The sequence below is a fragment of the Nitrososphaera sp. genome, from assembly GCF_036397675.1.
Taxonomy (GTDB): Archaea; Thermoproteota; Nitrososphaeria; order Nitrososphaerales; family Nitrososphaeraceae; genus Nitrososphaera.
In genome coordinates this window covers 1-54,706 of sequence record NZ_DASWIL010000022.1, presented here as the reverse complement: position 1 = coordinate 54,706, position 54,706 = coordinate 1, and the positions used below count along the sequence as shown (strand labels likewise).

Sequence of the window (54,706 nt, the reverse complement as noted above, 5' to 3'; positions counted from 1 at the left end):
CCAGCATGTTGGGCTCTTCAATCTCCTTGTACAATGCAAAGCCGGTGTCAATGTCGGCTTGCGTCGCGATGATCGCGTTTCCCCGCCGCTCACGGTTGAAAAGGTTAAGGAGAGCGTGAGCCTTCGCTAACGAAAGGATTCGGGGAAAGTCGCGTTGGTGCCTGGCCTGAAGGTTAGGATGGTCAGCAAGAAAGCGTTTGTAGGCAGCTTCGTAATCCAGAATAAGGACTTCCCTTATCCCTGACTGCCTTATCGCCTTTATCCTCTTGCTGAGGCGCAACCTTTCAGGGTCATCCTCAACTTTGCGTTTGTACTCCTCAGGATTTCCCTTACGCATTGCTATGAGCCTCAGCGACTCCTCGAGCTTGGCTTGGTCCGTCGACGGTGAAAGTAAAACTAGCCGAGTCTTTTCCTGTGGGTCGCTTTTCAACCGCGCGGTACAGAAAATGACCGAAGGGAAGCCCCGGACGATTATGGTTTTTGTACGCAAGCCTGACTTCTGGCTTCGGTCTGCAATCTTGTACGTCAGTTCCTTCCTCTCATGAGAGAGCAAAGGCCGCAGTTTTTCTAATAATTGAAAGTGTGGCATATCCTGAAGAATCAAGATTTTCGATTCCAAGTCAACGATGAAGACCTTCCTTTCCGCGTTCCACCCGGAAGCATCGTGAAAAAACGCCTGTGGGGAAGCACCGCCAAGTATTACAAGCTCCTTATCCGGGAAGAATGTCGCGAGCTCTAGGGGCAGGTAGCTCTTCCCTGAAGAAGACTCTGCCACGAATGCAATGTTAAGCTGGTCATTCTCGCTTTGCGCGAGTAGCATTGCAGCAAAGCAGATTTCCTTAGACGCCATATCTTTCTTTATCGATGATTCCAGGACTGCAGCGACGTCGTTAAACGACATTTCCTCAGTTATCTCTTCGGTTAAGGGTACACGCTCTTCCTCTTCCTTGTCCTTTTCGGCCTTGCCGTTGGCGTTCTTGGTTCCGTCCGTCTTTTTCTGCAATGCTGCCTCTGCCCGCTGTATTATCATGTACTCATGCCGCAGCTTGGCCCGTTTGTCCAGCTTGTCATTCGGGAGCTGCAGGACTACATCAAAAGGCATGTCAGTAACTAGCCGCTGGTCCTCCGGTGTAAGCGCCGATAACCACTTCTGCCATGCGGGATTGCCGTAGTCTATCGGACCAAGTTCCGGAATTTTCTCGGTCAAACTTCCAGCTCCAGCCGCAGCTTGAAACTCTTCAGGACGTAATTGTTTGCGAACTCCAGTTGTCGTTGGAGCGCGTCGACGCAATCATTTTCAGCCGCCATCATTGCAACGTCCTGAGCCTTCGTTTCATAGCGTCGGTCCGGAAAAGTCATTTCCGCAGGTCCTGACATAAATAGCAATTACACCATAAAGGTGGGTCAACTGTCAAGTCTGCAATTTTCGTCTTTTCCCGGTATCGACTCCCCCCGCCCTTCAAAACGCCAGATTTATTATTCTCTAAGACTAATTCCAATGTGCACAACTCCTGCTAGCTGGCCGGCCCTTACGGCTGGCCTCCTGGCCGGGGAGTATCTAGCTGCACTATAAGGCCGTCTTTGTCCGGTGTTATGCGAAGCTTGTCGCCTGGTTTCAGTTTGGCTGCCTTCATGACGGGTCCCGAGAGGTACAAAACTCCATCTTCAGGCGTGCCAAAAAGCCGCTGTGTGTATTCTTCCGTCACTTCGTACCGCGCTCCTCTATCGCATCTAGCACGTTGTTGATTATGGAATCATAGCTCATCCCTTTCCTGCCAGCTAAGTCCAACCGGTCTTTGGTCTTGGGATAAACCCTGATTGTTGTCGTTTTGACCCCCATGAGACATACATAATAGATGCCGTCTACACATAGACTATTACGGGACGACCGGGGTAAGGCTTGAGCACGAATAACGACGTATATCCGCGGGATTTTTACGGCTTAGTAGCTTCCATGCCCGGATACCGCAAAGAATCCTATGTTAAACTTGGAATGCGGCACTTCAATATATCAGAAAAAACAGCCGAGAAGCGCCTTAACAACGAAATTGAAGAAGGTCGCCTGTTTGAAATTGAGGATCCGGATGATGCACGATTAAGGAGAATTTTGCCACGCGAACCAATGGAGCGGCAGTCAGCAAGCCCAATTGGAATAGCTCCCGTCTATGGCGAATTGGCGAAGAATATTTTCTGTAATGACCTAGATTCGAAGGATTATCGCGTCAGATTGAATGTGTATGTCGTAAGACTGCATCTTGTACACTTCGCCATAAAATTACTAGACCAGGCTACAGCCGAGAGTAATGGTCGTATCAAATACGCAAGTGAAAGGAACAAGCTGCAAAATATCCTAATCAAAATTCACAATATGATCAAGGCCGATCCAGATTATGATAAGGTTCAACGCTTGGTAACTATCGAGGTTTACCCGCCCAATCCGTACCCCTTGAAGTCGTACCTTAAGCCACCAGAAAATCCATATCGTAACGCTGTCTGCTTGATCCAGACTAAGCACTTCATAATGCATAAGTTGCCCGCCGCACCCCAGAAAGGGCCCAAAAGTGCCCAAGTCCAAAAACTCTAAAAATTAGGGCTGTTTTATGTCCAAAATAAATCGCAAAGTCATGGTCTTAGTACAGCCTTACAGAAGCAGGGCCGCACACCTGAGTCCATGCAGAAAATTTTAGACTTAAGCCAATCCAAAAGTTCATAAATTGACGTTTCGCAAAAGGATGCGTACAATATTATGTTTGCCATAGTGCACATGAGTGATGTAGTCAGGATTCCACCAAACAGGCTGACCAATTCCCTCAAAGATGCCGCTATCCAGATCCTCAAGGAAAAGTACGAGAGCATGCTGTCGCCAGAGGTTGGCTACGTCGTCATGATAACGGACGCCGAGGTGAGCTCGGTGGGCAAGCTGGTGGCCGGCGACGGCGCGACCTACCACAAGGTCACGTTCAAGGCGCTCACGTTCTACCCCAAGCTGCAAGAGATAGTCGAGGGCGAGGTTGTCGAGATCACGGACTTTGGTGCTTTTGTAAGGATAGGCCCCACGGACGCGCTTTTGCACCTTTCTCAAATTACCGACGACTACTTGAAAAGCGATGTTAAGCAGGGCGCGATTGTCGCAAACCAGTCGTCCCGCACGCTGAAGATAGGCTCCAAGATCCGCGCAAGGATTACTGCCGTGAGCTTAGGCAAGGGCGCGGGCATGGGCAAGATAGGCATCACCTGCAGGCAGCCATTCCTCGGTGCGCTTGAATGGATACAGGAAGAGATCAAGAAGGGCAAGCAAGCTGCGGCGCAAGCTGCAGGCGGAAAGGAGAAGAAGGGGGCCAAGTAGTTGGCAAAGGAAAGGGCCTGCAGAAAGTGCAAGGCGCTCACACAGGGCAAGGTCTGCCCTGTGTGCAAGTCCACCGACCTGAGCCCGGACTGGTCAGGTATCATACTTGTTTTTGACCCTGCCAAGTCCCTCGTCGCAAGCACGCTTGAGATAACGGCGCCAAGCAGGTACGCGCTCAAGGTCCAGTAAGCCTGATGGAAAGCCTGGGCCCGTTTCTTGCAGTCCGCAAGGCGCTTGCGAGCTTTTTGCAAGAAGACATTGGCACCGGCGACGTCACGAGCGATTCTGTGATACAGACAGAACTTGCGGGAAAGGCAGAGATCGTCTGCAAGACTGACGGCGCGACTGTCTGCGGCCTGGAAGAAGCAGGTGTAGTTTTTGAGCTGTCCGGCTGCTCGAGCAGGGCACTTGTAAAGGACGGTGTAAAAGTGAGAAAAGGAAAACGCGTTATGACTGTTTCTGGCAGCGCGCGCTCGATACTGAAGGCAGAACGCGTGGCTCTCAACTTGCTGATGAGAATGAGCGGCATTGCGACTGAGACCAGAACGCTGGCAGAGTCGGCCAGCCCGGTTAAAGTCGCGGCAACGAGAAAGACTGCGCCTGGCTTGCGCTACTTTGACAAAAAGGCGGTGATTGCAGGTGGCGGTCTAGCGCACAGGATGCGCCTTGACGACATGGTTCTGATAAAGGACAACCACATAGCCCTTATGGGATCGCTCAAAAAATGCGTCAAGCTTGCCAAGGAAAAAGTCGGAAGCGCGATCAAGGTCGAGTGCGAGGCCAAGAACCCGAAAGAAGCTATTGAAGCCATCAAAGCAGGCGCAGACATCATCATGCTTGATAATTTCACCTCGGCGCAAGCCGCCAATACAATCAAGGAAATAACAAAACTTGGCCTCCGCAAAAAAGCGCTAATAGAAATATCAGGCGGCGTCAACTACAAGAACATAAAGCAGTACGCAATGGCAAAACCCGACTACATCTCGATGGGCTACATCACCCACTCGCCAAAGGCAGTTGACTTTAGCCTGGAAATGCTCTAGGACAGCCCCTTTATCGCCTCGTCTGCAAGCGTGGCAGACTTGGGCGTAAGCACAATAAAATAGTTCCTGTCCGCGCGCTCTACAGCCTGCACGGTGCGGAACTTTTTCGTCGAGACGTCAAAATCTACAAGCCCCTGCTCGAGCTTGCCCTTGGCGTAGACCATCATCAGGAACTCGCCAGTGAGCGGGCTGAGCGGTATTAGCGAAAAGATGTAGCCCTTGTACGAGCTGACAGGCATCACCTGCTTGCCGTAGGGCGCGACCGAAACGAGATAGAGAAAAACATCCTCTACAGTGTTAAACTCTTCATATTCAAACTTCATGCGCTTTTGTGCCGGCTGTCCGAATATAAGGCTTTAACAAAAAGGGCCTAGCCGTACGATTCGAACTTGATGTCGTACGATCCGTCCTTGCGCTTGTTGCGCTCAGTCACGAACCCCTTGGGTATTAGGTAATCGAGCGCGCCGTCTACTGTTCCCTGCCAGCCGCAGATGTAAAACGACGTGTTCTCCGGTGTGACCTTCTCGCCCACGAGCTCTTCAAGAGGCGATAGATCCTTGCCGGCCTTTGGCCTGAGGAACGACTCGACCCTGCCCTTTTGTCCGCTCCAGGTCCTATTAAACCACTCCTGCGGCCTGGAGATGCCTGCGCGGTACTTGAAATTCCACTTGTCCTTGCCCCTGTCCATGCTCTCCTCTTCAAGAGCCGTGAGCAGGTCGCGATAGCCCAGCTCGTCGACGTAGCTTGCGCCGTGCATCACAACGATTTCGCGCTTGCTCTGCGCCGCGTGAAGATGGCTCGAGTACGAAACAAAGGGAGCAAGGCCGGTCCCGCCGCCAATGAGCACCATCCTGCGGTTGTCAGGGCTCCCGTCGTGCATCTTTTCGTTTACAGTGAAAATGCCGGTAGGTTTGACCCAGAGGATATCGTCGCCTTCTTTCATGTTGAATAATTGCGTCGTCAGCCTGCCGGGGACCGGCTTTTTCACCCAGCGGATGTAAAGCTCCCAGTACTTTTTCTGCTCAGGGGCCGACGCAATGGAGTAGGCGCGTCTGATTATCTTTCCTTCGCTGGGCACGTTAGCCCCGATGGTAAGAAACTGCCCGGCCTTGAAGTCCGGGATCGGCCCGTTTTCGGGGGTTATCTTGAAGACAGCAAGATCCTCTTTGATCACCTGTAGGTAGGTTATCTTGCCCTTGTTGTCAACTACCATTACTCCCAAGAATCGTTTTCCGTATAATAAATACATTGTTACACTCGCATCAGTATGAATCAGGTAGTGCGGGCGGAATTAATTAATGTGGAACTGCAGAAGCAGGATCATGACAGGCTGGTTCAGAAGTGGCGGCTCCGACAACGTTGACGACCTTGAAAAGGCGATAAACGAGCTGGGCGATGAGCAGCGCAAGCTGGTGACAAGATTTGACAGGGCTATGAACGATTTTGCGACAGAGCGCTCGCTTGAGACGTGCCTCGACGCTCTGAACATCTCCATCCAGCTTGCTAACACCCGGGGCAAGCTGTCCGAGTCGTGGGAGCACTATGCCCGGCTTATGGAAGGCGAAGTGACAAGGCTGTCAAGGCAGGCCGGTCCTGACAAAAAGTGATCAGTCAGACACTTGCACAGGCATCGACAGTTTTTCAAACTCGTCAAAGAGCGCGTGCGATCCCCTGCCGTTCAGAAAAAGCAGGAACATGCCTTCGTCCATCAGGTTCTCGATCTCGACGCTGATCTCTTCTGTCTGCAATATTGGTGAATAGGAGAGCGAGTCTGTGGCAAGCACCAGCGTCGCCTTGTCTTGGTTGTCTATTATATCGTAAAGTATAGACTCTAGCGACCCCAAGAAACCTATGTCGTACTTCTCTATCTTTGGCCTGACGGCCGTTGCTATAGTCTGTAGCTCGCTCGAGGCGACGAGGGGCGACGTAAAGTTCGTGTGGCCGGCAAAAACCACGTCGCGGTCGAGGCCGCTGTAGCCGTTTTCCTTGAAAAACTCCTCGCACGCCTTTATCATCTGCTCTTCCGTCAGCCACGCGCCTCTGCCTTCGTTCATGCGCGACATGAACGTCTTTGCGGCGACCGTGCGGGTCTTGTTCAACGGCTACAATGCAGCCGCGACTCGATTTAAGTCTCTTGGTTCAAAAAGTGTGTATTTGACCGCTTGTACTGATCTCCACCTTGATTACAAGCGCGTTTAATCAGGACAGAGAAAAGCAAGGCTGTTCATATATCGAATTCCCGGCTATTGTATCAATGTCTGAAAGTGGTGAGAATGAACAAGTGAGAGCCATCCACGACTTTTTTTCATAGTTCTACCGTATGAGAAAACCAAACCCGTTTAAATATTAGGCTGGCCTAATTATCTTGGCCGGCGGGCTGGACGCAGGCCAGATTGGCATCAGTCACTAACCCTAACCACCAGCACAACTGTACGTGGCAGCGGGCGATCCCACTGGACCTCCAGTGGATCAATTTCATGCAATGTCGAATGAAATCAGTCAAGACTACTTGAAGACTATTTTGTGCTTTATGGTGCCGAGTTTTTCTATCGTTATTTCCACCACGTCGCCGTTCTTCAGATATCGTGGCTCCTTCATCGACATCGCAACGCCGGCCGGCGTGCCGGTCGAGATGATGTCGCCTGCCTCAAGGGTCATCGTCCTGCTCAGCGCGGATATGATGCGCTTGATGGAGAGCACCATATTGCTTGACGACGAGTCCTGCCTCGTTTCACTGTTCACCTTTGTGGTGATGCGCAGGTTCTGCGGGTCCGGCACTTCATCTTTAGTTGTTATCCATGGGCCGCAGGGCGCAAACGTGTCGATGCCCTTGCCCCGAGTGAACTGCTTGTCCTTGAACTGGATGTCCCGCGCAGACACGTCGTGTAGTATCATGTAGCCAAACACGCAGCCGAGCGCCTCCTCCTCAGAGATGTGCTTGGTGTCTTTGCCGATTACCACTGCAAGTTCTGCCTCGTAGTCTAGCCTTGTCACAAACGACGGGCAGATGACGTCCCGAAACGGCTGGTTCAATGCGGTCCTGGGCTTCATGAATATCACCGGCTCGTCAGACGGTGTCAGCCCTGCGTCGCGGGCGTGGTCGTAATAGTTGAACGCAAGGCAGATTATCTTTGGCGGGTTCGGTATCGGGACCAGCAGCTCTGCGCCGTCGACCTTGTGCTCAAAATGTAACTTGTCCTTTGCCTGGCCGACTTCGTCAAGCCAGTCCTTGAACATGAAATCCTTGATGCTCGGGGGGACGGGTATCCCCGTCTGCTCCTGTATTTCCTGTCGCGTGACCAGGCGCTTGCCGTCTTCTGACACAAGCGCGTACGTCTCTTTGAACTTGAAGTCGTTTATTCTTGCTATCTTCATTGTCCTTACCTGTGCGTAAGTATCGCTGTCTTGCTCCTGTCAATCCGGCAGAACCCAAACCTGACGAACTGCACCTGAGTTCCCGGTGCAAGGGCTGCTGCGAACGACTCGACGCCGCCACTGGCGACCTCGAGGCTGTCTGGGTTGTACTCCCCGCCCACATACAGCGCTTTTGGAATCATAACCTGAAATTCAACTATATCATCCTTTGCAATCCACTGCACCTTTGGCATCGACTGGCGGATCTCGTCTCCACCCGGCACCGCCCAGACGGAGCGGACCTTGCCGTCCTGCTTGTCCACGTCGGTGACCTTGATGTTGCATAATTCAATGAGCCTCAACTCGTCGCCTTCCTTGAGGTTTCGGGCGTCGTCGCTGGCTATGAACAGCGTGTCTGAGACGTTCACTTTCCTGTTACCAAACGACGCGTCGGTCGGGTGGTTCTTTAACGTGACGTTCAGCATTTTTGCACCCTGGACATGAATTTCAACGGGATCCCTGACAAAGTACAGCCTCATGCACTTGGGGTCGATTATCTTGCGGTTGAACGCCTCAAGTGCCTCAAATGGCGGCTTTGTCTCTGCAAGGGTTAGCCCTAGCGAGAGCACGAACTTGCGTATGGCCTCAGGCACAAAGCCTCGCCTCTTGAAGGCAGAAAGCGTCGGAAGCCGTGGGTCGTCCCAGCTCTTTATCGTCTCGCTGTCGATGAGGGGCCGTATCTTTCTCTTTGAAACCGGCATTCCTTCGAACTCGAGCCGCGAAAACTCGATCATCGCCGGCTTGCGCAAGCCAAGCCTGTCAAGTATCGCAAAGTAGAGCGCGTTGCGCAGTTCATATTCCTTCGTTCGCATGGCGTGCGTCACGCCGTCGAGGCTGTCTTCTATAGGCGCGGCAAAATCGTACGTGGGCCAGATCCTGACCTTGCCTCCTATCTTTGGGTGATCGCCCTCTATTATCCTAAAGAGCGCAGGGTCGCGCATCGCGGTGTTCTGGTCCGCCATGTCGCCCCTGAACCTGATTATGGCCTCGTTCTGTACATATGAGCCGGCAAACAACCGGCCGAGCCTATTGATGATGTCGGTGCCGTCTCCCCTGCACTCGCACGGAAGCCCCTTTGCGCGCAGCCCGCGCATTTTGTCCTGGCTGCAGGTGCACACGTATGCGCCCCCCGACTCGACCAGTTTCCTTCCATAGTCGTGCAATAGCGCGATGTCGTCAGATGTGTTCTTTACTAGGTCGGGCTTGACGCCAAGCCACTCCAGGCCCTCCGCTATCGCCTCATAGTATTCCAGCTTCTCCTTGAGGGGGTTCGTGTCGTCAAAGCGCAGTATCAGCCTGCCTTCGTACATGCGGGCATACTCCTCGTCGATAATTGCGGCCTTGGCATGGCCGATGTGGGGGTAGCCGTTAGGCTCTGGAGGGAACCTTGTCACGACCTTGCCGACGACCGCGCCTTCCAGCGGCGGCAGAGGCGATTTCAGCTCGACGTGCTTTTTTGCTTCCAGCTCGCCGGGCGCAAGCTCCTCCAGCAGCGCCTTCTGCTCTGCAAGCGGCATGACGTTTACCACGGCAACTTGAGCCTTTATGTCGGGAATAAGGCCTTTGATTAGAAAGCGCAGGTCAGGCCTTGAGCCGAGGAGCTTTGACATTACTGCATCAAGCTGCGCCTTGCCGCCGTGGTCAAGCGCGTTTTTCAGCGCGACCACTCTGACAAGCCTGTCGGCTTCACTGTCAAGCGGCACGCTACAGACTCCTGCCGACTATGAAATCCGCGGCAAACGCAAGCGAGCGGCGTGCAGGCAGGTCGCCGTACTCTTCAAGCGACGCAAGGGCCCTGCGCATGTGTTCCCTTGCGGAATTTCTCACGTCCTCGTCCACTCCTATGTCAGATACCGCCCTCACCGCGTCTTTTATCTCGGCAGAGGTCGCGGTCTTTGACCCGAAAACCCTCATTATCTTTTCCTTGTTGGCGCCCTTTGTCCTCTTTATGGCGAGAAGTATCGGCAGCGTCTTCTTGCCCTCGCGGATGTCGTTCCCTGCAGCCTTTCCCGTGACTTTTGGGTCGCCTATTGCACCTATCAGATCGTCCACTAGCTGGAACGCCACGCCCACGTTGCGGCCAAACATGGAGAGGTTTGCCACGTCGCGCTCAGACGGCGCCGGCGCGGCTAGCGCGCCCAGCGCGCACGACACCTCAAAGAGCTTTGCGGTCTTTTTTCCTATCATGTCTGTGTACTGCACTTCGCTAGGGAACTTTGTGTTTGATGCAAAGTCGATGTCGGTTACCTGGCCCTCGCAGATGACAGTGCAGGCGTTTGCCAGTTTTCCAGTCATTTCGGTTATAGCAGAATCGGAGACGCCGGCCTTCTTCACCTCAGAGGAAAGGATTTCAAACGCCTTTGAAAACAGCACGTCGCCCCCGAGGATGGCAAGTGGCAGGCCATATTGACGGTGTACGGTCGCGACACCGTGACGCATCTCGTCGTTGTCCATGATGTCGTCGTGGACAAGAGTAAAATTGTGCACCAGTTCTACCGCAGCTGCCGCCGGCAGCGAGCGTTTTATGCCGCCGCCCAAAAGCTCGCAGCTCTTAACCACCATGAACGGCCGGAGGCGCTTGCCTCCTGTGCGGATGTAGTGCGACGACGCATGGTACAGCTCATTTGGCTTGCCCGACAGGCTTGAAAGCAAAAACTCATTCACTGCAGACGCGCACGCTTCAAGCTCGTTTTTTATGCTGCTTGCCCTCATGCGCGGCCGACCTCTTCTGCTAGAGCTCCTGTCAACATATATCTCGACCTGGCAAGCGACTGGACGTTTGACGCGCCCACCAGGAACATAGTGCTCTTCAATTCCGCAATGACCGAATCGGTAAACGCAAACAGTGCTTCCTTTGAATGCGCTGCCGCCTTCAAGAATGGGTAAGCCATGGCGGCCATGCTTGCGCCAAGTACAACACATTTTGCGACTTCAAGCCCGTTTCTCATGCCGCCCGACGCTATCAGCGGCAATTTCACGGCGCGCCTTACCTGGATGAGGCTTGCCGCAGTGGGGATGCCCCAGTCCCAGAACACCTCGCCAAGACGCGCCTTGGCCTTGTTTTTCATCATATCTGCACGCAGCTTTTCAACTCCGGCCCAGCTCGTACCGCCTGCGCCGGCGACGTTGATCGCGGATACTCCGGCCATCTCCAGCCTAATCGCGACTTCCCGCGAAATACCCGCGCCAACCTCCTTTACGATGACTGGCACGTCCATGTTTTTTACAAGTTCAGATATCCTGTCAAGGACGCCCCTGTACCGGGGCTCGCCTTCCGGCTGTACCAGCTCTTGCAGCGGGTTTAGGTGCACGACTAGCGCGTTTGCCCCTATCATCTTGACTATCTTTCTTGCCTCTTCAATTGTCAGGCCCTTCGCGAGCTGCGCCCCGCCTATGTTGGCTATGAGAAAGGCGCCGGGGGCATTATCTCTTGCAACCGAATAGGTGGCTGCAAGCTCCTCGCTTTTCAGGCCCGCGCGCTGGCTTCCAAGCCCCATGCCAAAGCCGTACTGTTGGGCAAGCTCTCCGAGCCTTCCATTTATTATCGTCGCTTCGTCGGTGCCCCCAGTCATCGAGTCTATTATCAGGGGCACAGAGAACCTGTGGCCGAGAAAAGTCGTCGAAAGGTCGATGTCGTCGTAGTCTAATTCAGGAAGCGCGTTATGAACAAGTTTGACGTATTCAAGGTACGTGGACGCGGTCCTTGCCTGGACGTCTTTGTGCAGTGGTATCTCTATGCCGTCCTTCTTCCGCTGCTTTATCACCTCGATGTCAGAGGGCACGTCGGAGGTGTCCGGCACTTATTTCTGCCCCCTCATCAGCGTACCTACAGGCGTCTTGCCGCCAGCCGCTTCTGCGATGCGCTCGGGTACAAGCCCGTTTACCAGCATTACATCCATTCCAAGGGATGCAATCTTAAATGCTTCTCTCACCTTGCGCTGCATGCCGCCGGTCACGTCCACCCCCGAGGTGCCGGAAAACTCGACCTTGCCTTTTAGGCGCATCTCGGCGACAAGCTCCCTTGACCCCATGTCCCTGTATATGCCGTCGGCGTTTGTGGCAAATATCACCTTTGAAGGCCGGAGCACCTTTGCAAGCATCGACATCAGCGCGTCGCCGGATAGTATAGAGTACTTCTTGCCGCCCATGTGCACCACGTCGCCAAAAGTGACCGGCGTCATACCGGATCCTGCCATCACCCCGATTTCCTTCACCTTGGCAGGAAAGGGCCTGTGGCCCGAGGTGAAAACTGGCGGCGCAAGCGCGTAGGGGTTTGCGCCGGCCTCTATCAGCGAGTTTACTATTATCTGGTTGAGCGCAACCATTGACTCGTGCACGACGGAGACGCCGTGCGGATCGTAGGCTGCAGGCCGGGTGTGCATGTTATACTTGACTGACCAGTGGTGGCCAAAAGAGCCGCCCCCGTGCACAACGACAAGTGGCGAGATTCCTGCCAACACCTTTGATATCCTGTCTATTGCCTCTGCATTCGCGGATAGCGGCCTGTCCTTGAAGGTTACTACCGACCCGCCGAGCTTGACCAGTACCGGCCTTTTCACAGTGGACGTACTTTTTGGATGTGATTTAAAGCTTAGGTGATGTGGCTTGGTGTCTGCCTGTCTGGCTTTGAGCCTGCTACGTGGCCTTTTGGCATCGTAAAGCGCCTGTCGGCAGGTATGACGTACAGCTTGACTGCGCTGTTGACGGCGTAGTGGGGTGTGCCGTCCGGGTTACGGTAGTTTGTCGCTATCCCCACCCTTTCGAGCGACACCCTGACCTTGACCAGCGTTCCGTCCTCCAGCTTGAAAGAGACGGTGTCGTCGCCGATGCTTTCATAATCGAGCATCTTGAATTCTATCTTGTTGTTGGGCAAACTGCCTTCTGTCATGCACGGTATATGAGGCCGGCGCTTATAATAATGCCTCGCCTGCCCGGAATTTGGCCGTCATAATCTATTTATCTTCGAAGCGGGTCAGCTGTCTTATGGGGAGGTTCTTTGGGCGCAGCGAGGACGAGCGCCCTTCCGAGGTGGAGGAAAGGCAGGATTACACCGACGTGGATTTCCAAAAACATGACCTTTACAAGAAGGGCCTCAACCACATGTCAAACGACAAGATGCTTGACGCCATTAGGAGTTTTGAACTTGCACTCAGGATAGACCCGCAGTACATCGATGCATGGGTCAAGAAAGGCTATTCCCATTTCCACCTCGGCGAATACACCATCGCCATTTCCGCCTACGACAAGGCGCTTGAAATAGACGTCAACAACGCCGACGCGTGGAACCTCAAGGGGCTTGCCTACTACAAGATGAAAAACCACGAGAGGGCCATCGAGTGCTGCGAAAAGGCAATTGACATCAACCCCAACGATGGCATGTCGTGGTACAACAAGGCCTGCTACATGACGCTGACAGGCAAGGTTGACGAGGGGCTTGAGGCGCTGAAGCGCTCAATAGAGATAGACATCGAGAACGCCCGCAAGGCAGTCAAGGACCGCGACTTTGAAAACGCAAGGGCGGAGGAGGGCTTTAGAAGGATCATTGAAGTCGTCGTTTTAGAGTCGATAAGGCAGGGCTTCGACTATGTCGGCAAGATAGTCTGGGTGACTGGCATCGACAAGGTCGAAATCGAGGATGCAATCATGCGCCTGTCCATGAAGGGACTGCTTACAAGGCGCGAAAAGCGCAACATCACTGGCCTGGAGGAGTATTTCGAGCTCACAAAGGAGATAGCGGACAAAGTAGGCACGACGAAAAAGGTCGGCCTCTTTGGCAAGAAGGAAGTGTCAGCCCCGATGCAGCAGCTCAAGGACATCAGCGACATCCTTGGTAGGGCAAGGGAGGCAGTCGAGAAGGGTGACCTTGTGGCAACGAAGCAATGCATTGACGAGTTGATAAATCCGGCAAGGCACGGGAGCGCCATGATAGAGCAGTTCTTTGACGAGCACCGCGACCTGAGGCTTGCGCAGATACGCCTGCGGGACAAGGGGCAGGAATATTTGAACGCCAGCAAGTCGGTCCTTGCAGACATGATATCAAAGATAGACATGAAAGTCCGGCAGGGGCCCGTGACCAATCCGGCAAAAGATTAAATCTACACGGACTTTATTGCGTTCCAGATGGCAGAGATAAGAGTTGCCGTTATAGGAATCGGCAACGTGGGCGCGACGTTTGTCCAGGGCGTAGATTATTACAGCAATGCAAAAAACACGGTCGGCCTGTGGCACCAGAAGGTCGCCGGCTTTAGGCCCTCAAACATCAAGCTAGTTTCCGCTTTTGACATAAACCCATCCAAAGCGGGCAAGAGTCTCGCGCAGGTCGCGGCAGAAAGCCCGGCAAAATACCACCAGGTAAAGGACAGCAAGGTCACAGTAAGCCCAGGCATTGTGCTTGACAGCTATGACGGCAAGGCGTCAACCACCTCTGCAGCGGATTTCACAAGGACGCTTGAGGATTCAGAACCTGACGTTGTGCTAAACCTGATTTCTTCAGGCATGGACAAGACATCTGTAGAATACGCTAGGGCCGCGCTCAAGGCAGGAGCGGCGTTTGTGAACGCGACTCCGGCCAAGATAGCCAATTCCGCGCTTGCGGCCAAGTTTGCGCAAATGAGGCTGGTGCTTGCCGGCGACGACCTGCTGAGCCAGCTTGGCGGCACCGCGTTCCACAAGGGAATTATAGACTTTATGGTCGAGCGGGGCGTGCACGTCTCAAAGAGCTACCAGCTGGACGTGGGCGGAAGCGAGGAGACGAAAAAGACGATGGACGAGCGGATAAAGATGCTAAAGAGGGGAATGAAGACCAGCTCCATCGGTCTGGAGGCCCCGTACAGGTTCGAGTCAGTCGCAGGGACTACAGAATACACGGATTTCCTCGGCGACTCGCGCAACAGCTACTACTGGATGTCAAGCGACGGATTTTTGGGCGCAAAGATAATCATGGACCTGACTCTTAGGACAAGCGATGGCGCAAACGCCGGCAACGTACTCCTTGATGTCGCACGGGCTACAAAAGCAAAGGGCAATGTCAAAAAAGTCGCCGAATCGATTAACGCCTACGGCTTCAAGAACCCGCCAAAGAAGGCCAAAATAAGACAAGCCTACGCAGGCTTTGTGGACATGTTCTGTTAGCCTGCCAACAATCTATTAATACCGAGGCAGGCGAGCTAGCCTCATGTCCAAGATATTCTCCGACGCCAGCGAGAAAGAGATCACGAGAACAATAGTCCAGATGTTCAACGAGACAATGATGGAATATGTCGATTCTGATGTCATTATAATCGGCGCAGGGCCTGCCGGCCTTTCTGCAGGCAGGGAGCTTGCAAAGGCAGGCGTGCGCACCCTGATAATCGAGCAGAACAACTACATCGGCGGTGGCTACTGGGTCGGCGGATATATGATGAATCCCGTGACAGTAAGGGCGCCGGCGCAAAAGGTTTGGGATGAGCTTGGCGTCCCGTACCGCAAGATAACTGATGGCCTCTATGCGACATGGGGCCCACACGCATGCTCGAAGCTGATTGCAGCAGCATGTGACGCCGGGGTGCGCTTTTTGCAGCTGACAAAGTTCGACGACTTGGTACTCCGCAACAAGCGCGTCTGTGGAGTCGTCGTCAACTGGATGCCAGTATCAGCCCTCCCAAGGAACATCACCTGCGTCGACCCTGTCGCCCTTGAGAGCAAGATAGTGATAGACGCGTCGGGACACGATTCGGTCGCAGTCAAGAGGCTCATGGACCGCGGATATGTAAAGTGGAAGGGCATGGACCCGATGTGGGTGGAGGGAAGCGAGGACGCAGTAGTCAACAACACCGGCGAGATCTTCCCAGGCCTGATCGCGGCAGGCATGTCTGTGACGGAAACACACGGGCTGCCGAGGATGGGTCCGACCTTTGGCTCTATGCTGCTATCCGGAAGAAAGGCGGCAGAAGTCGCGCTGGGCAAGTTGAAGGAGATGCCGAACCCTCCAAGGCTGAAGGCAAAGTAAAAGACAATCCCCCCGCTTCTCCTTTTTGTTGGATTTTTCCCGCGTCCACTTTTACCGCGACCCCTCAATCGATATTGTGAGGGTAATCGCAGGTGTTTCAGAGATATTTCCAGAATGCAGGATGGACGCAAGGGAGCTGGATGTCATGCTGGCAGAGCAGGCAAGGGTGTCTGACATCAATCAGCCGTTTCACTTACAGCCAAAAGTGCAACAAGATTTTGACTTGTATGGCCGCAGCGTCAAACTGTACGACGGCTTTGAGCTTCAGAGGGTTTTCGCTCAGTCAATACCTGAGCAAGAAAACAGCTTGGATCACCTGCACGTAATTTTCACGGGCCTGCTTGCGTGTACGTATTCAGAAGACGACTGGTGCTACCACGCCCGAACAGTCGTGTGCGGCACACCTTCGATAATCTCACTGCCAGGCATAGTTGAGGCGCCGGCGAAACCGAGGGAGTTTTATGTCGGCCTCAATTTTGGGCTGGACGCAAAATCTGCAAAGAAAAGCGTCGCAGGCAGGTTTCTGGACTACGGCGATTACAGGATTGCCGATGCCGCGTCCAGTTTCGCGCTGCAGGCGATGTTCTTTTTCCTGACCGAAGGCGAGCCGTTCTGCGACGACAACGCCTGCAGGCTGTTAAACGCGCACTGGCAGGAAGACCTGATAAGGACCCTTGAAAGCCTTGGGATATGCCAGAGGCACCGGGAAATTGCAGATAAATTCAACCGCCGACTTGCCGGAACGAAAAGCACGTAACGTCGACCAGCGCATTCAGGATTTCTTGCGCAATCGCCTGCAATTGTCTGAAAATAATCTGAAAATAATCTGAAAAACAGTCTACATGATAACCGTCCGAACGAATTATTAAGAGGTCGAGGGATTTCCGGCTTGTCACCCCTTGTCCGAGAATGCAAAAAAGCACCAAGATGTGATTATCATAGGCTCAGGTCCTGCCGGCTACACCGCAGGAGTATATGCTTCCCGCGCAAAGCTGTCAGTGCTCATAATATCAGGCACTCTTCCCGGAGGCCAGCTGATGACTACAAGCGAGGTCGAAAACTACCCTGGCTTTCCTACCGGCATCTTTGGCCCGGAGCTCATGATGAACATGCGCCAGCAAGCCGAGCGCTTTGGGGCTGCCATCGTCGATGACGAGGTGATACAGGTTGATTTCAAAAAGAGGCCATTTACGATAACCACGCACTCCGAGACTTACACCGCTGACGCCGTCATCGTCTGCACAGGCGCCTCGCCGCGCAAGATAGGCATAGCGGGCGAGCAAAAGTTTGGTGGCCGGGGCGTTTCGTACTGCGCCACCTGCGACGGCCCGTTCTTTCGGGGCGAGGACATCGTAGTTGTCGGAGGTGGCGATACTGCTGTTGAAGAAGCGACATTTCTTACAAAGTTCGGCAAGTCCGTGAGAATAGTACACAGGCGCGACTCGCTCCGCGCAAGCAAGATAATGGCAGAAAAGGCGCTTGTAAACCCCAAGATTAAGTTTGCTTGGAACAGCGTCGTTACTGACATCACGGGCGACAAAAAAGTGGCTGCAGTCACGATAAAGGACATCAACACAGGCAAGGAGACGAAGATTACCGCGGGAGGCGTCTTTGTGGCAATCGGCCACGAGCCCAACACCGCAGTGTTCAAGGGACATCTGGAACTTGACGACAAGGGCTACATGGTGCTAAAGGATCAAACGCGTGCAAGCGTCGAGGGGGTCTTTGCCGCAGGCGACGTGCACGACCACAGGTACAGGCAGGCGGTGACTGCTGCGGGATTTGGCTGCATGGCCGCCATCGACGTTGAAAGATGGCTGTCAGATCAGAGGCACAGCAACTAGTTCAGGCTGTATGCGAGCTTTGACATGTGCTTGGCATTAGCAAGCGCCCTGTCAAACTCTTGCTCCGTGAAAATGCCTTCCCTGACATAAAGGCTCTTGAACTTGCGCCCGTCGTCAGCGAAAATGCCGACTAGAACGCCGCTGCGTATTTTCTCCGCAACCTTTAGCATCGACGTCATGACGGAGCCCGACGATGGTCCGACCAGCAGGCCTTCCTTCTCGGCAAGCATCCTGGCCGCGTCAAACGAGTCGTTATTCGTTGCGGTGAACCACTCGTCAACCACCGACTCGCGCTTCTTGAAGAGCTCCGGCATTGCAGATTCCTCAAAGTTCCTGAGCCCCTGGAGCAGGTGATTCGGTTGCGCCTGAATAGCGACGACCCTGACTGCAGGGTTCTTTTCCTTAAGGTAAGTGGCAGTTCCAGTTATGGTGCCGCCGGTTCCGCAGCCTGCCAAGAAGTGTGTCACGGTGCCGCCTGTTTGCTTCCAGATTTCCGGCCCCGTGCTTTCATAGTGCGCAAGGAAATTAGCGTCATTTTCGTACTGGTTTGGCATGTAGTAGATGTCGGGCCTCGGCTTTGAAATCGCCTTTGCAAGGGCGATACTCTGGTCCGTTCCAGATCCGACCCTTGGACACAGGTCGTCCGACGTCTCGTGCAGCGTCGCGCCGAGGTACCTCAGGATGACCTTTGTCTCGTCGCTCACTTTTTCAGGGATGACTATTTCGACCTTGTAACCAAGCGCCGACGCGATGCCTGTGAGCGCTATGCCGGTGTTGCCTGACGTGGGCTCGATGATTATGCTCTTGTCCTTTTTCAGTATGCCGCGCTTTTCGGCGTCCTTTATCATCCAGTACGCGGCCCTGTCCTTTACAGAGCCAAACGGGTTGTGCCATTCGAGTTTTGCGAAGAACTTGACGTTCTTTGTCGAAAATGACTTTAATTCCACGAGCGGAGTCTCTCCAATCCGCTGGACTACGTCTGGGCTTGCAACTGCGGTCATTTTATTTCGCCTTCTTTATTATGAACTCGAGATCCTTGTTGCTCTTGTTTATGGCAAGGAGCTGGTGGCCGTTGCGGTTGACCCACCTCGAGATGTCCTCTTCGGACTCGGGGTCGTCGGCAACAATCTTTAGCACGTCCCCGATTGACAACCTCTCTATCTCCATCTTGGTGCGGAAAACAGGTTCCGGGCAGTAAAGCCCCCTCACGTCGATGGACTTGGTCGGGCTAGCAGTACTCATGCCAAACAAGATAAATTTACAGCACCGTCATATTAAGTGTTAGTGGTGTGATAGCTAGATACTAATTATTCACTCTCGATAGTCGATAAATGACATTATTCCTTTGAGGTTCAAGCTATTAGGCGTTAGCCTCTTTAAGAATTGAAAGGCTTGGTTTGAGATGTTGGGTCCGGATTTTGCACGCTTTACTTTGCGGCCAGTACGGATGATGACGCAGATAAAGCAATTCATAGTAACGTTCTATTTGATATTTGTTAAATGAGGTCAGAAAGCCTAGGTTTCTTAAGAAACTGAATGCGCTCACCTAACGCCCGCCCGCTGTCAAGGGAGTGCTGGACAAGCTGCAAGAGACTTATCCTCCGAAACACTACAATTTCTCTCTCATATTTGGCGATAGGAATGTTAACTCCACGAACCCATGACCAGGCTAACTACAACGATCCTAATATATAGTTGGAGCCTAATGAGTGCCCATGGACAGATTCTTGGTCGAGTCTCCACATACGGTTCATGATTGCAAACTAGCCGCGAAACTAATCCAATCCATGGGTTATCTGAACAATTTTGATTGGGGCTGCAAAGATGGGGTTCATACGGGTTGGGCCATAATAGAAGCTGAAAACGCATCTCAAGCACTAGGGGTTGTGCCGGCCGTGGTCCGCGACAAAGCGAGGGCGGTAAAATTGTCGAAATTCGAGTCGGACATGGTTGAAAAATGGGAAACATGAATAAACGTACTGACCACGCAAATCAGGTTCTTCCAGGCTCTATCTCGGTTTCCTGCAGCTGCGTGCAGTGACGGAAGCGGATACTAAGTGTTATTCACTCTCTACAACGCCTAAAGAGGTCGTTTTTCTTAGGCCGGATGAGGCGCTTTGCGGAAGCCTTACTGTCTTGCTCAAACTCCAGCCCCCTCACCACCGCAACCGGCACGCCGTCAGACTTGTTCATGACAAGTTCGGCCGCCGACGCCACCTCGTCGGCAACAGCCATTTCTGTCACATGCAACTTGCTGCCAAACATGTCCTTTTTGCCGATGTAGCTCTTTATCGCCTGCATACCTGCAATCCCGATGGCGACGTTCACCTGGCCTTCCCGAAACGGCCTGCCAAACGTGTCGGTGATGACGACTGCAACGTCTTTGCCTGTACTTTTCCTGAACACGGTGCGCAGCTTTTTCGCCGACGCGTCTGGATCTTTTGGAAGCAGCACCGCGCTGTTCCCGTCTGCAAGGTTGCTCTGGTCAACGCCAGAATTTGCGCAGACAAGCCCGTGCTTTGTCTCCGTGATTATTATCCCGTTTTGCACCTTCACCACCTCTTTTGATTCCTTCAGTATGAGCTCGACTATTCGCGGGTCTTTACGCAGCTGCCTGGCGAGTTTCAGCGCCCTTTGAGAGGGCCTGACGGGTCCGAGGTCCACGGCGCGGCCTTCCGCCTTTGAAACTATCTTTTGCGCGATGACGACGATGTCGTTGTCGGCAAGCTCAATGTCGCTGTCGGACAGCGCTCCGGTGATAATGTCAGCAAGCCTGTCGCCGGGCCTGACGTCGCCTGCAACCCTGACCGGGATTACCTGCATAACTTGCAGTTACTGCTGCATGGGACTAGAAAAACCTAGGTGCTTGCTGCAAGCACCGCTTTGCCAAATTTTTTCTCAAGCAGATGCAAGAGCAGGCTCAGGTCGCGGCGTTCTATCGTGTCGTCGGCCTTTTCCTTCACAATCTCTACGGGGCAGAAACCCACTGTGTAGCCAGCAATGTCGAACAGCTTCAGGTCGTTTGCCCCGTCCACGACTACCACGATGTCTTCCTTCTTCATTCCCCAGTCCTTTATCGTCTGCCTTACTGCTGCAGCCTTATCCGAAGTTACGTTGAGCACGACGTCATGCAGCTTGCCGTCCTTGAACACGAGCTCGTTTGAGAATATCCTGTCGACGCCAAGCTCAGCCTTCAGCCTGCCGGTGATTATCGTAAAGCCGCCGGACACCGCTATCATCTTCCACCCCGCCCTTTTCAAGGCAGTGCATAGCTCTTCTGCGCCAGGCATTACGGGCAGGTTCTCAGCAATCTCTTTTGCCTTACTGTAGTCGATGCCCCTGAGCGCGTGCACGCGCCTTACAAGGCCCTCCTCCCAGTTTATCTCGCCCCGGATGCCAGCCTTTGTGATGTCCCAGATCTCCTTCTCTTTTTCCGGGCCTATGACGGACGCAAGGACGGGAAGGTATTCCGCGTCCAGTAACACGCCTTCAACGTCAAAAACGGCCAGCATTTTTCGTTGCTTATCCAAAATTCTCTCAACTCATTATATTAAGCTTGTCAGTAGGACCGGGCCCGCAGCATCTGCTGTCGCTTGTTCTTTAGGTAATCGGTAAGCAACACCTTGTCAATGTCGGCAGGGTTGATGTAATATGACCTGCCTTTGACGTACTTTTCCATCTCGTTCACGTAGCCGAGAAGCGAGTCTTCTTCGCTTATCATTATCGTGTCGATGTCTATCTTCATCGAGTGGCACTTTTTCGCTTCCACGAAGGTGCGCTCGCCGATATATTGATCAACCTGCCTGTAGCGGTAGCACAGATACACAAGCTCGCCAGACGCAATGTCAAGCTCCATGTCCTGGTTCTGCTTGACCGTGTCAAGCGTGTCCTTGTTTGGCGTGTAGAAATGAGAATACGGACGCTGCGACAGTATCTTGTCCTGCTCGCCCTTTTCGTCGATAAAGCAGGCGCTTGGGTGGCCGTCGGTCACGAGCACTATGCGTTTGTTCTCGGCGCCGTCTTTTTGTAGTATCTTGCTTGCGAGCCGGAACGCGGCCTGGTAGTTGGTGTAGTGCAAAAAGTCCGTGCCCGGCTCAAACGTCTTCAGGTAGGGTATGTCCTGCGGAAGCACCTTTGATGCAAGCGCACCAAACCCCACTACATACACGGAATCAGATGGAAAGAACTTGCGGTTCAGGAGATATAGGCTCCACAGCGCTCGCTTTGCAGCTTCAATCCTGCTCATGTCGCCGTACATCGACGAGTAGCGCATGGTGGAAGACAGATCGATGCAATAAACGACTGCGACGCGCACGTCTCTCATCGTCTCGTATTCCTCAAAGTCTTCGATGTCTATCTGTAATGGAAGTTTCACCCCGCCCCCCTTAGACGTGCGCTGGATGGTGTTCAAGAGCGACTTTGGCACGTTCAGCAATCGGATGTCGTCGCCGGGCTCGTACTTTTTATTCGTGTCAAGCACTATCGAGCCCTGCCCGTAGTCGCGCGTCTCATGCATCCCGTAATCGCCGGCCTTGAGCGCCTTCATCACGTCATCAAGTATCTTGCCTCCGATGCTGACAAAGCCCTTGCCCGAAAGCCACTTGGGCGAGTCCTTCAGGTACCCTTTCTGCATCAGCTTGCGCACAAGCGGCATATCATCGCCGGCCTCCTCTTTTGTGCCGGACTGCGAGCCCTTCTTCTGCTGCTGGTCGCCTTCCCTGCCCTCCGACATTGACTGGACCGCGCCCTGCAGCGCCTGCTCCAGCTCCTGCAGGTTCGGAGTCTTTTCTCTCAGAGCTTCCCTGCCCGTTGTCTTCAGCAGCTTGTCAATGACGTCCTTTGGCAGGTCCGAAATGCCCTGCTGCTTCTGCTGCTGTTGCTCGCCCTCCCTGTCATGCGGGAAGTAGACGTATTTCCTGCTGCCAGACAGCTTACTGCGAGAGGGCATAGCTGTTGTCCTTTTTGTCAAGGAGCGGGGGCTCTGTGTGCCGGAGGCCTTCAAGTATCACCTCAGCTACCGCCGCCGTGAGCTCGCCGTTCAGGTCCTGCGCCGCGATGCTTGCGGTGCCTATACCAAGCTCCTTTGCGCGCTCGACCAGCTGCTTTTGTTCCTCCTTGACTGCAGCCACAGTTTCGTTGACCGCCTGCCTGAGCGCCGGGAATTTTGACAGTTGCGATTCGTAATCGCCTTCCATTTTTTTGCCGCCGGGGAGCACCTGCGAGACCTGGAACGCCTTGTTCTTGGCAAACTCGTTCTTCATCTTGGCAATCTGCTCCGGGGCCAGCTTTGAGACGTACTCGAGCGAGACTTCTTTCAATGTTGAATCGATCACCGAATCAAGGATGCCCCTGCGGTTTTCCCGCGTGTCCTCCATCTCTGCAAGCTCAAACTTGGATGACTGGTGGATGCAGTGGATGTCGCAAAAGCGCGGGACAGCCTTCATCCCATGGATTATCGCGCGTGTGCGCTCGGCCTCTCCTACCATCATCTCCATCGAGTGCACCGCCATCCTAACGCTCACTCCCTTGTCATGGTTGACATCATTGTGCGCACGCGTCATCTGTGTTATCTTGGCTATGGCCCTCACCATGAACACGGGCAAAAAGACGTTCCGAGTCTCTGCGACTCTTGTTTCCTGCACCACTATCATCATCTCATCCTCGACGGTCTTTGGATAATGAGTGTCGACGTGGCTCCTGAGCCTGTCAAACAGCGGCTCGATTATCTTGCCAGAGTGTGTGTAGTCTATTGGATTTGCAGTCGCTATTATCTTGACGTCCGGCCTGAATATTACTGGATATGCGCCAGTGGTGAACCTGCCTTCCTGCAAAACACTCAAGAGCGCCACCTGCTTGCGCGGGTCGAGTACCGGCAATTCGTCGATGCAAAGTATGCCGTGCCTTGCTTGCAGAAGCTGCCCCGCAGAATAAGACTCCATGCTGTAAAGTTCCACGCCCTTTTTCGCAATCTTTATCGCGTCTATCTGCCCCACCAAGTCCTTGACAGAGATGTCAGGCGTCGAGAGTATGTACTTGAACCTGTCGATGCCGGAAACCCAGTCTATTTTCGCTTCCAGCTTGTCCTGCCTGATGACGTCTTCGCATTCTCTTGACACGGTGAACTCGGGCGCGGTCCTGACGACTTCATTGCCGGTCAGGAGCGCTACCATGTGATCTTCCGGGATTAGGGTCGGTATGTCGTTTGTCACAGTCCCCCTGACGATCGGTATTGGCGAGAGCAGGTTGCGCGCGATTGCCTCGGCCATCTTGGTTTTGGCCTGCCCTATTTGCCCCACCAGCAGTATGTCGTGGCCGGAAAGAACGGCGCGGTTTACTGCCGGCACGACGTCGTCGTCGTATCCTATGATACCAGGGTACGGGTGCTCGCCAGCCTTTAACCTGGCAATGAGGTTGCCGCGCAGCTGCTCTTCGACTGTCACGTGTTTGTAGTTTACCTTCAGGAGGTCGCCAAGCGTCTTTAGCTGCTTGTATTCTTCGGGGACGCCTGGCATTACCTCGCTATACTTGGGTTGTGAGCTGTACGACTTGTGGACAAGATCGTCAAACTTGGAACTCATGATATGGAAAAGAAGCTGGCATCGTTAGAGATTTAAAGATTCTCAGTGGTTCTCAACGGCAAGCTCAAGCTGGCGCATGTATTCTTCGTAAGCGAGATCTTCTTCGGTCTTGGCAGGCTTTGAGACCATTTTTGCGCCGGGCTGCTTCTTGGACGGCATCGTTTCCATACTGTTTGGAAGGGTTCAGCTTATAACGATTTACATGAACCAAACCGCGTATGCGGTTCAATTTTTTTCACAAAACTTGCCCGTCTTTTGAATAACGGCCATCCGGAGCGGGTGGAGCGGGCAATTTGTTGCAAATATTGCAGGTTTTCGCGCGCAAGAGAACCCAGCATGGTTTTTATTGCCGAATATACGCTTGCTTGGTGATTTGTCCGCTTCGGAGTACAAGCACATACTCAGGATCGCCGGAAAAGACGTTGAAGGCAGCAAGAAATTGCTTGTCGCCCTCAGCCATGTTAAAGGCGTAGGTTACAATTTCGCACAAGTTTTGACGCAGTCGCTTGGCATAAACCCGAACACCCGTGTCGGGTTTCTTACAGACAGCCAGATAAAAGAGATAGAGCAGGCCCTGGCCAACCCAGCAAAGGTGGGGGTCCCGGAATGGTACCTCAACAGGAAGAAGGACATGGACTCGGGCACGACGCACCACCTGATAACTTCGGATCTTGATTTCTCGATAGGCAACGACATAGACAGGGAAAAGACCATCATGAGTTGGCGTGGCTACCGCCACATGTTCGGCCTCAGGGTAAGAGGCCAGTGCACCAGAACGACGGGCAGGAAGGGTGGTGCAGTCGGTGTCAAGAAGGTCAAGATGATGCCAGGTGGGGTTCCGGGTGCAGCCCCAGCGGCAGGTGCGGCGGGCCCTGCAGCGGCTCCCGCGGCAGGCGCAGCTCCGACAGCAAAGCCAGCGGCAGGTGCGGCCCCGGCCAAACCTGCTGGAAAGGAGTCAGAGAAAAAGTAGGTGGACTGATTGGGAGATCCTAGAAAGCAGAAAAAGTTGTACCGCAGGCCCAGAAGGATCTGGTCTACAGACCAGCTTAACGCTGAACTTTACATTATGGGCTCGTACGGCTTGAGGAACAAGCGCGAGCTGTGGTCAGCTCAGACAGAGGTCGCAAGGATACGCAACCAGGCTCGGGCGCTCCTGGCAGCGACCACAGAGGTCAGGGCAGAGAAGGAAAAGAGGCTGCTCAACTTCCTCTCCAGAATAGGCCTTGCAAAAGAGGGCACAACGCTTGACGACATACTCAACCTAAAAGTCGAGGACCTGCTTGAGCGCAGGTTACAGACGATAATCATGAAGAGGTCGGGCGCCAAGTCGCCGTACCGGGCAAGGCAAATTGTCAGTCACGGCCACGTCTCGATAGGCAACAGGAAGATCAACAGGCCCGGATACATCGTCAGGACGGACGAGGAGGGTCAGATACTCGTGCACGTTGAAGTCGCAGCGCCATCTACGCCGGAAGGCGCAGCAGCGACGCCGGCCTCCTAGCTGACGACGTCCACGTGGTCTATCTTACCGTCGGCGTCCATGTCAAAACCCTGGACTACGACTGCCCAGTCCTCCTTGCTGCTGAATTTCTTTAGCACGTCCTCGCTGTACGTCGTGAGGCCAATCACCGCAGATTTTGTGCCGGCCGAACGCACGCCGGCGACCACTACCATGCTCGAAGACTCGTCGTAGGGGTTGCGGATTTTCGCAATAAGGCCGTGGTTGTCAGAACCGTAGCGCCTGCCGGACCTGTCGACAAGTCCCGCCCAGAAATTGCCTTCGTCAAACCTGATAGGCAGGTAGCGGTTGAACTCGGCAGCCACGATGTTGGTGCCCGGGCCCCCTATAGACACCAGGTTGTGGCCGGACAGCGCCTTTTCCGCCTTGGCGTCCACGTCGAGCTTGACCACAAACTCTCCAGGCGCAGCATTTGTTATCGTGCCCAGGAAAAACGCAAGGTGCACGGCATAATGCCCGTCACGCGCAGAAGACTTGTACGGGCCGTGGGGCTCGGGCGCCCCGACGATCATGAGCCCGTCAAACGACTCGTCTTTCACAAACCCCTCGAAAAACCGCAGGGCGCTCTTGTGGCGGCTTGCGCCCGGAGACTCGACGGTAGTCTGGCCCCAGCCGAGCTCGACGCCAAACGCGGGACTCGCGGCGTGATAGAGGCGTGCGGTGCCGCCCCGCACAAAATTGCTCCCGGCTTCTTCGATTGCGCCCACCTGCGCGAGTCGGCGCATGTAGTAATACGCGCTCTGCTCGTAGATGCGCAGCTCCTTTGCCACCTGCGCGGGGTACATGGACTTAATTGACAGGAGCTCCATTATCCGCCACGCAACGGGGTTTGCAAGCACGCGCATCTGGGCGACGTCCCGGAATATCTTTATCTTCTTTGCCGATACCTGGCCGTCAGATTCCGTGACGAGCGATTTTCTTGCCAACGGGGGCTATAGCACTGTGAATTATATAATACTTTATAGTGGTATAACATAATATACAATATTAAACCTTATTTTACGCAGAAACAATTATAATATTCTAGATAGGGGTCAAGACACTTATTCACAAGTGTTTTAAATGATCACCCTCAATGTGGTTTAGCGTGTGCTCGATAATAGGATACAGTGGAAGGCAATCTGCCGCCCCGATAATCGTCGACAGCCTGAAGAGGATGGAGTACCGGGGCTACGACAGCGTCGGCGTCGCCATGATAAAGGACGGAAGCCTAATGGTGCGCAAGGGCACCGGTAAGGTCGCAGAAGTCAACCAGAGCCTCGGCATAAGCGACATGTCAGGCCTGATTGGCATCGGGCACACCAGATGGGCAACGCATGGCGGAGTCACTGACAGCAACGCGCATCCCCATTCTGCCTGCAAGAACAGCATCGCGGTCGTCCACAACGGCATCATTGAAAATTATAAGGAGTTGAAAGAAGAATTGACGGCGCAGGGCCACGTTTTCTCGTCCGAGACTGACAGCGAGGTGATTGCGCACCTGCTTGAGGCGCACCGCAGCACGGACGTAAAGCAGGCCGTGATCGAAACGTGTAAGTGCCTGCGTGGAAGTTACGCTTTTGTTGCGGCGTTCCAAGACGGCACGATTGCCGGCGCAAGGTATGAAGAGCCGCTTATAATAGGCGTGGCAAACGACGGCTACTTTGTGTCGTCTGACGTTCTCGGGTTTTTGCAGCACACGGACAAGGCGATATTCCTTGACAACTGTGACATCGCGGTAATCGACAGCAGTAGGCTGGAGATCTTTGGCTTTGACGGCGTGCCAGTCGCAAGGCCGATAACGCAGGTGGCGTGGGAGCTCGGAGAGGCCGACAAGGGCAAGTACGCCCATTACACGCTCAAGGAGATAAACGACCAGCGCCTCACTATAGCAAACGCGGCAAGACAGGACGAGGCTGCGATGGCAAAGTTCTGCGAGATCTTGGCAGGCGCCAAGACAGTCTACATCACAGGTAGCGGAACGTCCTACCACTCTGCGCTCATATTCAAGCAGATGCTCGCCCACTTTGCCAAGGTGCGAGCCGAGACCGTGATGTCAAGCGAGGCGCAGGACGGCCTTGCGGCGGTCGATGCTGACTCTGCCATCATCGCGATCTCGCAGAGCGGCGAGACTGCCGACGTGCTCGCGTCGGTCAAGATGGCAAGGGCCCGAGGCTCAAAGGTGCTTGCGATAGTAAACGTCACGACGTCTTCGCTTGCAAGGGGCAGCGACTGCTTTTTGTCAACCAACTGCGGCCCAGAAATAGGAGTCGCGGCGACGAAGAGCTTTACAGGCCAGCTCGCCCTTGCATATTCTGTCACTGACAGGCTTGCAGGCGGCAGCCTGAAGGCCGGCGAAAAGGCCGAGTTTGTCGAGGCCGCCGAAAAAGTAATCGCGATGTGCCAGCCGGCGATTGAAAAGATGGCCGGCGAACTAAAGGACGTGAATGACATCTACCTCCTTGGCAGATCTACCCACTACCCAATTGCGCTTGAAGGCGCGCTCAAGCTGAAAGAGCTTGCCTACGTGCATGCAGAGGGCGTGGCCGCAGGCGAGCTAAAGCACGGCCCGCTTGCGCTCATGGAAAAGAACACCCTCGTGGTCATGTTGAGCCCGGGAGACGCCACGCACAGCGACTCTATTTCCAACGCGCATGAAATAAAGGCCAGGGGCGCAACCGTCATCGGCATCTCTGACTCAAAGGACGACGTCTACGACCACTTTGTCGAGATACCGCACATGGAACAGGAGGCTTTCTACCCAATTGTTGAGGTCATCCCGCTACAGATGCTTGCGTACTATCTTGCCTTGGCCAAGAACGCGAACCCCGATTATCCAAGAAACCTAGCAAAGTCCGTGACGGTAAAGTAGAAAAATTAGAAAAAGAAGAGAAAAGAGACCCGCTTACTGCTGCGAGTTCTCGCCTGCAGATGTCCTGTATCCTGTCGAGGAGCCCACCGGGACGTCCGGGAAGCTGTCGTTCATGCGCTGCTCTGCGACTGCGCCTGCCTCGGCAAGTATCCTGTCGACATCCTCTCCTGCCGCGTCGAAGGCAAACGAGGTGTTTCCAAGAGAGCCAGCAGACATCATGATGTCGCTGAAGACGCTGTTTATCTCTCCGAGCTCGCGGTCGACCTCTGGCATCACACCTGAAAGGCCCGACCTCACTCGTGTGAGCGCACCCATTGCAGGCCCGATTGCTACCATTACGTCTCCAAGGTCTATCGTCGTCTCGAGGCGTAGCTGTATCTGCTCAAGCGCCATCTTCAGTTGCGATATGGTCTTTATGATCTTGCGAACCTGCGCAAGCTCGTTTGACACCATCCTTCCTGCTTGTGTGTCGTGCCTCTGCAGTGAGGAGACCACCTGGTTGAAGAGGTTCTTCTCCTTACCGCGGAGTTTCTCCAAAATAGCGTCAAGCTTCTGATTCTGTGCCTGGAGCTTGTTCTTGGCAAACTCGATCCTTGGTTTCAGCGGCTGTTGCGGTCCGAGGCTCTCTTTCAGTCTCTCCGACATGTTCTGCCGGTTGTCCGGGACCCAGTTATTGGCAAAGTTGGTCATGCCAACTAGCCTATGAAAACGACGTTAAATTGAAGTGTCATCATTCAGTAACCAACAGCTAATATTTTGTAGACACTAGTCAGGCGTGTTGAGACGGTATCGGCTTCAGAAAAATTCAACATAACGGTCGTCCGTGCTTTGTGCAGAAATACCAGAATCCCGCGGGAAAACATTAAATCCTCTGCCCAACCAGATGCGGATGACACATGCCGAAGGCAAAGGAGTCCGAAGCGCAGGAAGAAGGACTACCAAAGTGGGCTGAGGAGGAGATAAAATCGGCCCAGTTTGGCGAGCCCGGAGTGACGACAAGGACTGGTTACATACTTGAGATATACGAGAAGGACTCTAGGCTCGACATCCAGGTGTACGAGTCGATGCCAGACGGCAGGGTCATAATAGAGGGCATCAACCTTCCCAAATCGACCAAGTTAAACGATCTCCTGAAGGGCTTTGTCTACGAGTTCAAGATTAGCGTCTACACCGCACCCCTGAGCAACAAGGTCGTCGAACTGCTCAAGACCAAGTTCGGCTTAGACATGAAGGCTATTTACAATTTTGAGATAAAGGAACTGACGCTGATGGACGTCGAGTCTGACCTGCCCACCCCTTCATCGTCGGAAGACGAGGGCGACGACTAGATGCTTGGCGCAGGCTCTGCGGGCTTTTTCCCTATTGCAAGCTTCATTATCGCTATCCACATTATGACCAGCGGGACGTGGTAGGAGGCAATACGCCAGGCGATTATCACGTTCAGCTTTGAGTCCTGGGCTATCGTCTCCAGGTCAGGTATGCTCGAGAGGTTAGAGACGTAAGCCCATATGCCAAGCTCCGTCAGCCCCGAGCCCCCGATGGTTATGGGGATGTTGCCTACCACGTTTGAAGCAGCAACTGCCATCAGCGAATCGAACAGCCCGACGCCGGAACCTATGGTGTCCGCAAGAACTAGGAACGATACGCCGTAGGCCACGTACGAGACAAAGGTTATCCCGAGCCCCACGACAAACGGCCTTATCACCTTGGTCGAGGCAAAGTTCTCCCGGCTCATCGTGCACAGGTCGCCAAGCGCCTTGTTTACCTGCCCTACGTAGCGCTCGGCCTTTTTCTGTGCAAACCGCTCCACAATCCTCACGATGAATAACGGAACCTGCATGTTGCGCTTGGCAGAGTAGAGTATGACGAGGAACCAGAACGTAAAAGTTGGAAGCGCCAGCAAAATGACTGTTATGCCTATTGTCGTGCCGCCACGCAATATCGCAATAGAGCCAGCGATAAAGCCAAGTATCGTGACTGCAAATACGTCGGCGATTATCTCCATAGTCGCAACCCACGCCGCCTTGCCCGGCGGGACGCCCTGCTTTGACATCCACGCAATCCGGACGAACTCGCCTCCCACGTATGACGGTGTTGTGTATGTCACGAATTCGCCGGCAAGCCGGGCAGCCATCGTCCTTCCGGGCGAGGCTACGTCTTGGCCTATGAACTTGCGGATAAAGTACTTGAACCTGTAGGCCTGGAGCATTATCCTAGTAACGGCTGCAAGCGCAGCCGCCACAAAGGGCATCAGGCCCACGGCGAATAGATCCTGGGGCGAGACGCTTGTTGTCACAAATATGATGACAAAAGGCACGATGCTGGCCGGGACCGCCAAGATTCGCCAGTTCAAAGTTAGCGCACCTACAAAGTCGTCATATAATAACCAATGTCTTGACGATTATCGATACATAATAGCCGTCCAATCTTATATTATGCCCGTGACACTTCACATCGATTCAAGGGCATACAAACTCTTCATATCGTCCCTAAAAAGCATACACACAAAGAACGCGTACGTGGCTGGACTACTTGATTTCATGAAGCATGCAGAAATATCTACTTTGGACGACTTTATTTCGATGGAAAAGAGAGAGCTCCAAGACTGATTAATTGACTTTTGTAATAGAGCAGAGAAAAAGACTAGCCTACTCTTCGGTAAGCATCAAGCTGTCAGGGGTCGTCCGGTTTTGCGAAATGTCTGATATTGAACTTAGAGCCTATCCCAAAATTAACCTCCTGTAAACAATGATGCAGCAGGCCAGCTGCACCAGTCCAAGGTAGTTCTCTGATTTCTTCTCGTACCTGATGAGCAACTTTCTAAACCTGTTATGCCAGGAATTGGTTCGTTCTACGACCCACCGCCTTCTTTTGTTGTGGCGTCCTTTCTTCCTCCTTTTCTCACCTCTATGGCGGATGTGCGACACGTACCTCCTCTTGACAACCTCTAGCTCTATCTCGGGGAAATCGTACCCCTTGTCAAGGCACAGGTTCTGCCTCCTGTATTTCCTTGGACGGGGTCTTTTGACCACTATACGGTCCAGCGTTTCCACAGCTGCTTTCATGTCGTGAGTGTTGGCAGCTGTTATGACAACTGATAATGGAACCCCCTTTTGGTCGGTCAGTATGTGCCTCTTGGTACCTAGCTTACCTCTATCTGTCGGATTAGCACCTGTCTTGTCCCCCCTAACGGTGCCTTGACAGATGCGCTGTCAAGTGACTGCCATCTCCATTTTATTCCCCGGACATCGTCGTATATCTCAAGCAGCCTTACCCATAGTTTCTGAAATACCGCTGACCTGACCCATTCCTGGAACCTCCTGTGGCAGGTGGAACCGGAGCCATACTCCTTTGGCAGTGACTTCCACTGGCATCCAGTCCTGAGTACATACAGGATGCCGTCAAGCACAGTTCTGTACGATACTGCTGGACGTCCAACCGTTTCTGGCGGCTTTTCTTGAGGTAGAATGTCCTTAACCTCGTTCCAGACATGGTCTGGAATACGCCTGATGGTAGGAAGATGCTTTTTCTTCTTCCTATGTACGCGAGTCACATGTGGGACAGATGTGGCATCAAGCTAAATCTGTACCTGTCATGCAATTGCGACTGCTGTGTCAATAATTTTGGGATAGGCTCTAAGTCGCTCAAGAATGGCCTAGGAGTGACTCAGAATTTTGAATCGAAGGCGTTTCCGCCCGTTAGGACTAAGGCGATCCCCAGCGCAGCAGAAACCAAGGCGGCATCCTCCAGGGAACCTGAACAAGCTCCCAAGGGATGGGTTAGCGAAATGCATTATGAAAGTGGCTGCATCGACAGATACGACAAAGAGGGAAGATTGCGAATGCATCTTCGTCCCGATCCGAAAGTGGAAGGGGCATATTGGGACATGTTTAACAATAGATGGTATAAGAACAAGTCCGGCGAGTGGGTAGGAATGGTAGCCCGAAGTAGATAGTCGCTACTCCGCTCTCGCCCTAACTAACACAAATATCTAATAAGACGGTTCACGACAATTACGCGTTGAAATTCTGTCCAGAGTGTGGCTCTCAACTCGGATTGGAAAACGCCAGGTTTTGCCCACATTGTGGATTCAATCTATCGAAAGCTGGAACGGCTGATCAGGCTGCGTTGACCGGCGGAGTATCGGCGGCAAATAATCCTAGTGAGGGCTCTGACGCGGCTAATCCTGTAGTACCAGAATCGGTCACTTCCACAGAAGGGGAAGAAGAAATAGCCGAAGAAAAGCCAATGTCGATCTACCAACTTGGAATGAATCTTGAAGACATGACCGAGAAGATCATCCAGAGGATGGGCTTTTCGACAGAAAGAAGGCAGAGATTAGCCGACAAGTACGGCGTTAAACATGAAATCGACATCCTTGCAACCAGAGGGAGCCGGTTACGAGCCGTCGAGTGCAAGAATTACGACCCTTCGCGTGCCGTTGGTATTAAGGAACTCAGAGATTTCCATACCAAACTCACCTCTCTCAAAATAAAGGATGCCTTGTTCGTTACAAATACTGTCTATTCATCTGAATCTGAAAAATTTGCCGTCAGTAACAACATCAATTGTTGGGATGGTGACCAGCTCAAGGAAAGGTTCTTCTCGATGACGCTTGGCAGACTTGGCAGCGGGCAACAAACCACTTTGGATCTTTCGCTGCCGGTAGCTGCTACGTACCAAGAGGTGAGCAAACTCGAATTAGCCAATCCAGGGTTAGCGAAAATAATAGCTGCCCTCATCTTACATCCTTATTACAGATTTGAGTGGAAACTAGATATTGTTAGATTTGATCCGGCGCGCGGAAAACATAGTATTCACGCTTCGGGCGTATTCATAGTGGACGCCTTGGATGGTGAGATAATCAATCCTAAGGAAAGCATTACGAGAAAGTTAGGTGGATTGTTCAAAACTTCTGAGGAGAAGCAGGCTAAGAGAGAGGAGAAGCAGATAACAGAGGACCTGACGACCATCAGACCCGAACGGAAGTACGATGTTTATCAAACATCCGAATATTTCGTAAGCCGGCTCAAGCCGACTGTGAGGACAGAGAGTGCACAACGGAGTGTGATAGAACAGGTAATAGACGATACCAAGAGAGAAGATTCCTATGACGTCAGAACGAGACATGGAGAGGACTCAAGAAATTTCTTCGTTATCGCGAAAGCCCATGAAGTTCAGATAAGAAAAGCGCAGCTAATCTACGTGCCAAAATGGACTCTGGATATTGAATCTGGGCAGGTTACATACATGAGAAAGGTTCTGGCAGCATCAAAAACAGTACTTGTCGACACCATTTCACAATGTCCAAGACACTTCACGATAAAAGACATTCAACTTGTCAAGAAGCAGACAGTGGCTCTGTGCGAATTGTGTGGCGCGGCATTTTGTAAAGACCACATTAGTTTGGTGGACGGGAAGTACTACTGCGATGAGCACAATCCAAACGAGCCTGAAGCCGATCAATCTGCGAATGAGGAGAAGGACGACGGTGTTACTAGCAAGGCAGAGGAATCTCTTAGCAAGGTCAAGTCAAAATTTGGCTCATTCTTCAAATGAATAGAATTGCGGGGAATCGTTCAGAAAACCTTGTACGGAGAGAACCATCCGGGTTCCCTGCCTAACATAAGTAGTGATTATGCCTTATCCTTGGACCCCGTTCTCAAGAGCGAAGAATGAGATCCTCCGCCGGAGCTAATCTAATGCCGGAATATTCTTACATATTGCCTTAATAGAAACCCGTCAAACATACAGGCTGACATGATAGGAAAACGGAGACACTTAGGACCCAATTCGTTCACATATGCGCTGCCCATATCTGTTATTGTGATCGCAGCGGTTATTTTTGCAAGTCCTCCGGGGTTTATTCAGGAAGCACACGCTCTGCCGATCCTTGCTGTCATCGATGGTGGGACCTGTGAACCCGATTTTCTAGGCACTTGGAATGGGGATACGAATACTTGTACCCTTGATAATGGCCTCATAGTAAACGGAATTACGGACGTGGAGATACGTACGGGAGTCACCGCCGTTCTTCCAGCATTTGAAACCATATCCGTCAGCGATGTCAGGACATTACGTGTCGAGGGCACCCTAGTCGTCACTCGCGGCGGCCAACTCCTAGTTACTTCAACAGGTGGGGTCGATGTTAACAACGGCGGCACCCTCAATATCATCGACAACATAAACATAATCGTCTCTAATCCTGAAATCGATCTCTCAGGCATCCTTAAGATTAACAACGGGAGTGTGTCAGTCGGTGACAATAGCGAGATCTTTGTTCACAACGCGGGCCTCCTAAACGTTCAACCCGACGGCTCCCTAGACATCGACGGTGGCGAGGTCGTAGTCGACCAATTCTCTAACCTCGTCGTTTTCGGGGATGTCTCCGTCAACGAGAGCGGCGAACTCTTTGCTGCCAATGGCGGGGTTGTCTCCATGACAGGCGACCTTGACATCAACAACGGCGGCTTTGCCGGTGTCGACGCCAACAGCGATTTCTTTGTTTACTTTGACGGCATCCTTGATATCAATAACGGCGGTCACTTCGGTGTTGCCAGCCTTGGCGAGCTCACCCTCGGGAACCCCGGCGGCATTATCCACATTAACAACGGCGGCAGCCTCTTCGTTGCCGATAGCGGCATTGTCACCGTCAATCCCGGAGCCCTCCTAGGCATTAATGACGGCGGCACCCTCACCAACTTTGGCGACATCTCCAACTCCGGCACCATGTACAACGACTGTGGAATCTTCGATAACCAAGGCAATTTCACGGGTAATCCTTTTGCCGAAATCGATTCTGATGAAGATGGAATATTTGATACCGCCGATATTTCTCCCTGCATACTCTCTACGGCCTTTGGCGATACAGGAACTGGTGGAGCAACGACGGGAACAGTTACCAGTGTAGGAAGCCAAATTCTGGCGGTAACCGATGCACCATATCCTGACGGAATTGAGATAGTAGCGGACGCATCAGGTGGCTCTACACCGGCGCAATTCAGTGTCTGTGAAGGAGCTGCGATCTACAGTCTCGGAGCTGGTGCTGACATTATCACTACCTGTGGGAGTGTCACGACTCAGGTAATTCAAGGACCAGCAGAGGTAACAGTTGTTGGAGCAGATGGTTCCACCGCATCTGCTACAGTCCAAACAGGTTTTATTCTGACGTTTGATCCCACCACTTTTTCCTTCAGTACCCCATCAAGTAATCCGGGCCCCATCGATATCACAACAGGCGGAATCACTTTCCAGGTAGGCCCAGACCAAACGATACAACGACTTCAAGTTGTCGTAGATATCAAGCCAGGTGACTCCAAGAATACCATCAGCATAAACAACGACAAGACCGTGACTGTTGCTGTCCTTGGTTCATCAAGCTTTGCGGTAAATACAATAGACATCTCACCGCTGTCTACTGATGCACCCAAGTTTGGTGGCTCTAACCTTAGAGCGCCGGTTAAAGCTAGCCTTGCAGATGTCAATTCCGATGGGTTCGTCGACTTGGTTCTAAAGTATAATTCAGGAAAGGCCAATCCTTTTGGATTTAGCCCAGGACCCGGTCAAGGCTGCATAACTGGCAAGTTGCTAGATAACACCCCTATACTAGGCTGCGACATTGTCAGAATAGTGAGGTAAGTGCCAATGGCAGTACCGATTCAGTAGACTGCCTTGGTCTGAATAGTGCCACTACCGTATCCGGAGTTGCGCCGTATTGGGAAGCATGAGGTAGCTGGCCAACGCTTTACCGCCCAACTGCTTTGCCCGAGTCCGAAATTGTTTCTATTTCCTAACGAACATAATTAGCCATTTTGTAGAGAGTAGAGTCAAACAAGGCTCAAGCTATTCCCAAGCCGCTCTCGAAACTACCTTACTATTCTTATGTTATCGCAGCCAGTTATCGGAGTTCCATCTAGCAGCTTGCCAGTGATAGTGCCCTCGTTATCGCCGCTCACAAATCCTAACGGATTGCTCTTGCTAGAATTGTACTTTAGCACAAGGTCAGTCAGGCCGTCACCATTAACATCGGAATAGCTGGCGCCAACTGGAGACCTGGGTGTAAAGCCTCCAAACTTGGGTGCATCCGTGGATAGCGGAGATATGTCTATAGTGTTAACGGGAGTGATTGAGGAGCCGAGAATAGCTACCCTTATGCTCCTGTCATTGTTGAGGCTCAGGGTATTCTTTGGATCATTTGGCTTGATGTCAATGTTGACTATACGCAGCGCACACACGTCTGTTGTTGAATTGAATGAAGTACCCGTTGGGCATGTAGGAGCAACTTCACATTGGTCAGTAGTTCCGTTCAAAGTTGTGTCGGTTGGACATGTCGCAGGGGTAAACTCTTCACACTGGTCAGTTGTTCCATTATAAGTACCAACGGAGCAACCGGGTGGACCAAAGTTCTCTACACACTGGTCAAGATTTGTGTCTAGGGTACCACCAAAACAATCAGGTTGGCCAGTAAACTCACACTGGTCAGTAGTGCCGTTGTATTGGCTGGGGAATGGACAATCGGGTAGTCCTACAGCTTGTACGCACTGGTCAAGATTTGTGTCTAGGGTACTACCAAAACAAGGATCTTCGCCAGTGGGCCCGCTCTCGTCTTCACACTGGTCAGTAGTGCCGTTGTATTCGCTGGGGAATGGACACTGAGGTGAAAATGTTTCTTCGCACAGGTTAGTATCTGTGTTCAATTCCCCATCAAAACAGAAAGCTGATGTAAACAATTCACACTGGTCTGTAGCTGTGTTGTAGAAACTAGGGCTTTGACACTCAGGTGAAAATGTTTCTTCGCACAGGTCAGTATCTGTGTTCAAGTCGCCGTTGAAACAGATAGGGTTAGAAATTTCTTCACACTGGTCTGTTGATGTGTTGTAATTCCCCGTTAAACATGTTGGAGAAGCCTCACACTTGTCAGTAGCGCCGTTGAAGACTGTACCTGTAGGGCAGTCTGGAGGTGCCTCACATTGACTAGTAGCAGCGTTAAAAGTGGTGCCGGGTGGACACGCTGGCGTTACAGCAGAAGCTTCTGGCAGAATGGGCGAAGATACGTTCTCCATCCACTGAGTGATATACTGGTTGTTCCCTTCTGACAGGTTGTTTGGAGTCATGATAACGTTTGGAATTGACAGGATGGAGAGTGCCATGGAGAAACCAAGAATCATTGAAACAGTCCGCGTTAATGTTTTACCCATCTCGAGTCTTTATTATTGGAAGCATGCGACTATAAAAGCATAGATAGGATCTTATTCTAGTAAAATTTTGTGATTTTCTAAAATACACAAGGATTTTCATATATTTTGCGATATGTTATGAGAAATGAAGCTTGTCACGTCGAGACGAAGTGTCGTGACATGCAATTGATTGGAATGCTCTACCCGTTCAAAAGCTATTATTGACGGTACTCTGCTGCCAACCTTCATCCTCATGCCCTAGACTGGCTTTTTCTTTTTACTTGGGGCTTGTGACGCCACTGATAGTCCGCTGTAGACTTACTTTCTCCTAAATCTTGATTATCCTTCCAGCTTCTATGTTTCTCTTCATGTACCAAATGGCTTACTCGTTAGTTCCGCTGTTTTCTTTCAGCTCGGGACATATTCCTAACGCCTTTCTAACATATTCGCTTATTATGTCATTATGGCTTCAGCTTAAGCGCAGCATGCTATTAGATGATTATTGGGTATCCCATAGAAAAGTGCAAAACCTGTTACTTGACGATACTAAACCGTGCGGAGAAGAATTCTTTCAAACGTTGGGTTCATTTTACTTGGACACTTGATTTTGGCCAACTAAGAGATTCTGCGCAATTACCGACTGATTGAGATTGTTTCGCAAAATCCCAATTTGCACCATTTTCGCTGGTGTCATAAAGACAATTCCCGGCAAATGAACCTGATCTGTCTATTATTTGGACTACTTGACCATCCGCAATTTCATTCCTGCATTTGATGACAAGGGGATTTGATTTCTGAGTTACACACGAATTTTCAACGTGGCTTGCACTTGCAGGTATGAAGCTCAGCGATATCATGATCGTAATGAACGTAATCAAACTCCCAGCTATAATTTTGTAAGTCATTTTGATACCACTGCATATTCTTAATGACGGCTAAGAATTTAAACATGGCCTAAAGATAGTAATGAAGTACCAAGAAATAGCAAAGACGGTGTCATGGAAGAATAACCTCGCCCGCCGGGGACAAGCCGGCAAGGCAGGAGTGTACTGAAAGAAGGTAAGCAGGGATATCCGGAATGAAACATAAAAAACTTACTTTCATGCAGCAGCGCGGTTTCTCCCGCCGCACCTAGTTCCAAGATTTGCCGCCGCGCTGCATTGGATTGAAAATATTACAAGATTTGCATGGAAATATACTGTCCCTGCCACCTTATTCCTGAAAGTAAATATCCTGCATGCAGGCAACGGTGAGCCATGAAGACGCTCACGCTTGACGACCAGACCTACCAGCGCCTATCCTCTGTAATGGGCGACATGATGCACGCCAAGGGGCACGACGTGGACTATGGCGACGTGATAAACGAGCTGATAAACGTATACCAGGATAGCATGGCGTTTTCCGGCGAGAACGCGGGCGGCTAGAGGCTTAAATTGCCGAAACTCCTATCCGCGAACATGCATGTGGCTGCATGGCCCGTACTGTTCGCGCTTCTCATCGCATTCCCCTCTGCCTACGCCGATAACGGCGACATAGAGATCCAGTATTCCGACTATACGTTCGTGGACGCCGATGGCATGACGAACGTCATCGGCGTCGTGAACAACAAGGGCCTTGCTCCTATTAGCGTGGTCATGGCCCTTGACGTTTCGGACGGTAGCACGACAACCACGCTGCAGGAAGATCCTTACGGCCGGGTGATGTTCCCGGAAAAGGGAGCGCCGTTCAAGTTCCGCGTGGCCCCTGACCTGCAGGTCGTGGACAGGCCTTACGTCGCAAGCGTAGAGCAGGTCTACCAGCCGTTCTACGATGCGCTTATATTCGATTACTCTAACATGGCAGCGGGAGACGAGAAGATGCTCGTGGGCAGGGTGACGAACACCGGCCCGTTTCCGTTCTACAACGTGACGGTCTTTGCATCGGCGCACGACGAGGACATGATCCAGCTGGACTCGTCTAGGAGCAACGTGATACCTGTCATCGAGCCGGGCCAAGTCGCAGAATTTGCAGCGATGCCCGATGACGCCGTCAGAGACCAAGTGATGTACTACAGCTGCGCCGGCTTTGACCCCGACGCGCCTATACCCACGATACCGACTGGCGACGGCAAGTTCATCGCCTACAACATGCAGACTGTGTCAAAGGTGAGCCGCCTACGCTACGACAACTCTACTGACAGCCTGTCGTTTGGCGTAACGCCATACAACCCTGCAGGCACGCTCCTCGCCCTCAAGTTTGCCCAGGTGAACCAGAACCAGACCATAGCCGTGCTGCTGGACGCGCAGCTCTACAATGCGTCGATAGCGATGGACGGCAGGACGGTCTCGGTGGACATGTTCGTGCCTCCAGGCGACCACGAGGTGCAGGTCCAGGGCGTAAGGGCCTTACCCGAGTTCCCACTTGCCGCATTGGGGCTTGCGGCCATGACTGCCACCGGGATAGCCGCTGCAAGGTTCAAGGCAGCATTTAAAATCCCCTTACTCTGCAAGGCATCCCGTGCACTTTGCCAAGGTAGAGAAGGGGCCGCAGGGAGTAAGCCTAGAGCTGTATGACAACAACATGAACGTGCTCGAGTCAGAGTCGTTTGCAGACCTGTACACGCTGAATTTTCACCTGCAGACCCTCGCAAGCAAGCACCTGATACAGGAGGCTTTGATGGTAATCCACGACAGGGAATCCGGCAAGGTCGACCTCTCGCTTGCCCGGGGAGAGAACTCGTTTTTCGTCAGCTAGTCCTGTAGTTGCGCTGGGCGATTGCGACCTTCATCGTGGTGTGGCAGACGGGGCACTCGGCCCAGCTGTGGCCTCCAAAGTACTGCCAGGTTTGGCCACATTTGTCGTAGGTGCACGTGAGCCACTTGCCCTTGGGCACCTTTGCCCAGTCATTCTGCATTGGCTTTCTGGCCCGGCGGGCTGCCCTTGGAAATCTTTTGCCACCGTAGGCCGGCATGAACGCATCTTGGCCCTGCCGCAATTTAAATACCACGCATCAAGGTCCGTTTCCGCTCTTGAGAATGTTAACCACAAAGCTTTTCTAGCCTGCTTTTCGTTTCTACCCGTTGGCCAAGCGCCAGTTCACGATTGACACCGGCAAGGAACAGATACCGGTAGAAGGCCACGTGCACAGAAATGTCGCCGTGAAGTACCTGATGAAGCGCCGCCGCTCCGTTTTGATGACCAAAAACCCGGAAAAAGTGGAAAAGCTGTTCACCGACCTGCCCACTACGATAAAGATAATCGGCAAGCAAGTCACGAAGGAATACAATATCGCCTGGCAGCGGGAGGGCACAGAAGACACGTACGCCGGCTCGCGCTTTGTGTTTACTATGGACGAAGTGGACGGCCAAGCATAAGCGCTAGAGCTCGTCCATCCCAAACGAGTGGTAGCACTGGTTGCACTTGAACTTCTCTCTGCCCGGGTTTCCGCTTACCACCTCAAGCTCGCTCTTGGTCTTGCACTTGGGGCACTTGCCGTATATGGTCTTCCTTGGCACAGGCGCTTAGCGGCTTGGGTCCAATAAAAATCAGGCTGCATCGCGGTAAACCATTATACCGGCTGGCCTTCCAGCTGGTGCGTTGAACAGCGTCAATTTTGTCGTGCTGGGCGACCACACCATAGCGGGCGAGCTTGGCAAGAAGGGCACCGCGACTGACATTGCAATCTATGACCGCAAGACTGCAGAAACCGTATACACGTGGACCGCCCCTCTGACATTCCCAGACAAGGTACAGCCACTTTTGCAGGCAGTCGGCATAGCCGAGTACGCCATTTTGAACGTCGCAAAGCTGGACAAATTCCTGGGCGAGCAGATACTTGCCCTTGACTACGCCGGCATGAAAGACGGCTTCATTTTACACTCGTACGAGGTTGACCGCGAGAAACTAAAGGGCCTGCTAAAGAACACGTCGCTTGCAAATTACAAATTCCTTGACAGTGTCGACGAGCTGAAGCAGCAAGTCGCCAACGTACAGCCAAAGCCCCGCGCCGGCCCGGTAGTGATACCTATCGACCACGCGTTTGACGTCAAGGGTGTCGGTACAGTCGTCCTGGGCGTGGTAAAGCAGGGCACGGTCAAGCCCTACGACGAACTGACAATCCTCCCGCAGAACAAGGGTGTGCTTGTAAAGTCGATACAGATGCACGACGACCCGGCGGAAAGCTCGTCAAGCCCTGCAAGGGTTGGACTTGCGATAAAGGGCGTCTCTGCCGCCGACATCTCGCGGGGCGACATCATCTGCGCGCAGGAAGCCATGCAGGTCTCTTCAGGCTCGCTGAAGTCGAAATTTGAGAAGAGCCCGTTCTTCAAGGGCGACCTTGCAGAGAACCAGATGTACATGCTTGCAGTCGGCCTGCAGATAAGGCCAGTCCGGATAAAGCAGGCAGGCGACGTGCTGGAAATGACGCCGGAAAAACCGCTGGCCTACGCGCTTGGGCAGGCCTGCGTTCTGTTAAAGCCTGACAGCCCGAGCACTCGGATAATAGGCAAGGGCATCATCCAATAACGCTTATCAAAACGTAATGCCAACGATCATCATCCAGCGGCGCGTTCATTCTGAAAAAAAGGGGGTGCGGGTTTTTGCGGTAGCCGAGAGCTTCAAAAAGGGCGCGGTAGAGTCAGTGCTTGCCGGCGTGGTCATGCGCCGCGACCTTGTCGTAGACGGCATGGCATTTGGCACCGCGACAATAGGGGGCGACGACGCGACTGAGAGCATAGTGTCGATGTACGTGTCGCTGGGGCGCGACGACGTGAACTGCATAGTGCTCGACGGGCTGGTGATAAGCATGTACAACATCATCGATGGCGAGAAAGTGTCTGCAAGAACCGGCTTGCCGGTAATCGCAGTCACGTTTGAGGACTCGCCGGGGCTGGACAGGGCTATAAAGCACCACTTTCCCGACAGCTGGCAAGGCAAGCTGGCGCAGTACGAAAAACTCGGGAGCAGGGAGCGTGTGGTGGTGAAGACGGGAAAGCATCTTTACATACGCTGCTGGGGCTTGACTCAAAAGCGCGCCGTCTCGGTGCTCAACGCGTTTACGCTGCAAGGCGCGCTACCGGAGCCGGTCCGGGTCGCAAAACTGGCGGCGCGCTCGGCGCTTTCCCTGGCGTTTTGAATCTAATAGTCAGAATGGACCTCCTCTACATGCTTTTGCCTTTCCTTTTCCGTCTTGAAGTACGCGCCGCAAAACGTGCACTTGAATTTCAGTGGGTGCGAGTTGTCCCAGCCTGAACTGGACATGGGCGTTGATAAACGGAGTCGTTATTTAAGTTTCAAAGCGTCTCATGTCTGCTCTGGGCTAGGCGCGCTCTGTCAAGAATGTATAAATTAGAATCGCCAAGAATGATCGACAGCGGTGGGGTGGCAGAGCGGCCATGCGTTCGCCTGCAGTTGCGTAAGCAGTGAGCGGATTTATAGGGGTTCGAATCCCCTCCCCACCTTTGATTTTACAAACACCTAAAACTGCCTGAATGCTTGTTGCAGCCATTGAAAAAGTTCTCGCATTCTTTTGTGGTCCCGGCAGACATTGACAAAGTGTGGAACTTTTACACCGACATCGGCCACCTAGAAGTCATCACTCCTCCGCAAATGCGTCTGAAGGTGCTGACGTCCAGCACGGGCAGCAAGATCCATGAGGGGGGTGAAGCGTGGATAGAGGGAAACCTCGTGATAAAAAGCGCGTGGCACTCCAAGATAACGTCAATGAAGCCTTACGTGTACGTCGACGAGATGCTTGAGGGTCGGTTCAAGACATGGAAGCACACCCATGCATTCAGGCAGGCCGAAGGCGGAACGGAAGTCATTGACGAAATACTGTTCGAGCTGCGTTATGGACTGCTTGGCAGGATGTTTGAAGGCTACGCTTACAAGCAGCTTGAAAAAATATTTGCTCACCGAAAATCCTCGACAATCGCGGCGCTCAGATGACGCCGACTGACTTTGCAAGCGCCCTTGCAGACTCTTTGTCAAGCCTGACCTTGCTCAGTATCGTGTAGCGGTCCGGCCTGAGAGACTGCGCCTTGACAAGCGCCTGCACCACGTCCTTTTCCGTCAACCCAATCTGCCTTGCTTTGGTGGGCGCGCTCATGTTCTCAAGCGTATGTCGGACCTTTTCCCAGTCAAGCCCATGCAACTTGGCCATCATTATGGTGCCAAGACCGACGCGCTCGCCGTGCAACCCGCAATCAGAGCCTGCGACGTATTCGAGCGCGTGGCTGAAAAGGTGCTCCGCGCCAGAGCACGGCCGGCTGCTGCCTGCGATGCAGGAAGCGACGCCGGCGCTTATCAATGCTTCAACAATAGTCCTTACGCTGAACTTGTCCTTGCGTTTTAGCTTCTCCGACTCGTCTAGTATTATCTTGGCCGACATGTATGCAAGGTTTGCTGCATACGACCCAAAGTACTCGCCCACCTCGTCGCGGGCAAGCTCCCAGTCCTTGACCGCGGTTATCTTGGCCACCAAGTCTCCACAGCCGCTTGCCAAAAGCCTCGGCGGCGCCTGCGACATCAGATGCGTGTCGGCAAGGACGCCAATCGGCGTGTTTGCCTTGATGGAGTGTGGCTTGTCAGTACCCCTCACGGAAACAAAGGGGCTGGAAATGCCGTCGTGAGAAGCGGATGTGGGCACGCTCAGAAATGGCTTTGCGAGGCTGAAAGCAGTCATTTTTGCGACGTCTACAGAGCGGCCGCCGCCAAAGCCCACGACAAAGTCCGGGTCGTCCTTCTTTATCTTGTCGTGCAGTTTTTCCACGGTAGCCATCGACGCGTCGCTCACTAGGTGCCACTTGCTTGCAATCGACCACTTGTCAAGCGACGTTTCGCATTTTTTGCCCGCCCTCTTTTTCACTATTGCGCCGGTGATTACTGCAACGTCCGTCGCGCCGGCGCCAAGCGACATCAATAGCGCTCCGACATCGGACACTACGCCGTCGCCTATCATTATCTTTCTGGGCAGTTCCATGAGGTGCGGGGGTGGAGAGACCATCTTGAGACTCCTACTCGTCAACGTCACCCGATGTCTCCGCCTCGCCTTCAAGCGACCCGATGCCGCTTTTGCCTATAACGTGTGCCGCCGCAAAACCACTGCCGACCTTCGTTATCTTTATCCTCGGCGAGTCGCCCATCTTCGCGCCCGACACAAAAACCACGAGCCCTTGGATTCTTGCAACGCCGCTATCGCCCCTCCTGCTCATCGACTCTATCATGACGTCGTACTCCTCTCCGACCTTGACAGGAGCAAGCTTGAACGGCCGGGGGCCGCCAAATCTCTTCGAGCCCCTTGCGCCGGAACCTATGTCTTCCAAACCAACACCCAGTATAGCTGGTTGATATTTCAACTTACTGGGCCGGCGAGACTTCTATCGTGAACGAATGGTGCCCCGACTGCCCGCTGCCGTCGTTTATTGAAACCGTGACCTCGTACGTGCCCGGAGACGGGAATATGTGAGTTGCGTTCATCGAGCGCACAATAGAGCCGTCAGGGAACGCCCATTCAAACTGGTACGGCAGCTTGCCGCCTCTGGCAAGCCCTCTGAAAGATCCTTCCTCGCCTACCGCCAACTCGTGCTGTACTTGTCCTCCTGTCAACAGCTGTGGCACGCTCTCCTTGGGCGGGAAAAAGATGTCGGGCATGTATGCCACTACTAGCACGGCCGCTACTGCTGCACCAACCGCGGCTATCCATATCGCCGACTTTGCCATGGTACGTAAAGCCGGCCTTCTATTTATAAAAATAACCCGCCACAGTAATTATACAAATATTTAATACCGGCTCCGGCTAACTTACCCGTGACTTCACATCTACGTTATAGTGTGACGCCGCTACCAGTGATTGAATATTGCAGCGTAAACCTCCGTACCAAGAACCTGCAAGCCAGAACATAATGGCAGTGATACTCCAGAGTCTGCCGGAGGAGGCAGCGCTGACAAAGATAGAGTACGAAGGCCCCAAGATTGCGCTCTACTCCAAAAACCCCTCCTACCTGATGCAGAACAGCCAGCTCGTATCTAACATGGTCAACACGATAAAGAAGCGTATCGTCGTGAGGACGGATGAGTCGATACGCAAGCCGCAGGAGGAGTCTGCCGAGATTATTTCAAAATCGATACCTGCCGAGGCCGGAGTCGCGGGCACGTTCTTTGACCCAGTGCTTGGCGAGGCGGTAGTATTTGCGAAAAAGCCCTCGCTGCTTGCCCAGACCGGCGAGGAATTTGACAACATTGACCTTGCAGAAAAGACAGGCTGGCGCGTCAAGGTGCGCAGGGCCCCACGGAGCATGGAGTTTGTGAAGTACGCCCACCGCGTGCTTGGCGAGACCGTTGCAGAGCGCACGCGCTTTTACCGCGAAGTGGGCGACAAGATATTCCGCAACAGGCTCGGGGACTCGGCGGAGGCGAGCCTGATGACGCTTGGCGGGTTTGCCGAGGTGGGGCGCTCGTGCATGCTCCTGGCGACGCCGGAAAGCAAAGTCCTGCTTGACTGCGGCATAAACGAGACTGCAAAAGACTCCCTCCTGGCGTTCCCGCGCCTCGACGTTGCAGGCGTCGGCATGGACGAGGTGGACGCAGTCATGATAACACACGCGCACATGGACCACGCAGGGTTCCTGCCGACGCTCTTCAAGTACGGCTATGCCGGCCCGGTGTACTGCACCGAGCCTACAATGATGCTGATGGGGATACTGCAGCGCGACTATGTAAAGCGCACCACAAACGCGGTTTATTCTGAAAGGGACGTCGAGCAGGCGCTCGTACACACCATCCCGCTGACGCACGGCGTCGTGACTGACATATCGCCGGACGTAAAGCTGGTGCTATCAAACTCGGGTCACATACTCGGCTCTGCTTCAGCGCACCTGCACATCGGAAACGGCGGCCACAACCTCGTCTACACGGGCGACTTGAAGTTCGGCAAGACCCTCTCGCTTGACAACGCCTCCTGGAACTTTCCCAGGGTCGAGACCATGATAATAGAGAGCACGTTTGGAGGCAAGGAGGACATCTCCTGCCCGCGGGAGGAGGCCGAGGCCCACCTTGCCCGCGCTATCATGTCCGCGGTGCACACGGGCGGCCGCGTGCTTTTGCCTGTGCCTGCCGCAGGTATTTCGCAAGAGTTGTTGTTAGTGCTTGACACTATGAGCCGGTCCGGCAGGATACCGCCGTCAAGAATAATGGTAGAAAAGATAATCTCCGAAGCGACTGCCGTCTATGAAACATATGTCGAGTTTTTGTCAAGGGAGCTCAGGCCGCGCATGGGCGAGTCGGAAGAAAGTCCCTTTGGCGCCAAGTTTGAAGTTGTCGAATTTGCCGAGATAAAGCAGGGCGAGCCGGCAGTCATACTTGCGCCCTCGTCGATGCTCGCTAGCGGGCCTTCCATGCGCTATTTCAAACAGCTGGCAGGCGACCCAACAAGCAAGGTGATACTGACATCGTACCAGGCTTTGGAAACTCCCGGCAGAATGCTGCAGGACGGAGCAACGCAGGTGACCGTGGACGGCGAGTCTGTAGGTGTGCGCTGTCACGTCGAGCGCATCGACGGGTTTGCAAGCCACAGCGACTACAACCAGCTGATGGCCTACGTCAGCCGGCTCCGGCCCAAACTGCGCAGGGTTCTTGTCAACCACGGCGAGCGGCCAAAGGCACAGAACCTGGCAAGCTCGATAAACAAGATATTCAAGATACAGACGCAGCACCCTCTGGTGCAAGAAGCCGTAAAGCTACTTTAGGTCGTACGCGCCCCGCCAGACCTTGACGCCCGGAGGCGTCAGGACGATTCTTTCCTCGCCAAGGCGCGCAATGTCGCCGCCTATCGCCTGCGCGTAAGCATAAAGGTCCTCGACAACTTTGCGCAGCTCCTCGACATCCTTTTGCGCAAGCGGCGTGACGCGGAGGATGACGATCATGTGCTTCTTTATGTCCTCCTTGATGGCGGTGATGTCACTCACGTCCCGTAGTGTTAATGCCTTCAAGTAGACAGGCGGCTTGTGGTTAGTAGTCGATCTGTCCGTCATCTGTTGAGGTGCAGCTTGATTCACAGGTAGCTCTCAATAGTCTAGCTGGTCAATTCTCGTTCACCGGGTAGTCGATTTTAGCTTTAAACCGCCGATCTGCTGTTCCGAGGGCTAAATCCTGATGTTTTCTAGCCAGTCGTTGTTCGCCGGCGACGCGCTGACCACTTTTTCAGCCTCACCGATCCTTATCCTGACTGCCGACTGTGCATCTTTTGGCGCGTCGGAATAGCGCAAAACTATTGACGCTGCCATTGCAATGGCCGCGTCGTCACTTTTCCCGCGCAGAATGCAGCTTGGGCCCACATAGTCTTTGACCTCCAGGAAGACATCAGCATCTTCGATCAGCGCCAGCATCACCTCGTTTTCATCCTTGTTCCTCCCCACCACTAATTTTACGCTCGGCCTCAGCCTGAAGTGCCTTCCAACTTTCAATAATTCAATGTCGTTTATCGACGGGATGTCGGCTGCGTGCTCCATCGCGTCCTCTATACGCTTTGAAAACGCGGGGTCCGTCAACAGACAACCGCCGGCGGCGTTTGGCGGTTCCTGAATTCCAAAGTGCTTTGCCATCGTCAGCTGGCCTTTTCGCGATCTGCCCTTAATGTCGCCCATGTTCTCGCGCTTTATGAGTCCCGACTTTTCGGCGTCGGTCGGCGGGAGGTGCTTTGCCGACAGCGGGCGAAGAACCTTGCCCTCGAGACCCGCCTCATTTTCGATGATGTGTAGCGCGCGGTCGTTCTGGCTCATGGGGCGCTGGAACAACACTTCGCCAGTGATGATGAAATCCGCGCCGGTCTTTTCCATGTGCTCCTTGGCTGCGCCGTACATCATCTGGCGGCAGTCGATGCACGGATTCATCCCCGAGCCGTAGCCGTGCTTGGGGTCCTTCAACATGCGCAGGTATTCCTCGCCAAAATACACCGTCTTGAGCCTGATTCCCAACTCATCTGCTACTTCCTTTACACGGTGGCCGCAGCCCTTGCCGCAATCAAAGTCGCAGAAAGGCGTCTTTATGGCGACAGCCTCGACGTCAACTCCCTGCTCGAGCATCATCCTGACTGCAAGGCTGCTATCAAGGCCGCCTGACAGCAATGCTATTGCCTTTGGCTTTCTCTCCTCTTTCTGGCCGTCCTGCGACATAATTCAGACTTGCGTCATTGTGGATATAAATTTGTGTGCCCCGTTTCTGACTCACACGCGCTCATAGGTTAGCCGTTAGCTCCTCTGCGTGCTCTTTAAACGGGGTGTCTATAGTACGGCTGCTTGGTATTTGTGGCTTTTCCTTACCCGAGCAGGGTGGACAGGTCTAACTCGAACGCCGCCACGGGCACCCTCAGCCGAAAGCTGTCGATTGCAAGGGGCGTCACCTCTCCTATGATGCCTATCCGCTTGTCACGGTGCATTACAGCAGCGCACCTGCCCCTGATAAAGAGCGGGTACTGCGACGCCTTTGTCGTGAGCTGCATTCCAAATGCCGACACGAGCGCCTGCATCGCCGACTTGATCTCCGTGTAGCCGGCCTCGCCGTGCGCGACTACTGCTGCAATGCGCCATGATTCCTCTATAGCACCGGTTTTCCTGAAAACCTTGCCTATCTCGAAGAGCTTTTGCGGGTACTCTTCGTGCACGTTTTTGGCAAGCGACTGCAAGAGCGACGGGACAAGAGAGTCCCTTAATACGTCGTGTTCGGCGCTCTTACTCCCGTCCACTCCAAGCACCACTCCTTCCGGTGTCCTACCAGCAAGCTCGTACTGCACCTGCCTGCTTGAGAGCGAAAAGTTGAACGCCTCTATCATGCCAAGGCCGGCCATCGTGTCCCTTGCAGCGTCAAAATGCGCCGACATGGTCGAGCGTTGGCCGGCAGAAGGCGAAGCCGGGAACGACGGCTCGATGTTGTACAGGCCGTAGCCTATGGCGACTTCCTCTGCAAGGTCAACAGAGTGGGAGATGTCCGTGCGGTAGCGCGGGATTGTACAGGTTATCCTGCTCTTTGCAGCCTTGGCGTCGAGCCTGCATTTTTTCAAACAGGCGATCATCTGCGCCGGCGACAGTTCGAGACCGAGGGTTTCGTTGACGTACCTTGCGTCCACCGACATTTTTGCCGGCTTTATTTCCGGAGTATCGCGCCTGCTGCCGTTGCTGATGGTTACAGACCTTATCTCAAAGCCCGCGTCTGCAAGCGTTATTGCCATGACTGCAAGCACGTCGTCTGCCGCCTTTTTGTCAGTTGCAGTCACCTCGACAAACAAGTTCCTGCATTTTGCATCGACCTTGGTCGCCTCGCCGTTGATGATTGGCGGGAAGGAAAGCGTCGTCCCCCTGCCGTCGATTATCACAGGGTACTTGCCCTTTGCAAGCAGGTGGCCGTATTCCCGGCCGGTTTGCGTTTCTTGCAGGATCTGCACTACAGTCATCTTTTCGTTGCTGCCAAGCGGCGCAAACGAATGGCTGCCTGCAACCACCGTGTATTTCACTGGCGGCTTGACGACATTGAGGTTGTGGATGCCAATCGATGCCTTTTTCCTGCGCCTGCCCGGCCCGTTGTGCAGGTCTTCCTGCATGGGTATTATCTGCTTTATCGCTTCGTCGTCTAGCCTGCCGTTTTTGGCGACAAGCGCCACCACAAACGGCCTGATGTTTTTAACCCTCCTGTCAACCCTGATAGAAATGCCGCTCTTGCCGGCTATTCTGAATTTTGGCGCGCCCGTCTTCTTGCCAAGCAGCCCTGCAAGCGCCCTTGCGATGCCATAATCGGATGAGAAGTCCGGCCTGTTCGGGTTGTACTCGACCCTGACAACGCCGTCGTCGACGCTCTCTATGTCAAGGCCAACAAACGGCAGCATCTCCAAAGCCTTGTCAACCCTGACGCCGGGCACGAGTTTTTTGAGCCTCTCAAGCGTCACGTTTACAACTGGCATCTTGGCACGCTCCTGAGCCACGATAATTTGTTGCCGTAAAGGTCCCGAACGTCGTCAAGTCCAAAGCGAAGCATCGCGATGCGCTCGAGGCCTCCGCCCCACGCAAGCACCGGGTTTTTGATGCCAAGCGGTTTTGTTACTTCTGGGCGGAATATGCCCATGCCGAACAGCTCGACCCACTTTTCCAGCTTGTCGTTGTAGACCATGCTCTGAAGCGACGGCTCCGTGTATGGAAAGAACGTCGGCCAGAACTTGACCTTCTTTATCCCCATGCGCGCGTAAAACTCTTTTTGCAGGCCCATCAAGTCGCGCAAAGACGCCCTTGGTGCGGTCGCGACGCCTTCTACCTGGTGGAACTCGACCAGGTGCTTGTAAGAGACCTTTTCGTTGCGGAACACCCTGCCTATAGAGAAGAGCCTCGCGCTCTCGGGGCTTTGCGATGCAAGGTGCTGAAGTGTGACCGGCGTCGTGTGGGTGCGCAGCACCAGGCGCCCTGCCTCTTTGCTGTCCCAGCCACCCCATCCGCCCTTGTGCACTGCAGACACCCTTGCTATCTGCTCTTTGCTTGCCGGGATAGCCTGCCTCTGACCAGAAATGTAGAAGGTGTCCTGCATCTCCCTTGCAGGGTGGTCCTGCGGCGTAAACAGTGCGTCGAAATTCCAGAAGCCCGACTGAACAATCGGCCCGTCAATCTCTGAAAACCCGAGGCCGACAAAGATCTCCTTGATCTCCTCTATGATGTCGACGAGTGGGTGACGCCTCCCAGCAAACACGGCCGGCGCGGGTGCCTCGACGTCAAGCGTACTGAGCTCTACATTTTTCCACCTGCCGGACGTGATGATGTCAGGGCTTAGCCGGCGCTCCTGCGCCTTTTCAGCCTCGATGGTGGGCAGAATAGCCCTGCCCGCGTCGGTTATCGATATGCGCGTTTTCTTTTGCTCGCTTGTAGCGATATAGCCGGGCCTCTTTTTCAAAAGCGCAAGGCCCGCCTTTTCCTGGTCTGTCAGGTGCGACTCGTCCGCGCTTGCTCTCGCAAGCCTTGCTAGCGCGAGTTCCTCCGGCGACTGCGAAGCCTGGGTCGGGGTTATGGTGCCTCCATCTCCAAACTTTATCCACTGGTTGCGCCTGGCGCCTGCTACTGCCGCGTTTACCTCGTCGGTCCTGAGCATGCCGCTTGCAAGCACCTTTGCCATAGTGTCCTTGCCTTCCCTGACGGCCCTGACGAGCCTCCTTTCCGGGAGGCCAAACTGCGCTGCATCCTTGCCTTCCGCGTCAAGCGACACCACAAAAGTGGACGACTCGCTTACTGTTATCAGGCACTTGAACTTTAGCCACTCGACTCCGCGTCGGGCCTGGTCCGCCGACAGCCCTGCGGCTCCGGCAAGCCCCTCCAAAGAAGCCTGCTCTCTCTGTGCCAGCGCCTTTAGAATGGACCTTTCTATCGGGTGGAGCGCCGTGGCGTCGCTACTCATTGTTCAGGGTTGTCAGGTGGGAAGAGTTTTTAAACGTTAGCGCGATGTCTTTGCATCATGTCTTCTCCCGCGGACGAAGGCGCAGAAAAGGGCAACTTTACGGTCACGCCGTGGGAGGTCGAGGGCGACATCGACTACGGCCGCCTCGTGGAAAAGTTTGGCACGCAGCCCATAACGCCGGCGCTCCTGTCAAAAGTGAAGAAGATGACCAGCGAGGTCCATCCGATGCTAAAACTGGGCTACTTTTTTTCCCACCGCGACTTTGACTGGGTGCTTGACAAAAAGGAAAAGGGCGAGGACTTTTACCTCTATACCGGCCGCGGGCCTTCCGGGATGGTCCACATGGGCCACGTCATGCCGTGGATATTCGCAAAGTACTTGCAGGACAAGTTCGGCTCAAACCTGCTTTTCCAGATAACTGACGACGAAAAGTTCCTGTACGGGCAGGACAGGACGCGCGAGGAGACGAAACGATATACGTACGAGAACATACTTGACATAATAGCCATAGGCTTTAACCCCAAAAAAACGAAGATTATAGTTGACACGAAGCACATACAGTACCTGTACCCGCTTGCGACGGAGATTGCCAAGCGCATAACGTTCTCTACTGCCAAGGCCGCGTTTGGCTTTACCAATTCGACTAACATCGGCATGATCGGCTTCCCGCCGGTGCAGGCCGCCCCGTGCTTTCTTCCGTCAGTCATAGAGGGCAGGAACGTCCCCGTGCTAATACCTGCCGCAATCGACCAGGACCCCTACTGGCGCATCACCCGCGACGTCGCCGACAGGATGGGCTACTACAAGCCGGCGCAAATACACAGCAAGTTCCTCCCCGGCCTTGGGATGCTCGGCAAGATGTCGTCGTCAAAACCAGAGACGGCGATATTCACCACAGACGAACCTGAAGTCGTCGAGAAAAAGACGTCCCTTGCCTTCACAGGCGGCCAGCCCACCGTGTCGCTACAGAGGCAGTTAGGCGGCAACCCTACAGGATGTCCTGTGTTCTGGTACCTGCGATACTTTTTCGACACCGAAAAACAGTCGGACGAGCGGCTGCTAAAGTGCCGGAGCGGCAATTTGCTCTGCGGCGAGTGCAAGGCCGACCTGTCGAAGGGAGCAAGCCCGTTCATAGCAGAGTTCAAGAAGAGGCGCGAAAAGGCAAAGGACGTCGTCTCAAAATTCATGTACGACGAGCAGCCGATAGAGCCATGAAGTTCCGGTTTTACTGCGACGGGAGCTACGAGGCCGAGAAACTGGCCGCGCTCGTGTCGGTGCAAAAGGACGGCGCCGTGTATTTGACCGACGTCGCCGCAGTCGTCGACAGCGAAGTCGTGATAAAGCTGAAGGACAAATCGTCGCACGCAGTCGTGATGAAGGATAGGAAAAATGCCGAGCTCCTCGAAGCACTTTTGAAAAACATCGCCGCCGGCAGGACAACCGTGCTTTCAAGCGACTTTGCCGGGACCATGACAGAAATCGTCGTGAAGGACTAACGCAGGTCCTTGTTCATCTCTTCCGTTAGGATCTCCTGCACCTTTCTGAAATAAAGGCCGGTCGAGTAGGGCATCATGGGCATGTATTCTTCAATAGCGTTCATCACGTAGGGCACAGCCCTCTTTGACACGTCCATCTTGAACTTCATCCACAGCACCCTATCTTGCTCAAAGTGCACCTTGTCCTTGAGGTGCTCCGGCACGAGCTCCACTGACTTGTCCTCGATGCGCTTGTACCAGTAGGCCAGTATGTCGGGGTCCATGCCTTCTTTCAGGCCCTTGACTGTGCCGACAATCTTGTTCTCTGCAAATTCTATGGGGGTTTCCGGGAACATTCCGTCAATCACTGCGCGGTGGAAGATAAAATCCCGGTAATCAAAGATTATTGAGCCTGTCTTGCTTTGCTCTTAACAACCGGCCGTCCCTGTCTATCTCACCTGCACGGATTCGAGTCGATGAGATGGGCAGGCCGTCTTCTGCTTTTACCATTTCGACGGCTATTATCTCAGCCGGCGCCAGGCCGCTCCTCTTGCGGATCTCGTTGAGCTTGGAGCCCTTTGCATGCGTCTCGGCGCTGGCAACAAGCGCCCCCACGTCGCCGGTGGTGACTGCCGGCCCAAACTCGCTGTCCAGCTTTGCTATCTGAAATTTCACGTCGCCAAACTCGCCAGCGATGACCCGTTTCAGGTTTTCGACACGCCTATCAAAATCGTGGTTTAGTTTCTTGCCCTTGTGGGCTGCGCCAAACTCGTCGTTTGTGACGCCGATTATGACAGTGTCGCCAACCTCGAACGCCTTGGCTAGGAGCGCGATGTGCCCTGCGTGTATCTCGTCAAATGACCCGCCGGTCGCCACGACGCGGAATCTAGCCAACGCTAGTGTTAACGTGGATTGGAATATTAATGTGGAGGCTAGCTCTTCGTGAATATCTTTACCGCTTGGGGCGGGCAGACGTTCTCGCATGCAATGCAGAATATGCAGTCTTTTTCCCTTACCATGAACGCCTTCTTGTCAGAAGCAGGGTGGCCGGGCGTTTCCAGCCATTCATAGACGTT

General features: G+C 53.5%; 61 protein-coding genes, 1 tRNA gene and 1 pseudogene. 28 read left to right on the top strand and 35 right to left on the bottom strand.

Features of this window, described 5'->3' with window-relative positions; translation table 11 throughout:
- The 3 genes from VGA14_RS04455 to VGA14_RS04445 all read right to left on the bottom strand — a co-directional run.
- Positions 1 to 1,207: hypothetical protein (locus tag VGA14_RS04455; RefSeq protein WP_331002545.1), on the bottom strand; the 1,207-nt coding region annotated here is incomplete at its 3' end.
- Complete coding sequence (locus VGA14_RS04450; protein WP_331002544.1) at positions 1,204 to 1,359, bottom strand: hypothetical protein; 156 nt, start codon at positions 1,357 to 1,359, stop codon at positions 1,204 to 1,206. The genes VGA14_RS04455 and VGA14_RS04450, both read right to left, overlap by 4 nt.
- Positions 1,360 to 1,529: 170 nt before the next feature.
- Complete coding sequence (locus tag VGA14_RS04445; protein WP_331002543.1) at positions 1,530 to 1,706, bottom strand: AbrB/MazE/SpoVT family DNA-binding domain-containing protein; 177 nt, start codon at positions 1,704 to 1,706, stop codon at positions 1,530 to 1,532.
- A gap of 194 nt (positions 1,707 to 1,900) precedes the next feature.
- On the opposite strand from VGA14_RS04445, the gene VGA14_RS04440 reads away from it, so the two are divergent.
- The 4 genes from VGA14_RS04440 to nadC all read left to right on the top strand — a co-directional run bounded on the left by VGA14_RS04440 (position 1,901) and on the right by nadC (position 4,389).
- Entirely contained in the window at positions 1,901 to 2,584 is a 684-nt protein-coding gene (locus VGA14_RS04440) for a hypothetical protein (RefSeq protein WP_331002542.1), read from the top strand.
- A gap of 162 nt (positions 2,585 to 2,746) precedes the next feature.
- On the top strand, positions 2,747 to 3,346 hold the full coding sequence (locus VGA14_RS04435; RefSeq protein WP_331002541.1) for a DNA-directed RNA polymerase: 600 nt from the start codon (positions 2,747 to 2,749) through the stop codon (positions 3,344 to 3,346).
- On the top strand, positions 3,347 to 3,535 hold the full coding sequence (gene spt4 / locus VGA14_RS04430) for a transcription elongation factor subunit Spt4 (RefSeq protein WP_331002540.1): 189 nt from the start codon (positions 3,347 to 3,349) through the stop codon (positions 3,533 to 3,535).
- Positions 3,536 to 3,540: 5 nt separating this feature from the next.
- Positions 3,541 to 4,389, top strand: a complete 849-nt coding sequence (nadC, locus tag VGA14_RS04425) for a carboxylating nicotinate-nucleotide diphosphorylase (RefSeq protein WP_331002539.1) — start codon at positions 3,541 to 3,543, stop codon at positions 4,387 to 4,389.
- On the opposite strand, the gene VGA14_RS04420 is transcribed toward nadC, so the two are convergent.
- Positions 4,386 to 4,712: a hypothetical protein gene (locus VGA14_RS04420; protein ID WP_331002538.1), complete on the bottom strand. Its 327-nt coding sequence runs from the start codon at positions 4,710 to 4,712 to the stop codon at positions 4,386 to 4,388. The two genes, nadC and VGA14_RS04420, sit on opposite strands and share 4 nt — an antisense overlap.
- Positions 4,713 to 4,759: 47 nt before the next feature.
- On the bottom strand, positions 4,760 to 5,602 hold the full coding sequence (locus VGA14_RS04415; RefSeq protein WP_331002537.1) for a ferredoxin--NADP reductase: 843 nt from the start codon (positions 5,600 to 5,602) through the stop codon (positions 4,760 to 4,762).
- A gap of 109 nt (positions 5,603 to 5,711) precedes the next feature.
- On the opposite strand from VGA14_RS04415, the gene VGA14_RS04410 reads away from it, so the two are divergent.
- Positions 5,712 to 5,996, top strand: coding sequence for a hypothetical protein (locus VGA14_RS04410; protein ID WP_331002536.1), 285 nt, complete (start codon positions 5,712 to 5,714; stop codon positions 5,994 to 5,996).
- Here the strand turns inward: VGA14_RS04410 and VGA14_RS04405 are convergent, their stop codons facing one another.
- From VGA14_RS04405 to VGA14_RS04375, 7 genes are all read right to left on the bottom strand, one after another.
- Positions 5,997 to 6,488 carry a hypothetical protein gene (locus tag VGA14_RS04405; RefSeq protein ID WP_331002535.1) on the bottom strand — a complete coding sequence of 164 codons (492 nt, stop codon included), beginning with the start codon at positions 6,486 to 6,488 and terminating at the stop codon, positions 5,997 to 5,999.
- Positions 6,489 to 6,894: 406 nt separating this feature from the next.
- On the bottom strand, positions 6,895 to 7,764 hold the full coding sequence (locus VGA14_RS04400) for a fumarylacetoacetate hydrolase family protein (protein ID WP_331002534.1): 870 nt from the start codon (positions 7,762 to 7,764) through the stop codon (positions 6,895 to 6,897).
- A gap of 5 nt (positions 7,765 to 7,769) precedes the next feature.
- Positions 7,770 to 9,506, bottom strand: coding sequence for a glutamate--tRNA ligase (gene gltX, locus VGA14_RS04395; protein WP_331002533.1), 1,737 nt, complete (start codon positions 9,504 to 9,506; stop codon positions 7,770 to 7,772).
- A 1-nt stretch (position 9,507) separates the two neighbouring features.
- Positions 9,508 to 10,515: a polyprenyl synthetase family protein gene (locus VGA14_RS04390; protein WP_331002532.1), complete on the bottom strand. Its 1,008-nt coding sequence runs from the start codon at positions 10,513 to 10,515 to the stop codon at positions 9,508 to 9,510.
- Complete coding sequence (fni, locus tag VGA14_RS04385; protein ID WP_331002531.1) at positions 10,512 to 11,603, bottom strand: type 2 isopentenyl-diphosphate Delta-isomerase; 1,092 nt, start codon at positions 11,601 to 11,603, stop codon at positions 10,512 to 10,514. Before fni ends, VGA14_RS04390 begins: the two co-directional genes overlap by 4 nt.
- Positions 11,604 to 12,362, bottom strand: coding sequence for an isopentenyl phosphate kinase (locus VGA14_RS04380; protein ID WP_331002530.1), 759 nt, complete (start codon positions 12,360 to 12,362; stop codon positions 11,604 to 11,606).
- Positions 12,363 to 12,394: 32 nt separating this feature from the next.
- Positions 12,395 to 12,691: a hypothetical protein gene (locus VGA14_RS04375; RefSeq protein WP_331002529.1), complete on the bottom strand. Its 297-nt coding sequence runs from the start codon at positions 12,689 to 12,691 to the stop codon at positions 12,395 to 12,397.
- 95 nt (positions 12,692 to 12,786) lie between these two features.
- On the opposite strand from VGA14_RS04375, the gene VGA14_RS04370 reads away from it, so the two are divergent.
- The 5 genes from VGA14_RS04370 (at position 12,787) to trxB (ending at position 17,634) form a co-directional block, all read left to right on the top strand.
- The gene (locus VGA14_RS04370) at positions 12,787 to 13,896 is read left to right on the top strand and encodes a tetratricopeptide repeat protein (RefSeq protein WP_331002528.1); all 1,110 of its coding nucleotides are present in this window, start codon (positions 12,787 to 12,789) and stop codon (positions 13,894 to 13,896) included.
- A 27-nt stretch (positions 13,897 to 13,923) separates the two neighbouring features.
- Positions 13,924 to 14,934, top strand: a complete 1,011-nt coding sequence (locus VGA14_RS04365; RefSeq protein WP_331002527.1) for a hypothetical protein — start codon at positions 13,924 to 13,926, stop codon at positions 14,932 to 14,934.
- A 43-nt stretch (positions 14,935 to 14,977) separates the two neighbouring features.
- Positions 14,978 to 15,790 carry a sulfide-dependent adenosine diphosphate thiazole synthase gene (locus VGA14_RS04360; RefSeq protein ID WP_331002526.1) on the top strand — a complete coding sequence of 271 codons (813 nt, stop codon included), beginning with the start codon at positions 14,978 to 14,980 and terminating at the stop codon, positions 15,788 to 15,790.
- 28 nt (positions 15,791 to 15,818) lie between these two features.
- The gene (locus tag VGA14_RS04355) at positions 15,819 to 16,547 is read left to right on the top strand and encodes a DUF6775 family putative metallopeptidase (RefSeq protein WP_331002525.1); all 729 of its coding nucleotides are present in this window, start codon (positions 15,819 to 15,821) and stop codon (positions 16,545 to 16,547) included.
- Between the two features lie 142 nt (positions 16,548 to 16,689).
- On the top strand, positions 16,690 to 17,634 hold the full coding sequence (gene trxB, locus VGA14_RS04350) for a thioredoxin-disulfide reductase (protein WP_331002524.1): 945 nt from the start codon (positions 16,690 to 16,692) through the stop codon (positions 17,632 to 17,634).
- Here the strand turns inward: trxB and VGA14_RS04345 are convergent.
- The 6 genes from VGA14_RS04345 to VGA14_RS04320 all read right to left on the bottom strand — a co-directional run bounded on the left by VGA14_RS04345 (position 17,631) and on the right by VGA14_RS04320 (position 24,212).
- The gene (locus tag VGA14_RS04345; protein ID WP_331002523.1) at positions 17,631 to 18,635 is read right to left on the bottom strand and encodes a cysteine synthase family protein; all 1,005 of its coding nucleotides are present in this window, start codon (positions 18,633 to 18,635) and stop codon (positions 17,631 to 17,633) included. The two genes, trxB and VGA14_RS04345, sit on opposite strands and share 4 nt — an antisense overlap.
- Position 18,636: 1 nt before the next feature.
- Positions 18,637 to 18,876, bottom strand: coding sequence for a sulfurtransferase TusA family protein (locus VGA14_RS04340; protein ID WP_331002522.1), 240 nt, complete (start codon positions 18,874 to 18,876; stop codon positions 18,637 to 18,639).
- Positions 18,877 to 19,698: 822 nt separating this feature from the next.
- Positions 19,699 to 20,457 carry a coenzyme F420-0:L-glutamate ligase gene (gene cofE / locus VGA14_RS04335; protein ID WP_331002521.1) on the bottom strand — a complete coding sequence of 253 codons (759 nt, stop codon included), beginning with the start codon at positions 20,455 to 20,457 and terminating at the stop codon, positions 19,699 to 19,701.
- Between the two features lie 35 nt (positions 20,458 to 20,492).
- Entirely contained in the window at positions 20,493 to 21,146 is a 654-nt protein-coding gene (serB, locus tag VGA14_RS04330; RefSeq protein ID WP_349257136.1) for a phosphoserine phosphatase SerB, read from the bottom strand.
- 47 nt (positions 21,147 to 21,193) lie between these two features.
- Positions 21,194 to 22,582 (bottom strand): VWA domain-containing protein, encoded by a 1,389-nt coding sequence (locus tag VGA14_RS04325; RefSeq protein WP_331002519.1) that lies wholly within the window; start codon positions 22,580 to 22,582, stop codon positions 21,194 to 21,196.
- Positions 22,566 to 24,212 (bottom strand): AAA family ATPase, encoded by a 1,647-nt coding sequence (locus VGA14_RS04320; protein ID WP_331002518.1) that lies wholly within the window; start codon positions 24,210 to 24,212, stop codon positions 22,566 to 22,568. The genes VGA14_RS04325 and VGA14_RS04320 overlap by 17 nt, the downstream gene beginning before the upstream one ends.
- A 373-nt stretch (positions 24,213 to 24,585) precedes the next feature.
- Between VGA14_RS04320 and VGA14_RS04315 the strand changes: the two genes are divergently transcribed.
- On the top strand, positions 24,586 to 25,182 hold the full coding sequence (locus tag VGA14_RS04315) for a 30S ribosomal protein S13 (protein WP_331002517.1): 597 nt from the start codon (positions 24,586 to 24,588) through the stop codon (positions 25,180 to 25,182).
- 9 nt (positions 25,183 to 25,191) lie between these two features.
- Positions 25,192 to 25,713, top strand: coding sequence for a 30S ribosomal protein S4 (locus VGA14_RS04310; protein WP_331002516.1), 522 nt, complete (start codon positions 25,192 to 25,194; stop codon positions 25,711 to 25,713).
- On the opposite strand, the gene VGA14_RS04305 is transcribed toward VGA14_RS04310, so the two are convergent.
- A complete protein-coding gene (locus VGA14_RS04305) occupies positions 25,710 to 26,657 on the bottom strand; it encodes a hypothetical protein (protein WP_331002515.1) in 948 nt (315 codons plus the stop codon). The genes VGA14_RS04310 and VGA14_RS04305 overlap by 4 nt on opposite strands.
- Positions 26,658 to 26,818: 161 nt before the next feature.
- Between VGA14_RS04305 and glmS the strand changes: the two genes are divergently transcribed.
- Entirely contained in the window at positions 26,819 to 28,582 is a 1,764-nt protein-coding gene (gene glmS, locus VGA14_RS04300; RefSeq protein ID WP_331002514.1) for a glutamine--fructose-6-phosphate transaminase (isomerizing), read from the top strand.
- Between the two features lie 33 nt (positions 28,583 to 28,615).
- Here the strand turns inward: glmS and VGA14_RS04295 are convergent, their stop codons facing one another.
- Positions 28,616 to 29,272: a Snf7 family protein gene (locus VGA14_RS04295; protein ID WP_331002513.1), complete on the bottom strand. Its 657-nt coding sequence runs from the start codon at positions 29,270 to 29,272 to the stop codon at positions 28,616 to 28,618.
- Between the two features lie 206 nt (positions 29,273 to 29,478).
- Between VGA14_RS04295 and VGA14_RS04290 the strand changes: the two genes are divergently transcribed.
- Positions 29,479 to 29,910: a hypothetical protein gene (locus tag VGA14_RS04290; RefSeq protein WP_331002512.1), complete on the top strand. Its 432-nt coding sequence runs from the start codon at positions 29,479 to 29,481 to the stop codon at positions 29,908 to 29,910.
- On the opposite strand, the gene VGA14_RS04285 is transcribed toward VGA14_RS04290, so the two are convergent.
- Together VGA14_RS04285 and VGA14_RS04280 are read right to left on the bottom strand one after the other, a co-directional pair.
- Positions 29,907 to 30,935: a lysylphosphatidylglycerol synthase transmembrane domain-containing protein gene (locus tag VGA14_RS04285; RefSeq protein ID WP_331002511.1), complete on the bottom strand. Its 1,029-nt coding sequence runs from the start codon at positions 30,933 to 30,935 to the stop codon at positions 29,907 to 29,909. The genes VGA14_RS04290 and VGA14_RS04285 overlap by 4 nt on opposite strands.
- 367 nt (positions 30,936 to 31,302) lie before the next feature.
- A protein-coding gene (locus VGA14_RS04280; protein ID WP_331002546.1) for an IS5 family transposase occupies positions 31,303 to 32,093 on the bottom strand; the annotation gives its coding sequence in 2 pieces (ribosomal slippage) (positions 31,303 to 31,763 and positions 31,763 to 32,093; 792 coding nt in all).
- Positions 32,094 to 32,602: 509 nt separating this feature from the next.
- Here VGA14_RS04280 and VGA14_RS09630 point away from each other — a divergent pair.
- The 3 genes and pseudogenes from VGA14_RS09630 to VGA14_RS04270 all read left to right on the top strand — a co-directional run.
- Positions 32,603 to 32,674: pseudogene (locus tag VGA14_RS09630) on the top strand (zinc-ribbon domain-containing protein); the annotation flags it as partial.
- 36 nt (positions 32,675 to 32,710) lie between these two features.
- Positions 32,711 to 34,141 (top strand): restriction endonuclease, encoded by a 1,431-nt coding sequence (locus VGA14_RS04275; protein WP_331002510.1) that lies wholly within the window; start codon positions 32,711 to 32,713, stop codon positions 34,139 to 34,141.
- A gap of 201 nt (positions 34,142 to 34,342) precedes the next feature.
- Positions 34,343 to 36,220, top strand: coding sequence for a hypothetical protein (locus tag VGA14_RS04270; protein ID WP_331002509.1), 1,878 nt, complete (start codon positions 34,343 to 34,345; stop codon positions 36,218 to 36,220).
- Between the two features lie 227 nt (positions 36,221 to 36,447).
- Here VGA14_RS04270 and VGA14_RS04265 read toward each other — a convergent pair whose 3' ends face one another.
- A complete protein-coding gene (locus tag VGA14_RS04265; protein ID WP_331002508.1) occupies positions 36,448 to 37,749 on the bottom strand; it encodes a hypothetical protein in 1,302 nt (433 codons plus the stop codon).
- 1,265 nt (positions 37,750 to 39,014) lie between these two features.
- Between VGA14_RS04265 and VGA14_RS04260 the strand changes: the two genes are divergently transcribed.
- Genes VGA14_RS04260 through VGA14_RS04250 form a run of 3 tightly spaced genes read left to right on the top strand, consistent with a single transcriptional unit; the run spans position 39,015 to position 40,491 of the window.
- Positions 39,015 to 39,182, top strand: coding sequence for a hypothetical protein (locus VGA14_RS04260; protein WP_331002507.1), 168 nt, complete (start codon positions 39,015 to 39,017; stop codon positions 39,180 to 39,182).
- Between the two features lie 33 nt (positions 39,183 to 39,215).
- Positions 39,216 to 40,310: a hypothetical protein gene (locus VGA14_RS04255; RefSeq protein ID WP_331002506.1), complete on the top strand. Its 1,095-nt coding sequence runs from the start codon at positions 39,216 to 39,218 to the stop codon at positions 40,308 to 40,310.
- Positions 40,255 to 40,491 (top strand): hypothetical protein, encoded by a 237-nt coding sequence (locus VGA14_RS04250; protein ID WP_331002505.1) that lies wholly within the window; start codon positions 40,255 to 40,257, stop codon positions 40,489 to 40,491. The genes VGA14_RS04255 and VGA14_RS04250 overlap by 56 nt, the downstream gene beginning before the upstream one ends.
- Here the strand turns inward: VGA14_RS04250 and VGA14_RS04245 are convergent.
- On the bottom strand, positions 40,484 to 40,732 hold the full coding sequence (locus tag VGA14_RS04245; protein WP_331002504.1) for a hypothetical protein: 249 nt from the start codon (positions 40,730 to 40,732) through the stop codon (positions 40,484 to 40,486). The two genes, VGA14_RS04250 and VGA14_RS04245, sit on opposite strands and share 8 nt — an antisense overlap.
- Positions 40,733 to 40,817: 85 nt before the next feature.
- Between VGA14_RS04245 and VGA14_RS04240 the strand changes: the two genes are divergently transcribed.
- Positions 40,818 to 41,111, top strand: coding sequence for a hypothetical protein (locus VGA14_RS04240; RefSeq protein WP_331002503.1), 294 nt, complete (start codon positions 40,818 to 40,820; stop codon positions 41,109 to 41,111).
- Positions 41,112 to 41,114: 3 nt separating this feature from the next.
- On the opposite strand, the gene VGA14_RS04235 is transcribed toward VGA14_RS04240, so the two are convergent.
- Positions 41,115 to 41,252, bottom strand: coding sequence for a hypothetical protein (locus VGA14_RS04235; RefSeq protein WP_331002502.1), 138 nt, complete (start codon positions 41,250 to 41,252; stop codon positions 41,115 to 41,117).
- Between the two features lie 82 nt (positions 41,253 to 41,334).
- On the opposite strand from VGA14_RS04235, the gene VGA14_RS04230 reads away from it, so the two are divergent.
- Together VGA14_RS04230 and VGA14_RS04225 are read left to right on the top strand one after the other, a co-directional pair.
- Positions 41,335 to 42,261: an EF-Tu/IF-2/RF-3 family GTPase gene (locus VGA14_RS04230; RefSeq protein ID WP_331002501.1), complete on the top strand. Its 927-nt coding sequence runs from the start codon at positions 41,335 to 41,337 to the stop codon at positions 42,259 to 42,261.
- Positions 42,262 to 42,277: 16 nt separating this feature from the next.
- Entirely contained in the window at positions 42,278 to 42,871 is a 594-nt protein-coding gene (locus tag VGA14_RS04225; protein ID WP_331002500.1) for a DUF99 family protein, read from the top strand.
- Positions 42,872 to 42,873: 2 nt separating this feature from the next.
- On the opposite strand, the gene VGA14_RS04220 is transcribed toward VGA14_RS04225, so the two are convergent.
- Positions 42,874 to 42,996, bottom strand: a complete 123-nt coding sequence (locus VGA14_RS04220; protein WP_331002499.1) for a hypothetical protein — start codon at positions 42,994 to 42,996, stop codon at positions 42,874 to 42,876.
- Between the two features lie 114 nt (positions 42,997 to 43,110).
- Here VGA14_RS04220 and VGA14_RS04215 point away from each other — a divergent pair.
- Together VGA14_RS04215 and VGA14_RS04210 are read left to right on the top strand one after the other, a co-directional pair.
- Positions 43,111 to 43,196: transfer RNA gene (locus VGA14_RS04215), tRNA-Cys, on the top strand.
- Between the two features lie 46 nt (positions 43,197 to 43,242).
- Complete coding sequence (locus tag VGA14_RS04210; protein WP_331002498.1) at positions 43,243 to 43,683, top strand: SRPBCC family protein; 441 nt, start codon at positions 43,243 to 43,245, stop codon at positions 43,681 to 43,683.
- Here VGA14_RS04210 and VGA14_RS04205 read toward each other — a convergent pair.
- Genes VGA14_RS04205 through VGA14_RS04195 form a run of 3 tightly spaced genes read right to left on the bottom strand, consistent with a single transcriptional unit; the run spans position 43,676 to position 45,456 of the window.
- Positions 43,676 to 44,761 carry an NAD(P)-dependent glycerol-1-phosphate dehydrogenase gene (locus tag VGA14_RS04205; RefSeq protein WP_414690221.1) on the bottom strand — a complete coding sequence of 362 codons (1,086 nt, stop codon included), beginning with the start codon at positions 44,759 to 44,761 and terminating at the stop codon, positions 43,676 to 43,678. The two genes, VGA14_RS04210 and VGA14_RS04205, sit on opposite strands and share 8 nt — an antisense overlap.
- On the bottom strand, positions 44,751 to 45,059 hold the full coding sequence (locus VGA14_RS04200) for a TRAM domain-containing protein (protein WP_331002496.1): 309 nt from the start codon (positions 45,057 to 45,059) through the stop codon (positions 44,751 to 44,753). The genes VGA14_RS04205 and VGA14_RS04200 overlap by 11 nt, the downstream gene beginning before the upstream one ends.
- A 34-nt stretch (positions 45,060 to 45,093) precedes the next feature.
- Positions 45,094 to 45,456, bottom strand: coding sequence for a PKD domain-containing protein (locus tag VGA14_RS04195; RefSeq protein WP_331002495.1), 363 nt, complete (start codon positions 45,454 to 45,456; stop codon positions 45,094 to 45,096).
- Between the two features lie 182 nt (positions 45,457 to 45,638).
- On the opposite strand from VGA14_RS04195, the gene VGA14_RS04190 reads away from it, so the two are divergent.
- On the top strand, positions 45,639 to 47,480 hold the full coding sequence (locus VGA14_RS04190) for a beta-CASP ribonuclease aCPSF1 (RefSeq protein WP_331002494.1): 1,842 nt from the start codon (positions 45,639 to 45,641) through the stop codon (positions 47,478 to 47,480).
- Here VGA14_RS04190 and sepF read toward each other — a convergent pair.
- The 4 genes from sepF to VGA14_RS04170 form a co-directional block, all read right to left on the bottom strand.
- Complete coding sequence (sepF, locus tag VGA14_RS04185; RefSeq protein ID WP_331002493.1) at positions 47,472 to 47,765, bottom strand: cell division protein SepF; 294 nt, start codon at positions 47,763 to 47,765, stop codon at positions 47,472 to 47,474. The genes VGA14_RS04190 and sepF overlap by 9 nt on opposite strands.
- A gap of 111 nt (positions 47,766 to 47,876) precedes the next feature.
- The gene (locus VGA14_RS04180; RefSeq protein ID WP_331002492.1) at positions 47,877 to 48,905 is read right to left on the bottom strand and encodes a hypothetical protein; all 1,029 of its coding nucleotides are present in this window, start codon (positions 48,903 to 48,905) and stop codon (positions 47,877 to 47,879) included.
- A 143-nt stretch (positions 48,906 to 49,048) separates the two neighbouring features.
- Positions 49,049 to 50,683, bottom strand: coding sequence for a phenylalanine--tRNA ligase subunit beta (pheT, locus tag VGA14_RS04175; protein ID WP_331002491.1), 1,635 nt, complete (start codon positions 50,681 to 50,683; stop codon positions 49,049 to 49,051).
- Complete coding sequence (locus tag VGA14_RS04170) at positions 50,671 to 52,155, bottom strand: phenylalanine--tRNA ligase subunit alpha (RefSeq protein ID WP_331002490.1); 1,485 nt, start codon at positions 52,153 to 52,155, stop codon at positions 50,671 to 50,673. The genes pheT and VGA14_RS04170 overlap by 13 nt, the downstream gene beginning before the upstream one ends.
- 57 nt (positions 52,156 to 52,212) lie before the next feature.
- On the opposite strand from VGA14_RS04170, the gene VGA14_RS04165 reads away from it, so the two are divergent.
- Together VGA14_RS04165 and VGA14_RS04160 are read left to right on the top strand one after the other, a co-directional pair.
- Positions 52,213 to 53,370 (top strand): tryptophan--tRNA ligase, encoded by a 1,158-nt coding sequence (locus tag VGA14_RS04165; protein WP_331002489.1) that lies wholly within the window; start codon positions 52,213 to 52,215, stop codon positions 53,368 to 53,370.
- Complete coding sequence (locus tag VGA14_RS04160) at positions 53,367 to 53,651, top strand: hypothetical protein (protein ID WP_331002488.1); 285 nt, start codon at positions 53,367 to 53,369, stop codon at positions 53,649 to 53,651. The genes VGA14_RS04165 and VGA14_RS04160 overlap by 4 nt, the downstream gene beginning before the upstream one ends.
- Here VGA14_RS04160 and VGA14_RS04155 read toward each other — a convergent pair.
- Positions 53,648 to 53,998 (bottom strand): hypothetical protein, encoded by a 351-nt coding sequence (locus VGA14_RS04155; protein WP_331002487.1) that lies wholly within the window; start codon positions 53,996 to 53,998, stop codon positions 53,648 to 53,650. The genes VGA14_RS04160 and VGA14_RS04155 overlap by 4 nt on opposite strands.
- 28 nt (positions 53,999 to 54,026) lie before the next feature.
- Positions 54,027 to 54,524 (bottom strand): pantetheine-phosphate adenylyltransferase, encoded by a 498-nt coding sequence (locus VGA14_RS04150; protein WP_331002486.1) that lies wholly within the window; start codon positions 54,522 to 54,524, stop codon positions 54,027 to 54,029.
- Between the last annotated feature and the right edge of the window lie 182 nt (positions 54,525 to 54,706).

What these genes read in the sequence shown, in the direction of transcription:
- VGA14_RS04190 (WP_331002494.1), top strand. Translation starts at nt 45,639, where the DNA reads ATGGCAGTGATACTCCAGAGTCTGCCGGAGGAGGCAGCGCTGACAAAG.
- sepF (WP_331002493.1), bottom strand. Translation starts at nt 47,765, where the DNA reads ATGACGGACAGATCGACTACTAACCACAAGCCGCCTGTCTACTTGAAG.
- VGA14_RS04365 (WP_331002527.1), top strand. Translation starts at nt 13,924, where the DNA reads ATGGCAGAGATAAGAGTTGCCGTTATAGGAATCGGCAACGTGGGCGCG.
- pheT (WP_331002491.1), bottom strand. Translation starts at nt 50,683, where the DNA reads ATGCCAGTTGTAAACGTGACGCTTGAGAGGCTCAAAAAACTCGTGCCC.
- VGA14_RS04255 (WP_331002506.1), top strand. Translation starts at nt 39,216, where the DNA reads ATGCATGTGGCTGCATGGCCCGTACTGTTCGCGCTTCTCATCGCATTC.
- VGA14_RS04450 (WP_331002544.1), bottom strand. Translation starts at nt 1,359, where the DNA reads ATGACTTTTCCGGACCGACGCTATGAAACGAAGGCTCAGGACGTTGCA.
- VGA14_RS04165 (WP_331002489.1), top strand. Translation starts at nt 52,213, where the DNA reads ATGTCTTCTCCCGCGGACGAAGGCGCAGAAAAGGGCAACTTTACGGTC.
- VGA14_RS04295 (WP_331002513.1), bottom strand. Translation starts at nt 29,272, where the DNA reads ATGACCAACTTTGCCAATAACTGGGTCCCGGACAACCGGCAGAACATG.
- VGA14_RS04260 (WP_331002507.1), top strand. Translation starts at nt 39,015, where the DNA reads ATGAAGACGCTCACGCTTGACGACCAGACCTACCAGCGCCTATCCTCT.
- serB (WP_349257136.1), bottom strand. Translation starts at nt 21,146, where the DNA reads ATGCTGGCCGTTTTTGACGTTGAAGGCGTGTTACTGGACGCGGAATAC.
- cofE (WP_331002521.1), bottom strand. Translation starts at nt 20,457, where the DNA reads ATGCAGGTAATCCCGGTCAGGGTTGCAGGCGACGTCAGGCCCGGCGAC.
- VGA14_RS04320 (WP_331002518.1), bottom strand. Translation starts at nt 24,212, where the DNA reads ATGAGTTCCAAGTTTGACGATCTTGTCCACAAGTCGTACAGCTCACAA.
- VGA14_RS04180 (WP_331002492.1), bottom strand. Translation starts at nt 48,905, where the DNA reads ATGTCGCAGGACGGCCAGAAAGAGGAGAGAAAGCCAAAGGCAATAGCA.
- VGA14_RS04345 (WP_331002523.1), bottom strand. Translation starts at nt 18,635, where the DNA reads ATGACCGCAGTTGCAAGCCCAGACGTAGTCCAGCGGATTGGAGAGACT.
- VGA14_RS04375 (WP_331002529.1), bottom strand. Translation starts at nt 12,691, where the DNA reads ATGACAGAAGGCAGTTTGCCCAACAACAAGATAGAATTCAAGATGCTC.
- VGA14_RS04195 (WP_331002495.1), bottom strand. Translation starts at nt 45,456, where the DNA reads ATGGCAAAGTCGGCGATATGGATAGCCGCGGTTGGTGCAGCAGTAGCG.
- VGA14_RS04325 (WP_331002519.1), bottom strand. Translation starts at nt 22,582, where the DNA reads ATGCCCTCTCGCAGTAAGCTGTCTGGCAGCAGGAAATACGTCTACTTC.
- VGA14_RS04370 (WP_331002528.1), top strand. Translation starts at nt 12,787, where the DNA reads ATGGGGAGGTTCTTTGGGCGCAGCGAGGACGAGCGCCCTTCCGAGGTG.
- VGA14_RS04270 (WP_331002509.1), top strand. Translation starts at nt 34,343, where the DNA reads ATGATAGGAAAACGGAGACACTTAGGACCCAATTCGTTCACATATGCG.
- VGA14_RS04225 (WP_331002500.1), top strand. Translation starts at nt 42,278, where the DNA reads ATGCCAACGATCATCATCCAGCGGCGCGTTCATTCTGAAAAAAAGGGG.
- VGA14_RS04170 (WP_331002490.1), bottom strand. Translation starts at nt 52,155, where the DNA reads ATGAGTAGCGACGCCACGGCGCTCCACCCGATAGAAAGGTCCATTCTA.
- VGA14_RS04400 (WP_331002534.1), bottom strand. Translation starts at nt 7,764, where the DNA reads ATGAAGATAGCAAGAATAAACGACTTCAAGTTCAAAGAGACGTACGCG.
- VGA14_RS04390 (WP_331002532.1), bottom strand. Translation starts at nt 10,515, where the DNA reads ATGAGGGCAAGCAGCATAAAAAACGAGCTTGAAGCGTGCGCGTCTGCA.
- nadC (WP_331002539.1), top strand. Translation starts at nt 3,541, where the DNA reads ATGGAAAGCCTGGGCCCGTTTCTTGCAGTCCGCAAGGCGCTTGCGAGC.
- VGA14_RS04265 (WP_331002508.1), bottom strand. Translation starts at nt 37,749, where the DNA reads ATGATTCTTGGTTTCTCCATGGCACTCTCCATCCTGTCAATTCCAAAC.
- VGA14_RS04435 (WP_331002541.1), top strand. Translation starts at nt 2,747, where the DNA reads ATGTTTGCCATAGTGCACATGAGTGATGTAGTCAGGATTCCACCAAAC.
- VGA14_RS04340 (WP_331002522.1), bottom strand. Translation starts at nt 18,876, where the DNA reads ATGAGTACTGCTAGCCCGACCAAGTCCATCGACGTGAGGGGGCTTTAC.
- VGA14_RS04420 (WP_331002538.1), bottom strand. Translation starts at nt 4,712, where the DNA reads ATGAAGTTTGAATATGAAGAGTTTAACACTGTAGAGGATGTTTTTCTC.
- VGA14_RS04220 (WP_331002499.1), bottom strand. Translation starts at nt 42,996, where the DNA reads ATGTCCAGTTCAGGCTGGGACAACTCGCACCCACTGAAATTCAAGTGC.
- VGA14_RS04160 (WP_331002488.1), top strand. Translation starts at nt 53,367, where the DNA reads ATGAAGTTCCGGTTTTACTGCGACGGGAGCTACGAGGCCGAGAAACTG.
- VGA14_RS04290 (WP_331002512.1), top strand. Translation starts at nt 29,479, where the DNA reads ATGCCGAAGGCAAAGGAGTCCGAAGCGCAGGAAGAAGGACTACCAAAG.
- VGA14_RS04410 (WP_331002536.1), top strand. Translation starts at nt 5,712, where the DNA reads ATGACAGGCTGGTTCAGAAGTGGCGGCTCCGACAACGTTGACGACCTT.
- VGA14_RS04360 (WP_331002526.1), top strand. Translation starts at nt 14,978, where the DNA reads ATGTCCAAGATATTCTCCGACGCCAGCGAGAAAGAGATCACGAGAACA.
- VGA14_RS04415 (WP_331002537.1), bottom strand. Translation starts at nt 5,602, where the DNA reads ATGGTAGTTGACAACAAGGGCAAGATAACCTACCTACAGGTGATCAAA.